The following is a 57,026-nucleotide window of genomic DNA, read 5'->3' on the forward strand; positions in this document are numbered from 1 at the left end:
CCGAGGGGGTGGCGACGGCGTCCTCGACGGTGGCGGTCTTGGTCACGTCAGGCATACCGGATCCTCGGGTCCAGGACCGCGTACAGCAGGTCGATGAGCAGGCTGGTGACGAGGTAGACGATCACCAGGATGGTGACCAGGCCGACCAGGGTGGCGCCTTCACGACGGGAGATCGACTCGGCGATGACACCGCCGACACCCTTGATGTTGAAGATCGACTCGGTGACGATCGCGCCGCCCATGAGGGCGCCGATGTCGGTGCCGAGGAAGGTGATCACGGGGATCATCGAGTTGCGCATCAGGTGGACGCCGATGACGCGGCGGCGCGGCAGGCCCTTGGCGACGGCCGTGCGCATGTAGTCGGCGCGCAGGTTCTCCGCCATGGACGTACGGGTGAGTCGTGCCACGTACGCGAGGGAGAGGAAGCCGAGCACGATGGCCGGCGCGATGAGCTCGCCCCACTCCGGCTGGGTGCTGACGTTCGGGTCGATCCAGCCCAGGTTGAAGGCGAAGACCATCTTGATGATGAAGCCGAGGACGAAGACCGGGATCGAGATGATCAGCAGGGTGAAGATCAGGATCAGGTTGTCCGCGAGACGGCCGGCACGCAGGCCGCCGATGACACCCAGGCCGATGCCGAAGATCAGCTCGATGGCGAACGCCAGGGTGGCCAGCTGGAGGGTGATGGGGAACGCGTCGCCCAGCACATCGGTGACCGGCAGACCGTTGCGGATCTGGGTACCGAAGTCCAGGTGCAGGAGCATGTCCCGCATGTAGAAGAGGTACTGCTGCCATGTCGGCTTGTCGAGACCCAGCTCGTGGCGCTTGGCGGCGAGCGTCGCCGGGTCGGCGCCCTTGTCGCCGAACATCGCCAGCACGGGGTCACCGGGCAGGCTGTGCACCATGAGGAAGATCAGCAGGGTCGTCCCGAGGAATACCGGGATCATCTGGAGCAGTCGTCGTGCGACATAACGCCCCATCATGCCTCCGTTGAGATGTGACAGCGGCAACCAACGGGCCCTCCCCCGACACGGCATGCCCGGATACCGAGCATGGGTTGTCGTGGAAGGGCCCCCCGGCCGCTGCGTAAGGCACCGTCACGGGGCTGACGCTCCGTCAGCCCCGTGGCGGCGTGCGGACTACGCTTGGGTGATTACTTCTTGACCTCGACGGTGTCCAGGATCGGGTCACCGTCCTGGCCGTACGTCACGCCGGAGACCTTCTCCGAGTAGCCCGCGTTGACCTTGTAGTACCAGAGCGGGATCGACGGCATGTACTTGACCAGCTCCTTCTCGACAGCCTGGTACTGCTTGACAGACTGGTCGAGGGTGGCGGCCGAGTCGGCGGCCTCGATCTTCGCGTCCAGCTCCTTGACGGAGAAGTCGCCCTGGTTGCCGGCCGCGGAGGTGTGGAACAGGTCCTTGATGAAGTTCGAGTTCACCGGGTAGTCGAGCGACCAGGCGGAACGGTACAGGGACTTGACCTGCTTCGACTTACGGGCGGTCAGGTCCGCCTGGAAGTCCGTCTTGCTGTCGCCGACACACGCGACGCTGGTGGCCTGGGTGATGCTGTTGCAGACAGCGTCGACCCACTCCTTGTGACCGCCATCCGCGTTGAACTGGATGAAGATCTTGTTGCCCGGGACGCCGCCGCCGGCCTTGATGAGCTCCTTGGCCTTGGCCGGGTCGAACTTGGTGACGTCGCCCGCCGCGTTCTCCTGGTAGCCCAGGATGCCCTTCGGGACCCAGCCGGTCGCCGGCTCACGGGTGCCCTGGAGCACGGTCTTCGTGATGGTGGCGCGGTCGATCGCCATCGAGAGGCCCTGGATGACGCGGACGTCGACCGGCTTCGGCTTCTTCCACTGGTCGGCGTAGAACGCGACCGCGATGGACTGGATGGCGGCGTGGTCGGCGTCGACCGCGCGGTTGCCCAGGTCCTGGTGGTAGACCGGGAGGTCCTTCGGACCGATCTGGCGGATGACGTCGAGGTTGCCCGACTTCAGGTCCTCGTACGCGGTCTCGAGGGTGGTGTAGTTCTTGAAGATCACACCACCGTTCTTCGCCTTGTTCGGGCCCTTGTAGCCGTCGAAGCGAACGATCTCGATCTGCTTCTTGTGGTCCCAGCTCTTGAACTTGTAGGGACCGTTGCCGACCGGCTTCTCGGCGGCGGCCTTCGGGTTCGCGTAGAAGGACGCGGCCAGCGGCGCGAACGGGGTGTACGCGAGCTTGTGGCCGAAGTACGGGACGGCCTTGGTCAGCTCGATGGTGAACGAGTTGTCGTCCACGACCTTCAGGCCGGCCAGGGTCTTGGCGGTCGCCTTGGCGCCCTCCGCCTCCGGGTGGACCTTGTCGTAGCCGACGATGTCGGAGAACCACGAGGAGAGACCCATGGCGTTGTCGATGTGCGCGTTCCAGTTCCACGCGTCCACGTAGGACTTCGAGGTGACCGGAGTGCCGTCGTGGAAGGTCCAGCCCGGCTTCAGCTTGACGGTCCACGTCTTCGAGTCGGTCGTGGTGAGCGACTCGGCGTTGACCATCTCCAGCGAACCATCGGCCTTGTAGGCGACGAGGTTCGAGTAGATGGCCTTCATCACGCCGGCGCCGTTCGACTCCATCGTGTCGCCGGTGTACAGCAGCTTCTCGGGCTCACCAAGGTCGGTGGTGAAGATCCCGTTCGGGTCCACAGTGCCCTTGGCGTCCGAGCCGCCGTCACTCTTGCCCCCGCCACAGGCGGTCGCAGCCAGGGCGACGATGATCGCGCCCGTTACCCACTTGGCGCTCTTGGCACCGCGCATGGGTTCCTCCTCATGAGTCCACTATGTCGCTACATGGGGGGCACTTCGAGTGTTGCCGACACCCCTGACGGCGTTGCACTCATGTGCCCCAAGTGTGCTCGTGAGTCGGCACTCCCCACAGTGCGTGACCCATTGACCCGAGCTCAATGGAGCCAACTATTAAGTACGACCGGGCCGTAAACCACACTTAAGCGGTCTCGTTTTGACAACATCACCAGGCCCTTGGATACCGAAATCCGGACAAAGTGAGTTCAGACAGACACCCCCGAAACGGACTGTTAATACACGTTCCGGAGAGCGACGCCCGGTATCCGGACAGCCGGGTGAGGTATTGGACTTGACGGCGGACCCCGCGACCGCGCCGTCCTGACGTGGTGTCGGACGTCACATCCGCCGGAAGCCCGACACTCCGTCAGGAGTGCCGGGCTTCCGATCGCCGATCATCGTGCGGGGTTCAGCAATACCTGGCCTTCGCCACCGCCGCAAGGGTGCCTGCCGGAGGCCGGACGGTGCACCGCAGGCCGCCCTCGCTGAGCTCGGTCCAGCTGACGGCCTTCCCGTACCGCCCTGTCGTCACCCAGCGGGTGCCCCGGTCGCAGCGGTACTGGGTGTAGTAGCCCTGTGCCGTCCGCGTACCGGCGTAGAAGACGTACTTGCTGCCCGACGAGAGGTTCCACGTGATGGATTCGGCGGTCGTCTTGGTCTTGGCGCCCGAGAGCTGGAGGTCCAGGCCCGTGTTCACCTCGAGACTGCCGATCGCGACGTTCGCGCCCACCGTGGCACCGGCGGTGACGGTGACGCCGGCGGTGACCTGCTTCACCTTCTCCGCGGAGTAGGTCTTGCTGGCCGGGCTGCCCGTGTAGTTCTCGATGGTCCTCTTGTGGGTGACGACCCACTCCTTCTTCACGTTCGACCACACCAGCTTGGTCCGGCCCGGGCTGCACATCGGGTCGCCCGCGGCGCTCGCGCTCGCCCCCGGAAGGGCCACGACCATGGCCCCCGCCATGGACAGCGTCGCCGCGAGTGCCTTCATCCTTCTGGTCAAAAGGATCGTTCCCCCATGTTCGGTACGAGGGAAGGCGACAGCCGCCCCCGTACGACTGGGCCCCGGCGCAACCGCCGGGGCCCAGTCACACTAGCGAGCGCTCGCGCTCGCCGTGGCGTCACTTGAGGGAGATCTGAGGTCGGTGAACCTCAACTGCCCTTGGTGCGGCCGATGTCAGCCGTTCTTGGCGCGGGAGGACGCGCGACCACGCGCGTTCTGGTCCAGGATCACCTTGCGGATGCGCACGGCCTCCGGGGTGACCTCGACGCACTCGTCGTCGCGGCAGAACTCCAGGGACTGCTCCAGGGAGAGCTTCCGCGGCGGGACGATCGCCTCGAAGGAGTCGGCGGAGGAGGAGCGCATGTTGGTGAGCTTCTTCTCCTTGGTGATGTTCACGTCCATGTCGTCGGAGCGCGAGTTCTCGCCGACGATCATGCCCTCGTACACCTCGGTGCCGGGGTCGGTGAACAGGACACCGCGCTCCTGGAGGTTCGTCATCGCGAAGGCGGTGACGGCACCGGCGCGGTCGGCGACGAGCGAACCGTTGTTACGGGTCGTCAGCGTGCCGAACCACGGCTCGTGGCCCTCGTGGATGGAGTGGGCGATGCCCGTACCGCGGGTGTTGGTCAGGAACTCCGTACGGAAGCCGATGAGGCCACGGGACGGAACGACGAACTCCATGCGGACCCAGCCGGAGCCGTGGTTCGACATGTTGTCCATGCGGCCCTTGCGGACACCCATGAGCTGCGTGACCGCGCCCATGTGCTCCTCGGGGACGTCGACCGTGAGGCGCTCGACGGGCTCGTGCGTCTTGCCGTCGACCTCCTTGGTGACGACCTGCGGCTTGCCGATGGTGAGCTCGAAGCCCTCGCGGCGCATCTGCTCGACCAGGATGGCGAGCGCGAGCTCACCACGGCCCTGGACCTCCCAGGCGTCGGGGCGCTCGGTGTCGAGGACGCGGAGCGAGACGTTACCGATCAGCTCGCGGTCCAGACGGTCCTTGACCTGGCGGGCGGTGACCTTGCGGTTCTTGACCGCGGCCTTGGCGTCCGCGCCCTTGCCCGTGCCACCGCGGCCGACGAGCGGCGAGGTGTTGGTGCCGATGGTCATGGAGATGGCCGGCTGGTCGACCGTGATCAGCGGAAGCGCGATCGGGTTCTCCGGGTCGGCCAGGGTCTCGCCGATCATGATGTCGGGGATGCCGGCGACGGCGCAGATGTCACCGGGGCCGGCGACCTCGGCGGGCTTGCGGGTGAGCGCCTCGGTCATCATCAGCTCGGTGATGCGGACGTTGGAGATCGTGCCGTCCCGCTTGATCCACGCGACCGTCTGGCCCTTGCGCAGCTCGCCCTGCTCGACGCGGAGGAGCGCGATGCGGCCGAGGAAGTTGTCGGCGTCCAGGTTGGTGACGTGGGCCTGGAGCGGGGCCTCCTCGTCGTACACCGGGGCCGGGACGTGCTCCAGGATGGCGGAGAAGAACGGCTCCAGGTTGTCGCTGTCCGCGGGGACGGTGCCGTTCTCCGGCTTGGTCAGCGAGGCGATGCCGTCACGGCCGCAGGCGTAGACGATCGGGAACTCGATCTGGTCCTCGTCCGCGTCCAGGTCGAGGAAGAGGTCGTAGGTCTCGTTGACGACCTCGTCGATCCGGGAGTCCGGGCGGTCCGTCTTGTTGATGCAGAGGATGACGGGCTTGCGCTGCTGGAGCGCCTTGCGCAGCACGAAGCGGGTCTGCGGGAGCGGACCCTCGGAGGCGTCCACGAGGAGGACGACCGCGTCCACCATCGAGAGACCGCGCTCGACCTCGCCACCGAAGTCGGCGTGGCCGGGGGTGTCGATGATGTTGATCGTGATCGGGGCCCCGCCGTCCTTGGGGTGATACTTCACCGCCGTGTTCTTGGCGAGGATCGTGATGCCCTTCTCACGCTCCAGGTCGTTCGAGTCCATCATGCGGTCGTCGAGCTGCTGGTGGGCGGCGAAGGCACCGGCCTGCTTGAGCATGGCGTCGACGATGGTCGTCTTGCCATGGTCGACGTGGGCGACGATGGCGACGTTACGGATGTCGTGGCGCGTGGGCATGGGTGCTTGCGCTTCTCTCGGATCGTGGGATGCGGCGTCAGTTCCTCGTACGCCCGCCGGGCGGACGCGCCACGGCTATGTCCTATGGTACGGGGCTGCCGCGCAAGGGGCTTCCCCGCCCGGGATCCGAGAGGGTCTACTGGGAGGTTTCAAGGGTGTGGGGAGGGTCGTGCGACCGGGTCAAGGGGCCGACGCGATCCTGCCCGCCGGGTTCGCCGGCGGGCAAGGAAATTGAGCTGCTTCTGAGGTTGTGACCTGCGGTTTCGGAGGTTTCAGCGGTTTCGTTCGGCGCCCTTGGAGGTTTCGGGCTTCTTGTAGCCGATGTCCTGGAAGCGGGGGCCTGCCAGACCCCAGGCTCCGGCGTTCACCAGATCGGCCTTGGCGGCGACGAGCTGGGGGCGCTGGTAGAGGGGGATGGAGCCGGCGGCGGCCCAGATCCGGGCGTCCGCCTGGCGGACGAGCTCCCGCGCCTCCTCCTCGTCGAGGGTACCCGCCGCCTGGTCGAAGAGCTGGTCGATGCGGTCGGTGCCGACCCGCGAGTAGTTCTGCTCGACCAGGAGCGAGCCGTCCGCGGCGGGCTCGGGCTTGGCGAAGATCGGCCGGGCGTCGGTCGCGGGGAAGGCGGAGGCGGGCCAGGAGTAGAGGGCGAGGTCGTAGTCGCCGGACGCGATGTGGTCCTTGAAGAAGCTGTCGTCCGAGACCTTGGTCACCTCGGTGCGGATGCCCACGGCGTCGAGCATCCGGACGATCCGGTCGCCGACCGTCCGCAGCGACTCCGAGCCGGGTCCCGAGGGCAGGACGAAGCGGAGGCTGAGGGCCTTGCCGTCCTTGCCGAGGGCCCGCGCCGCGTCGGGGGCGGTGACGGGGGCGGCGGTGCCGCGCGGGGCGTAGGCCCCGGCCACGCCCCGGTCCGGCTTGACGGCCGAATGGGCGCCGGCGCGGGCTCCGGAGCCCGTACCGGTGTCGAGGGCCTCGGCGCGGGCGAGGAGCGCGGCGCTCTGGCGGGCGGCGGCGGCTGCCGGGGCGAGGACGTCGGTGCCGCTCTCGGTGCCGTTCGCGCCGATGGCGGGGGCGCGGCGGTCGCCGGGCTTGTCGTCGCCGACGATGTAGAGGCCCTCGTCGGAGGCGGTGTCGCCGGCCTTCTTCTTCGCGTCGGCGGAGCCGCCCGCGGCCTTCCCGTCCTTCGCCTTGTCCTCGGCCTCGCTGCCGGCCTTGGTGCCGGCGGGCTTCTTGGCCGCGCCGCCGGGGACCCAGCCCGCGTCGGCGAGGAGGGCCCGCGCCTCCTTGGTGTCCTGGTCGCCGAGGGCGTCGCTGCTGTCCGCGTACGCCGCCTGCCCGGCGAGGGCCAGGTGGCTGCCGGGGGGCCGCGCCGGGAGGCCGAGCGGCTTGAGTACGGATTCGGCCAGCTCCTGGCGGTCGATGGCGCGGGCCACCGCGCGCCGTACCCGCTCGTCGGCGAGCGGTCCGGACTCGCCGTTGAGCGAGAGCTGGGTGTAGGCGGGTTCGAGGGACTTGCGGACCCGGTAGCCGGCCAGGGTGTCCTGGGCGGTGGCGTACGCGGCGATGGCCTGCTGGTTCTTCGTGCGGGCGGCCTGGACCTCCTCGGCCTTCGCCTCGTCGGAGCCGTGGGCGAGCGCCCAGGACTTCACGGCCTTGGAGGGGGTGATCCCGGAGCCGGGTCCGTGGGCGAGGGCGGCCTGCGCCCCGTTGCGGCCGTCGCGGGCGTCGCGGAGGGCGAGGGAGATCCGCTCGGCCGTGGCGCGGTCGATCTCGGCCAGGTCGAGCTTGCCGGCGGCGAGGGCGGCCGCCCGGCCGGTGCGGGGGACGGCGGCGAGGACGATGCTGTCGAGCTTGGCGGTCTGTCCCCACCAGCGGGGGTTGCGGGTGAGGACGACGCCGCCGGCCTTGCGGTCGATCGACTTCAGCAGGAACGGTCCTGCGGTGGCCTTGAGGGTGGTGCGCGCCCCGTCGTTGAAGGAGTTCGGGGACCCCATCACCTGCTTCGGGTACAGGGGGGTGAAGAGGGACTGCCAGTCGGCGTACGGCTTGGCGAAGGTGACCCGGACCTCCAGGTCGTCCTTGCCCCGCTCGATCTTCTCGATCCGCTCGTACCCGGAGTTGCGGGCGGTCCAGTACGCGGTGTCGCGGCCGCTCAGGGCCCGCCACTGGGCCACGAAGTCGGGCGCCCCGATCTCGCGTCCGTCGCTCCACACCGCCTGCTGGTTGAGCTTGTAGAGGACGACCTGCTTGGGCTCGGTCTCGACGATCTTCGCCGACTCCAGGTAGTCGGCGTTCCGCTGCGGCCGGCCCCGCGCGTCGAGCGTGTAGAGGGAGGGGAGCACCGCCGCGGCGATGCGGGAGGTGGCGCCGTCGGCGTCGGCCTGAAAGGTGTTGAGGGTGGTGGGCAGCGCGTCGATCGCCCAGCGCACGGTGCCGCCGTCGGCGACCTCGTCGCGCGCGGCGGGCGCGTTGTCCTGGGCCGCGACCGGGCCTCCGTCGGCCTCGTCGCCGGAGCTGCAACCGGCGAGCACGGTGACGGCGAGGACCGCGCTGGTGAGGGTGGCGACGGAGCGGAGCGTGCGGGAGCGGGGGCTCCTGGAGCATGTCCTCCCGCGAGGGGCGCCGATCTGGGACATGACATGTACCCCTTCGTCCAGATTTATGCCATTTGGAGATGATCAGACCTATTGCTCATACACTGAAAAGGACGGAGCGGTTTCGGCCACGGCGACACGGCGACACGTCCGGAAAACGCCACTCGTGCGGCTCAACGTCCCCCGGCCGAGCGCTCCGGACGAGTGGAATCCCGTGCACATGGCTTCCCAAGCGGGATGTGACGCGCGACACTCCTGCCGAAGCCGCTCGCGGAAGTGAGGGCAACCCATGTCCGTTCAGGACGACCTGGCGGCCGTCAAGCGCCGCCTGCAGGACCTGGAGCACACGGTCGAAGAGCTGGAACGCCGCGTCGGGGCGGAGCGGGCCGCTCCTGCCACGCCGGCCTCCGGCCGCGCCGAGAGCCTGGTGACCATCCCCGACGCCCCGTACGACAGCGGGCTCTGGACGGACACCGACGACGAGGGACTGGGAGCACGCGACCGGCACGCGCCGTAGGACGTACCGGCAACCGACCGTAGGAGGCCCTGTTGGCCGCAGGTACGCAGCCCCCGCCGAGTCACAGGACGGCGACGGGGGTGCGCTCGCCAGGGCGCGCCGCCATCGCCGCCCGCCATCTGCGGACCGACCGCTGGTGGCTCTCCCCCGCCGCCACCGCGGCGGGACTGCTCGCCTTCGTCGCGTACTCGACCTGGCGGGCCTTCGCGAACGCCGACTACTACGCCGCCCCCTACGTCTCCCCGTTCTACTCGCCCTGCCTGGCGGAGAACTGCGTCCCGATGCGGGGCGGACCGAACGCGGACCTCTTCGGCAGCTGGTGGGGCCTCTCCCCCGCCCTGCTGATCCTGGTCTTCCCGCTCGGCTTCCGGCTGACCTGCTACTACTACCGCAAGGCGTACTACCGGGGGTTCTGGGCGTCTCCCCCGGCCTGCGCGGTCGCCGAACCCCACCGCGCGTACACCGGCGAGACCCGGTTCCCGCTGATCCTGCAGAACGTCCACCGGTACTTCTTCTACACGGCGGTGCCGGTCGCCGGGATCCTCACGTACGACACCGTCCTCACCTTCCGCGACGCGTCGTACGCCTGGGGGCACGCGGGGCTCGGGACGCTGGTCTTCCTCGTCAACATCGCCCTCATCTGGGCGTACACGCTCTCCTGTCACTCCTGCCGGCACATCGTCGGCGGCCGGCTGCGGCACTTCTCGAAGCACCCCGTCCGCTACCGGCTGTGGACCTGGGTCGGGCGCCTCAACCGGCACCACATGCTGCTCGCCTGGGCCTCGCTGATCAGCGTCGCCCTCTGCGACCTGTACGTCTACCTGCTCGCCACCGGCGCCTTCGACGACCCGAGGTTCTTCTGACATGAGTCCTGTGAGCTCCGTGGAACGGCAGCGGTGGGACGTGGTGGTGGTCGGCGCGGGCGGCGCCGGGCTGCGGGCCGCGATCGAGGCGCGCCGGGCCGGCGCGCGCACCGCCGTCGTCTGCAAGTCCCTCTTCGGCAAGGCGCACACCGTGATGGCCGAGGGCGGCATCGCCGCGTCCATGGCGAACGCCAACGAGCACGACGACTGGAAGGTCCACTTCCGCGACACCATGCGCGGCGGGAAGTTCCTCAACCAGTGGCGGATGGCCGAGCTGCACGCCCAGGAGGCCCCCGAGCGGGTCTGGGAGCTGGAGACCTGGGGAGCGCTCTTCGACCGGACCCCGGACGGCCGGATCGCGCAGCGCAACTTCGGCGGCCACGAGTACCCGCGGCTCGCGCACGTCGGCGACCGCACCGGACTCGAACTGCTGCGGACCCTCCAGCAGAAGACCGTCTCGCTCCAGCAGGAGGACCACCGCGAGACCGGCGACCACGAGTCGCGCCTGAAGGTCTTCCAGGAGTTCACCGTCACCCGCATCCTCAAGGATGCGGACGGGCGGGTCGCCGGCGTCTTCTGCTACGAGCGGGAGAGCGGCCGCTTCCTCGTCCTGGAGGCACCCTCGGTCGTCCTGGCCACCGGCGGCATCGGCAAGTCCTTCAAGGTGACCTCGAACTCGTGGGAGTACACGGGCGACGGGCACGCGCTCGCGCTGCTCGCGGGGGCGCCGCTGGTGAACATGGAGTTCGTGCAGTTCCACCCCACCGGCATGGTCTGGCCGCCGTCGGTGAAGGGGATCCTGGTCACCGAGTCCGTCCGCGGCGACGGCGGGGTGCTGCGGAACTCCGACGGCGAGCGGTTCATGTTCGACTACGTCCCCGACGTCTTCAAGGAGAAGTACGCGGAGACGGAGGAGGAGGGCGACCGCTGGTACGAGGACCCCGAGAACAACCGGCGCCCGCCCGAACTCCTGCCGCGCGACGAGGTGGCGCGGGCCATCAACTCCGAGGTGAAGGCCGGACGCGGCTCCCCGCACGGCGGGGTGTTCCTCGACGTGTCGACGCGGCTGCCCGCCGACGCGATCCGGCGCCGGCTGCCCTCGATGTACCACCAGTTCAAGGAGCTGGCCGACGTCGACATCACGGCCGAGGCCATGGAGGTAGGGCCGACCTGCCACTACGTGATGGGCGGCGTCGCCGTCGACTCGGAGACGGCGGCCGCGGTCGGCGTCCCCGGGCTCTTCGCGTGCGGCGAGGTGGCGGGCGGCATGCACGGCTCCAACCGGCTCGGCGGCAACTCCCTCTCCGACCTGCTGGTCTTCGGACGGCGGGCGGGACTGTACGCCGCGCAGTACGCGGTGTCGGGAGCGGGCGGCGTGGTCGAGGCGGACGAGGTGGACGCCGCCCGGACGGAGGCCCTGGCCCCGTTCGACGGCGGCGGGGAGAACCCGTACACCCTCCACCAGGAGCTCCAGCAGACGATGAACGACCTCGTCGGGATCATCCGGCGGGAGGGCGAGATGGCCGAGGCACTGGAGCGGATCGGGGCCCTGCGCGAACGGGCCGGGCGGGTCGCCGTCGAGGGACACCGGCAGTTCAACCCGGGCTGGCACCTCGCCCTCGACCTGCGGAACATGCTGCTCGTGAGCGAGTGCGTGGCCCGGGCGGCCCTGGAACGCACCGAGTCCCGGGGCGGGCACACCCGCGAGGACCGTCCCGCGATGGAGCGGTCGTGGCGCCCGGTGAACCTGCTGTGCCGGGCGGCGGACGGCGGTGTCGTCCTGGAGCGGGTGCGCACCGAGCCCGTGCGGCCCGATCTGCTCGCCCTGTTCGAGAAGGAAGAGCTGGCGAAGTACCTGGCGGAGGAGGAGCTGGAGGCATGAGCACCTATCAGGCCCGCTTCCGGATCTGGCGGGGCGACGCCGGGGGCGGGGAGCTGACGGACTACACGGTCGAGGTGCACGACGGCGAGGTGGTCCTCGACATCGTCCACCGGCTCCAGGCCACCCAGACGCCCGACCTGGCCGTGCGCTGGAACTGCAAGGCGGGCAAGTGCGGCTCCTGCTCGGCCGAGGTCAATGGGCGGCCGCGGCTGATGTGCATGACCCGGATGTCGGTCTTCGACCGGGACGAGGTGATCACCGTGACGCCGCTGCGGGCCTTCCCGATCGTCCGCGACCTGGTCACGGACGTTTCCTTCAACTACGCGAAGGCCCGGGAGATCCCCGCGTTCGTCCCGCCCGCCGCGCTGGGTCCGGGCGAGTACCGGATGCGGCAGGAGGACGTGGACCGCTCGCAGGAGTTCCGGAAGTGCATCGAGTGCTTCCTGTGCCAGGACACCTGCCATGTGGTGCGCGACCACGAGGAGAACAAGGAGGCCTTCGCCGGGCCCCGCTTCCTGATGCGGATCGCGGAACTCGACATGCACCCCCTGGACGCGGCGGACGAGGCCGGACTCGACCGGCGGCGGGCCGCTCAGGAGGAGCACGGCCTCGGCTACTGCAACATCACGAAGTGCTGCACGGAGGTGTGCCCGGAGTCCATCCGGATCACGGACAACGCCCTCATCCCCCTCAAGGAGCGGGTCGTGGACCGCAAGTACGACCCGCTCGTCTGGCTCGGGAAGACGATCAGGCGGCGGACCTCGTAGGCGCGCCGCCGCCCGCGCCCGCGCTCCATCGGCCGAGGACCGGTTCGGCGAGGGTGCGTGCGGGGCGGCACATGGTCTGGCCGTGCCGGGCGAAGAGCTCGTCGCGGGAGGTGAAGCGGCCCAGGTCCGTCCGGAGGTGGGCGGACAGGTCGCAGGGGGCGGAGCCGGCGCAGGCGGCCGGCGCGTCCCAGTCGACGGTGGTGCGGGCGACGGCCTCGAAGAGCGTCTCCGCACCGGAGTTGGTGAACCCGCCGCCGTGCTCGGCCGGGGCGAGGCCGGTGAACAGTTCGGCGATCGGCACCCAGGCCCTGCCGGCGCCGTCCCCGCCGTCGGTCGTCCCGGCCGCGCCGAGGTGGAACTCCGGCCAGGCGAGGAGGACCTCCGCCGGTACGAACGCGCGGAGCTTCGGGAACCTCGGGTACCAGAAGGAGCCGTCGACGAGCAGGCCGCGCACCCGTGTCTCCACTCCGAGGGACCGGGCCACCGCCTCCAGGACCGCCATCCGCTGGCTGCACGAACCGCGGCCGAGCCGCAGCGTGCGCGAGACCCGGCGCCGGTCCTCGACGGAGTACACCGGCCGCACGGCGGTGACGAGGATGCCGTGCGCCACCTGGAGCCGGGCGCGGTCGGTGACCGCCCCCCGCGCCTCGGACTCGCGCACCACCCGCGCCACCAGCGCGGTCACGAGCGGGTGCTCCCGGTCGAGGATCGGGGTGGGCCGGGTGGACCCGGCGACCTCCGTCGCGGGCGCCTCCCCGGCGCGGACGCGGACGGGCCTGACGGGCATCAGCAGACGGCTGGTCATGGCGTACTCCCCCTCGGTCACGGCCCACCCGGGCCGCTCGGCCCCATCCTCCTCCGCCCGGCCGCGCCCCGGCATCCGGGGTCCCCGCTCAGTGCCAGCCCTCGCGGTAGGCCGTCCAGTCCCCCTCGCGCGCGGCGAAGTCGACGTACAAAGCGAGGCCGAACCGCTCGCGGCCCGGGTCCGTGCGGCCGAGGCCGAGTCTCGCGCCCCTGACGGCCGCGGCGACGGTCTCCGCGTTCTCGTGGTGGCCCAGGTCGTCCTCGTGGAAGAAGGGGAGTCCCATCAGCAGGTCGGTGGACTCGGGGGTGACCTCGAGGGCGAGGCTGGTCTGCTGGGCGACGTAACCGCCGTAGAGGCTCTCCAGGGGCATCCACGTGTCGTACGACATGACGGCGATCTGGTCGACGCGCCGGGCGACCTCGCCGAAGAACTCCTGCGACCACCACTTCTCGCTCCCGCTGACCGCGCCCAGGGCCGTGTGCGCGCCCGGCAGCGGGTCGATCTGGTGGGCGGCGACCGAGAGCGGGACCTTGCGGGCCCGGGTCAGCTTCCCGAGGTCGTCGAGGAGGGACAGGTAGTCCCGGTCGTCGGAGTGCAGCGGCTCCAGGTCGAAGTGGACCCCGTCGAAGCCGGCGTCGAGGACCTGGCGGGCGGAGCCCACGACGGCCCGCCGTGACCCGGCGTCCTCCAGGCGCAGGCCCACGGGGCCCTCGGTGGCCAGGACGTCGCCCAGCCAGGCCTGGACGCGTATCCCGGGCATGGTCCGGTGCACCCCGTCGACCAGCCACTTCGCCCGGGGGTACCGGGCCGCGGGCAGGGTGCCGTCGTGCTCCAGGGGCCCGGCGTGCACGTACAGGTCGCGTATCCCCGTGCCCTTGAGCCGGGCCGCGAGCTCCGTGAGGTCGGCGTCCTTCTTGCGTCCGTCGACCCAGGCGTGGCCGATCCAGAAGGCGTCCTTGCCGCGCGTCCGGGCGTCGTCCCTGAGGTCGCCCGCGTAGCTGACGCGCAGGGCGAGGGCCCCGAAGAGCGGGGGCACGACGAGGACGAGCACGAGGCCGAGGACCCACCAGCGTCCCCGCCGCCACCATCGCCGCATCCGTCCGTTCAACCCGAGCCCCCCGAAGGTCGTCACGCCACTGGAGCCACCGTAGGGGCGGCCACTGACAGTGACGCCCGGCGGGTGGCAACGGGTTCCGTCCGGTCGCGGCACGCCATACCCGGACATAACCTCCAGTTTGTGACGCGAATAGCCACCCGAGCCCTTCTCGCAGCACTGGTGGCGGCGTGGTGGCTCCTCGTGCCCGCCGTTCACGGTGCCCACGCCGACGACCCCGTCGTCCTCTCCCGCGACGGGCAGATCACCGACCGGGTGGACGCCCTCGGCGACCGCCGCGACTCGGTGGTCCAGGCCCTCGACCGGCTCTACGACGACCGGCGGATCCAGCTCTTCGTCGTCTACGTAAGGGACTTCTCCGGGCGCACGGGACAGGGCTGGGCCGACGCCACCGCGGAACGCAACGGCCTCGGCACCGACGACGTCCTCCTCGCCGTCGCCACCCACGACCGGCAGTACGGCTACTCCGCGGACCCGGACGCGCGCCTCACCCAGGCCCAGCTGGACGACGTGGCCCGGACCGCGATCGAACCCGCGCTGCGGCAGAACGACTGGGCGGGCGCCGCCATCGGCGCCGCGAACGGCTACGGCGCCGTCCTCGCCGGACAGCCCGTCCCCGTCCCGACCCTCACCCCCGGACCCGCCGACCCCGGCACCGCGGCCGACGACGGCGCCTCCGGGTCCGATCTGGTCCTGCCGGTGGTCCTCGTCGGCGGCGCCGGAGCCGTGGCGGCCTACGCGTTCGCCAAACGTCGCCGGCGCACCCGGACCCGCACCACCCCGCAGGGCGGGCAGGGCTGGGGCCCGCCGCGCGAGCCCGCGCCGCCGAGCCTGGACGAACTCGACGGGCAGGCCCGCCACGTCCTGGTGGCCACCGACGACGCCGTCCGCACCAGCCAGGAGGAACTCGGCTTCGCGTCGGCCCAGTTCGGCGAGGACGCGGTACGCCCCTTCACCGAGGCCGTCGCCTTCGCCAAGGAGCAGCTGACGGCCTCGTTCCGGCTGCGGCAGAAGCTCGACGACTCCTTCCCCGAGGACGACCCGACCCGCCGGGCCATGCTGGAGGAGATCCTCCGCCGCTGCGCGGAGGCGGACACCCGGCTCGACGCCGAGACCGAGGACTTCGACCGGCTCCGTGCCCTGGAGCGGACCGCACCCGAGGCGCTGGCCACGGTCGAGGCCGCCTTCCGGGAGCAGACCGGGCGGGTGGGCACGGCCGAGGCGGCGCTGACCGCCATGCGCGAGCGGTACGCCGAGACGGCCGCGTCGCCCGTCGCAGGCGACGCCGAACAGGCGAAGGACCGGCTCGTGTTCGCGACGACCCACGTCAACCAGGCCCGCCAGCAGATCGACGCCGGCGACAACGGCGGCGCCGCCGTGCACATCCGGGCCGCCGAGAGCGCCGTGGACCAGGCGGCCCGGCTGATCGAGGCCGTGGACCGGCGGGCGCAGGAACTGGCCGAGGCGGTGGGCAAGCTGCCGGGCGCGCTGTCGGAGACGGACGCGGACCTGGCGGACGCCCGCGGCCTGCTCGGCGGGACCGCCGAGGGCGTGTCCACGGCCGATCTCCAGGGCCGGATCGCCCGGGCCGAGTCGGTCGCCGCCGAGGTGCGGCGCGGGATGGAGGCCGGACGGTACGACCCGATCGACGCACTGCGCCGGGTCGAGGAGGCCGACACCGCGCTCGACGAGGCCCTGGAGGGCGCGCGGGAGCGCGAGTCGGGTACCCGGCGGGCCCGCGCGCTCCTCGATCAGGCGATGCTGACGGCCCGCTCCGCGATCGGAGCGGCCGCGGACTACGTCACCACGCACCGCGGCGCGGTGGGCAGCGAGGCCCGTACGCGCCTCGCCGAGGCCCAGCGGCGCTGGGACGAGGCCCAGTCGCTCGCGGCGGCCGACGACCCGCAGGCCGCGCTCGCGGAGGCCCGGCAGGCGGACGACCTCGCCCGGCGTGCCCAGGACCTCGCCGAGCAGGACGTCCGGAGGTACGGGAACCCGAACGGCCTGGGCGGTGTATCAGGAGTGGGTGGCAGCGGTGGCGGCGGGCTCGGCGGTGCGGTGCTCGGCGGCATCATCCTCGGCGGACTGTTCGGCGGGGGACGGGGAGGCGGACACGGGGGGTTCGGTGGAGGTTCGGGCGGGGGTTTCGGGGGTGGTGGCTTCGGCGGCGGTCCCGGCAGCTTCGGCGGCAGCGGCACGCGCGGCCGGCTGGGCGGCGGCGGACGTTTCTGAGGGCGGCCGCCCTCTCCCTTCTGTTCCCCTCAAGGAGAAGTGCCATGAGCAAGCAGACCGTTCTCGGCCGTGTCACCCAGCTGGCGAAGGCCAACATCAACGCGCTCCTGGACCAGGCGGAGGATCCGCAGAAGATGCTGGACCAGCTGATCCGGGACTACTCGAACAACATCGCGGAGGCGGAGGAGGCGGTGGCCGCGACCATCGGCAACCTCCGGCTGATGGAGCAGGACCACCAGGAGGACGTGGAGGCCGGGAAGGAGTGGGGCGGCAAGGCGCTCGCCGCGAGCCGGAAGGCCGACGAGCTGCGGAGCGGCGGGCAGACGGCGGAGGCGGACCGCTTCGACAACCTGGCGAAGGTGGCGCTGGGCCGACAGCTCCAGTCCGAGAAGGAGGCGCGGACGGCGGAGCCGACGATCGCCGCGCAGACCGAGGTGGTGTCGAAGCTCAGGACCGGCCTCGACCAGATGAAGGCCAAGCTCGGCGAGCTCCGGGCGAAGCGCGACGAGCTGGTCGCCCGCGCCGAGTCGGCACAGGCGCAGAACCGCATGATGGACGCGGTGAAGAGCGTCGACGTGCTCGACCCGACCAGCGAACTGAACCGCTTCGAGGACAAGGTGCGCCGGGAGGAGGCGCGGGCGATGGGCAAGCAGGAGCTCGCCGCCTCCTCCCTGGACGCCCAGTTCGAGCAGCTGGACGCGCTCGGCGACAGCGCCGAGATCGAGGCCCGGCTGGCCGCGCTCAAGGGCTGATCCGGCGTCTCCTGCGGTTGCCGTCCGGGTCCTTGCCCGCCTCAGAACATGCTGAGGAGCTGCTCCACCGTGGGCTCCGCGACCCCTTCGGCGCCCGGCAGGTCCAGTTCGAACCAGACGGTCTTGCCGCGCGGGGTGCGGCGCGATCCCCAGGAGGCGGAGAGCAGACCGACGAGCTGGAGGCCGCGGCCGCCCTCGTCGGTGTCCCGGGCCCGCCGGCGCCTCGGCTGGACCAGGCCCGCGTCCCAGACCTCGCAGACGAGGGTGCGGTCGCGCAGCAGCCGCAGCCTGATCTCGCCCTCGCCGTACCGCAGCGCGTTGGTGACGAGTTCGCTGACGAGGAGTTCGACGGTGTCGACGAGCGGTTCGAGGTCCCAGGCCGCGAGCTGGGCGCGGGCGAGTTCGCGGGCCCGGCCGACCGAGCGGGGTTCCCTGGGCAGCTGCCAGTCGCCGACGGCCTCGCTGGGGAGGCCCTGGATCCGGGCCATGAGGAGGGCGATGTCGTCCTCGCCGTGCCCGGTGTTCAGGCTGTTCAGGACGCGGTCGCAGACGTCCTCGAGCGGCCGTGCCGGGTCGGTGAGGGCCCGTCGGAAGGCGTTGAGGCCCTCGTCCAGGGGATGGTCGCGGGACTCGACGAGGCCGTCGGTGTAGAGGGCGAGCAGGGCGCCCTCCGGCAGCTCGACCTCGACCTCCTCGAAGGGCTCGCCGCCCACCCCGAGCGGCATCCCGGGGGGTACGTCGAGCAGCGCGGCCTCTTCGCCGGGTACGACGAGCACCGGCGGGAGGTGCCCGGCGTTGGCGAAGGTGCAGCGGCGAGTGACGGCGTCGTAGACGGCGTAGACGCAGGTGGCGAGGTAGACCTCGGAGAGTTCGGGGCCCCGGGACTTCTGGCTGCGGGACTGCTGCGCGCCGATGGGGGCGCCGAGTCCGCGGGCGATCTCGTCGAGGTGCGACAGGACCTCGGCCGGCTCCAGGTCGAGCTGGGCGAGGGTGCGGACGGCGGTGCGCAGTTCGCCCATGGCGACGGCCGCGCGCAGGCCGCGGCCCATGACGTCCCCGATGACGAGGGCGGTGCGGTGGCCGGGCAGTTCGATGACGTCGAACCAGTCGCCGCCGACCTCGGTGGCGGTGGTGCCGGGCAGGTAGCGGCAGGCGATGTCGAGGCCGGCCGCCTCGGGGTCGCCGGGCGGCAGCAGGCTGCGCTGGAGGATGAGGGCCCGTTCGTGCTCGCGGCGGTAGAGGCGCGCGTTGTCGATGCAGACGGCGGCGCGGGCGGCGAGTTCGACGGCGAGGGCCCGGTCGCGTTCCCCGAAGGGTTCGCTGCCCTTGGTGCGGGAGAACTGGACGAGGCCGACGACGATGTCGTGGGCGACCATCGGCACGACCAGGGTGGACTGGACGAGTTCGCCGTCGGCGCCCGGCACCGTCCGGACGCGGCCGGTGCGCAGGGCCCCGGCGCACGGCGAGTTGAACGGGTAGCGGTGGACGGCTCCGACCTCGATGGGGACGGGCCCGCAACAGCCGCTGTCCGGGGCGTGGCCCTCGTCGGTTCTGAGGGGGGTGTCGGAGACGGCGCTGGCGAAGGCGACCCTGCGGAGTTCGGCGCTGCCCGCCCCGTAGCCGACGTCGTGGGAGCTGCCCCATCGGCCGGGCGGGGCCTCGTCGCCGGTCAGCAGGCCCTGGTAGAGGTCGACGGAGGCGAGGTCGCAGAAGCCGGGGACGGCGACGTCGAGGAGCTCGCGGGCGGTGGCCTCCAGGTCGAGGGAGTTGCCTATGCGGGCCCCCGCCTCGTTGAGGAGGGCGAGGTTGCGGCGGGCGCTGGCGGCCTCCCTGGCCGCGTTGTGCCGGCGGGTGACGTCGATGCCGAGGCCGGCGACGCCGACCGGGCGGCCGGAGCCGCTGTGGACCCGGTAGAGGTTGATGGACCAGTGGCGGCGGTCGCGGGCACCGGGTGCGGCGCCGACGATCCGGAAGTCGGTGACGGACTCCCCCGTGTCCAGGACCCGCTGGAGGGCGGTGGTCATGCGGTCCGCCTCGGGCCGGGTGAGGTAGTCGTGGACGGTGCGGCCACGGTGGTCGTCGGCCGAGCCGCCGAAGACGGTGGCGAAGCGCCGGTTGGCCCGCTTCACCGTGAGGTCCGTGCCGAAGAGGAGGAAGCCGAAGGGAGATTGGCCGAATATCGCCTGGGAAGCGGCGAGGTCCGTCTCGATGCGCCGGAGGGCGCGCACATCGACGACGATGCAGAGCGCGGCCCGTTCCCCGGTCTCGGTCTCGCTCGGCATCACGTACATCTCGGCGATGCCGTGGGGCTGCTCCTCGCCGGGCAGACGGAAGGGGACGAGTCCCGTCCACTCCTTGCCGTCGAGGATCTCCCTGACCCGTCGGTGACCGCGCTCGCGCAGGTCGGCGGGCATGAAGGCCTCGACGGGGTCCTTGCCCCTGGCTTCCTCGGCGGTCACCCCGAAGAGGTCCACGGCCCGTCGGCTCCACTGCTCGACGAGGCCGTCGGGCCCGATCGAGAAGGAGGCGACCCGGATGTAGTCATAAATGGAGCCGGGCGGGCTGCTCTGCCACACGACGCCGCCGCTCGCCGTCTCGGATATCTCGCTCACGCGACCGTCCCCTCCAGCTCACCGCACCGGATCGGCCATGCCCGCAGTATTCAATACGGCAGGCCCCGACGGCACGACGTTCCCGATCACAGGGTGGTCTCGGTCGTCCCGTGCCGAGTACCGGTGATCGTTGTCCCTCCCTGTTTACTCACCAGGGAGAGCCAGCTCGAACCATACGGTTTTGCCCGTCCTTCCTTTACGGGTCCCCCAGCGGCGGGCGGAACAGGCCACGAGGCCGAGGCCGCGGCCCCCCTCGTCCTCGGGTCCCGGGGCACGCGCGGTCGGCGGATCCGAAAGCGGATCGGAAACCTCCACGAGCAGCGCCGGCGGGTGGGCCGGGTCGGCGCCGCCGGGGTGGGTGCGGACGAGCCGGACCCCGATCGGGCCCGAGGCGTACCGCAGGGAGTTGGTCACCAGCTCGCTGACCAGCAGGACGGTCACATCACCGAGGGCCGCGTCGAGCTCCCAGGCCCGCAGGGTCTCGCGCACGGCGTGGCGGGCCGTGCGCACGGCGTTCGCCTCCGCGGGGAAGTTCCACTCGGCGCGGTCGCCGTCGGTGTCGATCACACCTGATCACTTCCCCAGCCGTGTGTCAGCAGGAAGGGCCACGTCCCCTTTCAAGGGATCAATCTGGACATACCCGATATTCGGGGCGGGATATCGTACGGGTTGCACCAGCGGGCGCACGGTGGCACGAACGGCGTAGAGACTCAGTCCCGCGCTCCGTCGGCGGGCGCCTCCGGCAGCCTCAGCCCGGCCTCGGCCACGGCGGGGCGGTCCTGGTCGAGCCAGTCGACCGAGTCCAGCTCGTGCCGGGCAAGCCAGCGCAGCGCGTCGTGGTCCTCCAGCGGGCGCGGTGTGCCGGAGAGCAGCCGGGCGGTCCACACCCGCAGGACGTAACCGGGCTTCAGGGGCCACTCGCCGGGGATGCGCTCGCCCGGCTCGACCTCCACGCCGAGTTCCTCGCGGAGCTCGCGGACCAGCGCCTCTTCTCCGGTCTCGCCCGGTTCGAGCTTGCCGCCGGGCAGTTCCCAGCGGCCGGCGAGCTCGACGGGGGCGCTGCGGCGGGCGGCGAGCAGCCGCCCCCCGTCGTACAGGGCTCCCGCGACGACGACCACGGCGCCGGGCTCACGGGTCGGGGCGGGGTCGGTGGTGCGTTCCGTCATGGGCGCGAGCGTAGCCCGGCCCGGTCGGCGACCGCCGGGCTCAGAGAGCGGGGGTACCGATGTGCTCGACCCAGTAGAGCTGCTTGTGACCGCGGTCGTCGAGACTGTCCGCGATCTTCTGGGCCTCGTCCTTGGTCGCGTACCGCCCCACCCGGTAGCGATTGCCGTTGTCGTCCTGCCGTATGACGAGCCAAGGCAGGAGGGGGCCACCGTCGGTCATCGGGCTGCTCCTTCCACGGGTCCGGGCGCCGTCGAGGATCTCCGGGAAACCTCAATCCGCATATGCCGGAGCTTACGCCTGACCTTCACACAGCGGATATGCGTTTTCACAAAGAGATACGGATCGGCCGGGAACCGACGCAACGAGGCCGAACCTCACGCATCGACTCCCTCATCGGGCGCACAGGAGCAGCCGCCGGCCCCCACGAACGCGGGGCGGCGCGGGCGGCAGCCCCATCGGCTGCCGCATACGCGGGCGGGCGCGGGTGTCAGCGCACCGGCAGGTGGTAGGCGATGCGGTAGCGGTCGGCGGGGACGACGACGTCGGCCGTCTCGACGGCGCGGCCGGAGGCGTAATAGGTCCGCTCGACGACCATGACCACGTGCCCGGGGACCCCGCCGAGCGCGAGGAGTTCCTCGGCGAGGCCGGGTCTGGCCCCGACCTCCTCCACCACGTTGTCCACGACCACGTCGATCGCGGCCATGCGCTCCACGACGCCGCAGCCGCCGAGCGGCCCCTCCTCGGGCAGCATGACCGGCGTCCGGCCGGTGACGGCGAGCGGCTCCCAGGAGGTGGAGACCATCATGGGCTCGCCCCCGTCCCGGTACACGTACCGCGTGCGCATCACCCGCTCCCCCGGCTCGATGCCGAGCCGCTCGGCGACCTCGACGCTCGCCGGCTCCTGCTCGCTGTTCGACTCCCAGGTGCCGCGGGCACCCTCGGCCGCCTGCTCCTGGCGGAAGGGGGTGGCGCCGGCGGCGGGGCGGTAGCCGGAGCGGGCGATGCGCCGCGGCACGGGGCGCTCCCGCACGTACGTGCCGGAACCCGAGCGCCCCTCCACGAGCCCTTCGGCCATGAGCACCTTGCGGGCCTCCAGCGCGACGGTGTCCGACACCCCGTACTCCTCGCGGATGCGTGCCTGCGAGGGGAGGCGGGTATGCGGGGGAAGCGAGCCGTTGGCGATCTTCTCCCGCAGATCGCTCGCCACGCGCAGATAGGCGGGCTGCTCACCGAACGTCACTGGACACTCCCCTCAGGTTGACTGACAGCAACAGACTGACAACCGACGGTGGCGATCCGCAAGCATGGGCCAAAGTTTCACTCGAAGTGATGACACCTGGGCGAGAGGGCTTGCTACCGAGGGTCACCCCGGATAGGCGACGCCGGACCCCTTGACCCCCATTGGTACAGACCAATACGTTCCTGCCTGAACCTCCCGGACCCACCGCACGCTCCATCCCGCCTCGCACAGGAACGAGCCCATGCGTCCCACAGCCATGACCAAGCTGACCTTCGGCGCGGCCGCCGCCGCCACCCTCGGCCTCCTCGCCACCCTGACTCCGACCGCCGAAGCGCACCAGTCCTCCGACGCGCACCGGCCCACCGCGCACGCACCCGCCCTGAAGCGCATCGGCTACTTCACCCAATGGGGCATCTACGGAAGGAACTTCCAGGTCAAGGACCTGGAGACGAGCGGCACCGCCGCCAAGCTCAGCCACGTCAACTACGCCTTCGGCGTGATCGGTCCGGACGGCAAGTGCCTCATGGGCAACGCCCCCGGCTCCGACCCCTGGGCCGACTACGTGCGCCCGGTGGACGCGGCCAACTCCGTGGACGGCGTGGCCGACACGGCCGACCAGCGCCTGGCCGGCAACTTCAACGAACTGCGCGAGCTCAAGGCCGAGCACCCCGGCCTCAAGGTCATGATCTCGCTGGGCGGCTGGAGCGGCTCCGCCCACTTCTCCGACGCCGTGCGCACCGACGCCGGCCGCAAGGCCCTCGTCGCCTCCTGCATCGACACCTACATCAAGGGAAACCTGCCCGTCGACGGCGCGCGCGGCGGCGCCGGCGCGGCGGCCGGGGTCTTCGACGGGATCGACCTGGACTGGGAGTGGCCCGGCTCGGACGGCGCCCCCGGCAACGTGATCCGGCCGGAGGACAAGCCCAACTTCACCAAGCTGGTACGGGAGTTCCGCGTCCAGCTCGACGCCTACGGGCGCTCGCTGCCGCAGCGCAGGCACTACGACCTCAGCGCGTACGTCCCCACCGCGCCCGCCAAGATCGACGCGGGCTTCGAAGTCCCCAAGATCATCCGGGACTTCGACTTCGTCAATCTCCAGGGCTACGACTTCCACGTCTCCGGCGAGAAGACCACCGCCCAGCAGTCCGCGCTCTTCGCCAGGAACGACTTCAGCGTCGACCAGACCGTCAAGGCCTGGCTGCGCCGCGGCGCCCCCGCCCACAAGCTCGTGGTGGGCATGCCGTTCTACGGCCAGGGCTGGACCGGCGTCACAGGCGGCGGCGACGGCCTCGGACAGCCCGCCGCGGGCCCCGCCCCCGCGACCTGGGTCGCCGGCTCGGAGGACTACAAGCACCTGAGGAAACTGGCCGACTCGGGGACGTACAAGCTCTACCGGGGGCCGCGCGGCGGCCACGCCTGGCTCTTCGACGGCACCACCCTGTGGACCTACGACGACTCCACCGTCCTGCGCACCAAGGCGTCCTACGTCCGGCAGCACGGACTCGGCGGCGCCATGGTCTGGTCCCTCGACGGCGACACCCCGAACGGTGAACTGATCACCGCGATCGACCGCGGCCTGACCCGCCGCTGACGCCCCGGGCCCGGCAGCTCACAGGCCCTGGCCCCCCGATGACCGCCGCGGCCCCGCACGGGACCGCACGCGGCCCTGACCGCCGCCGCAGGCCGAACCGGCGCGACGCCGACCGGCCTCCGGCGGCGGCTCAGGCCGAGGTTTCCTCCTCCACCGGCGGCGTGTCCGTCAGGTCGAGGGCGGTCCGGACGTCCGCGCCGAGGTCCTCGGGCAGGAGGTCCCAGGCGTCCTCGTAATCCGCCCAGTACGCCTCCGCGTCGGCCGCCTCCGCCAGCTTGCGCCACTTCTTCGAGGCCGCGTCGAGGGTGGTGCCGAGCTCCGCGACCGGGCCGTTGGCGGCGGCGGGCCAGTGCCGCCCCTTGAGCCCCTCGCGCGCCGCGTCGACGGCCTTCAGCATCTCGCCGGCCCACGCCTTGTTGGCGGCGAAGTCCTCGTCCGGGTCGTCCTCCGGCTCCGCGTACACGGTCGTCTCGATGGGGTTGACGGCCCTCAGGAAGGACGTCTGGTCCGCGTTCAGGGTGGTGGTGTCGGAACGCACCGAGCCCTTGTAGGGGTCGCCCTCCGTGGCGTACGCGCAGATCACGGTCCGGTCGCCGCCGCGCCACGTCTGGCTGCTGGGCAGGTAGTAGTACGTCCAGACGTCCGTGGGAACGGCCCAGGTGTCCAGCGCGTACGCCGTGTTGATCGTGTCGCAGCGCTTCTCCGCCACCTCGTCGAGCGCGTCGTCGCCGGGCCACTTGTCGAAGCCGGTGATCTTGAAGCGGCCGGTCGCCTCGCCGTCGTGCGCCAGGTCGCAGTCGACGACCTCGACCTCCGTCGCGAAGTCCTCCAGCTTGTCGTCGTCCAGGAAGCACTGCCCGGTCCGCAGCGACGCCGGGGACTTCGAGCGGGACGCCTCGTCCACGCCCTCCTTGAAGCCGTCCCACGCCGAACCGATACCGCCGGTCACGAGGCCGACGACGAGCAGCAGGCAGCTCACCGCGGAGAGTACGATGCCCGCGATCGCCAGCCCCTTGCCCGCCTGGTCCTTCTTCCTGATCTGCGGGAGGGCTATGAGCCCGAGGACCAGACCGAGCGGCGGGAGGCAGCAGACGATGCCGGAGACGAGGGAGCCGACGGCGAGGCCGTTGGTGCTCCGCCGCGGCTGCCCGTAGGGAACGGCGCCCGGCATCCCGGGCTGACCGTACGCGTACGGCATCCCCGGGGAGGTGTACGGGCCGGGGGCGGGCCATCCCTGCGACTGCGGGGCTCCCTGCTGCGGCACTCCCTCCGGCGACGGGGGCGGCGGGGTCGGCTGGGTCGGCTCCACGGGTACGGTGCTCCTGTTTCGGGGCGGCGGCGCGAACAAACGATCGGGCGCGCATCGTACGTGGCCGAGTGGAACGGACGGGAAGGCGGGGGCGACCGCGCGGGGACGCCGAGGGGCGGTCGCCCGCCGGCGACCGCCCCTCGGTGTTCATGGTTCAGCCGTGGCTCAGAACTGCAGGGCCCAGGAGTCGATCTTCCCGGTGTCGATGGACGCGTTGTCCGTGACCCGCAGCTTCCAGGTGCCGTTGGCGACCTCCGAGGAGGCGTTCACGGTGTACGTGGTGTTGATGTTGTCCGCGCTGCCGCCGGTGCCGAAGGCCTTCAGGGTGTACGCCGAGCCGTCCGGGGCGATCAGCTGGACCTGGAGGTCACCGATGTAGGTGTGGACGATGTTCACCGGCACCTGGAGGCCGGAGGGCGCGTTGCCGGAGACTCCGCTGACGGTGACCGGGGACTCGACGGTCGCGTTGTCGTTGATCGCGTAGTCCGCGGTGTTCTCGAACTTCGGGCCGGTGGGCGGCGGGGTGGTGCCGCCGCCGACGTACAGGAGCCGGTTCGGGGAGCCGCTGCCGGGGCTGGTGACGACGTTCGGCGTGGCGGCGTTCACGAGGGCCGTGGAGACCTGCGCGGGGGTCGCCGTGGGGTTGTCCGCCAGGTAGAGGGCGGCGGCGCCGGCGACGTGGGGGGACGCCATCGACGTACCGGAGATGGTGTTGGTGGCGGTGTCGCCGGTGTTCCAGGACGACTTGATGGAGGAGCCGGGGGCGAAGAGGTCGAGGCCGCTGCCGTAGTTGGAGTAGCTGGCCTTGGCGTCGCTCGACGTCGTGGCGCCGACCGTGATGGCCTCGGCCACCCGCGCGGGCGAGTGGTTGGCGGCGTTGTCGGTCTCGTTGCCGGCGGCGACCGCGTAGGTGACGCCGGAGGCGATCGAGTTGCGGACGGCCTGGTCGAGGACGGTGTCGACGTCGCCGCCGAGGCTCATGTTGGCGACGGCCGGCTTGACTGCGTTCCGCGTCACCCAGTCGATGCCCGCGACGACCTGCTCGGTGGTGCCGGAGCCGGAGTCGTCGAGGACGCGGACGCCGACGATCTTCGCCTTCTTGGCGACGCCGTACGACGAGCCCGCGACGGTGCCGGCGACGTGGGTGCCGTGGCCGTGGCCGTCCTGGGCGGTGTTGTCGTTGTCGATGGCGTCGTAGCCGTTGGAGGCGCGGCCGCCGAAGTCGCTGTGGCTGATGCGGACGCCGGTGTCGATGACGTACGCCGTGACGCCCTGGCCCGCGCTGTCCGGGTAGGTGTAACTCTGGTTCAGCGGAAGGGCCTTCTGGTCGATCCGGTCGAGGCCCCAGGACGGCGGGGAGGGCTGGGTGGCGTCGACGTGGAAGACGCGGTTCTGGACGACGGACCGGACGGCCGGGTCGGCCGCGAGCTTCCGCGCCTGCGCCTCGGAGAGTTCCACGGAGTAGCCGTTGATCGCGGAGGTGTACGTCCGCTTGATCTTCGCCCCGAACTTGGCGGCGACGGCGCGGCCCTGAGCGGTCTCCGCCTGCGCCGACTCGTCGAGGGTGACGATGTAGCTGCCCGCGATGGTGCCTTCGGCGCCCGCGTTGGCGATGACGCCTTCCGGGGCGGCCGGCGAGGCGGCGGCCGGGAGGGCGGAGAGCGAGCCGAGGGCGAGGGCGGCGACGGCTATGGCCGCGGCGGTGGCGGTTCGACGACGTGCGTCTCGCGTCACTGACATGGGGAGGGTCCTCCTCGTGGGGGGTGTGCACTGCCGTGGGGATGCGGCGGGAACATTCGAATATGGCGAGGACATGACAAGCCGACAGAAGATGTCCACGCCGTTTCGAACGTCCGGCTGCCGAGCGAAAGATTGACTGATCCATAGGAATCCCACAAGGGCCCCCGGCGGCCCGTAACGCCCGCGCCACACGGCTGCCATGCTGAACACCATGACCGCCTACGTGTGTCCCCGCTGCCACGTCCGCACGGCCACGTCCGCGCTCACCTGGTGTTGTCCGAAGTGCCGCGGCCCCTGGGACCTCGACTTCGCGGGCGGTCCGGTGCCCCTCCCGTCACTCGCGTCACGTGTGAATTCATTGTGGCGTTACACGGAAGCGCTGCCTCCGATGCCGTGCGCGCCCGAGGTGACCCTCGGCGAGGGCCGTACGCCCCTCGTCCCCCTCACCGACTCGGTTTCGGCCAAACTCGACTTCCTCATGCCGACCCTGTCGTTCAAGGACCGCGGCGCCGTGATGCTCGCCGCACACGCGCTGCGGCTCGCCCGCTCCGGAGGCCTCGAACGGATCGTGGCCGACAGCAGCGGCAACGCCGGCACGGCGGTCGCCGCGTACGGGGCACGGGCCGGGCTCGACACCGTCGTGTACGTCCCCGCCGGCACCTCCCCCAAGAAGCTGGACCAGATCCGGGCGCACGGGGCGCGCGTCGTCGAGGTGCCGGGCGACCGCGAGGCCACGGCCAGGGCCGCCCGGGCGGCCGCCGACGAACCCGGCACCTTCTACGCCTCGCACGTCCACAACCCGTACTTCACCCACGGCACCAAGACCTACGTCTACGAGCTCTGGGAGGAGCTCGGCGGCCGCCTCCCCGACACGATCGTCGTCCCCGTCGGCAACGGCACCCTCCTCCTCGGCGCCGCCCTCGCCCTCGACGAACTCCACCGCCACGGCCTCACCGACACCCGGCCCGCCCTCGTGGCCGTGCAGGCGGCGGCCGTCTCCCCGCTGGCCGCCGCCTTCCACGCCGGCGCGGACGACCTCGCCGCCCCCGCCGCCGCCCTCCCCACCCTCGCCGAGGGCATCGCCATCACGGCCCCTCCCCGCGCCCGCCAGATCCTCCGCGCGGTACGGGACACCGGCGGCACCTTCCTCACCGTGGCCGACGACCGGATCCGCGCCGCCCAGCGCGACCTCGCCGCCCGCGGCCTCTTCGTCGAACCCACGGCGGCCGCCTGCTGGGCCGCGGTCAGCGCCGCCCCGCCCCGCCCGGGCCTCACGGTCCTCCCCCTGTGCGGCGCGGGCGCCAAGACGGGCCTGGCCCCCTGAAGCCGCACCGGGGTCCGCGGGGTCGCGGGGTGGATCAGAACTCGTCGGCGCCGTTGCGGAGTTCGTAGGTCCAGTAGCCCGTCTTGGCGGCGGCCTCGTCGACGGCGAGCCCGCCGGCGGGGGCCTTGACGACGATGCTGCCCTCGGCCGGGCCGTCGGCGGAGAAGAGGTTGACGTTGAACTCGCCGACGACCTTGTTGTCCTCGTGGGCGCCGCCGAGGGCGACGCGCACGTTCGCGTAGGCGGGCTCGCCGGCCTTGAGGACGATCGGGGCGGCGGGCTTGCTCTTCGCCACGGCCGGGACGTCCTTGGCGGTCTGGATCGGGCCGAAGGCGATCAGCGGGTACTGGAGCAGGGTGCAGGCGCTGCCGGAGGTGTTGGTGGCGGTGAGGACGATGTGCTCGGTCGGGACCTCGTCGGCCTTCTTCGCCGTGATCTTGACGTCGCCGTAGGCGCAGGCGGGGGCCGCGCCGGAGGTCTTCGAACCGCCGGTGGAACCGGTGGAACCGGAACCGGTGGAGCCGGTGGAACCGGAGGAGGACCCGCCGGACGAGGAGGACGTGGCGGTGGAGCCGCCGGCCGAGCCCGAGCCGCCCTTGGTGGCCGCCTGGTCCGCCGTACCGCCGGCGGCCGAACCGCCGGCCGACTGCGAGGCGGCGGCGCTGCCCGCGTCCTTCGCCCCGGTGGCGTCGTCACCGCCGCCGCAGGCGGTCAGGCCCAGCGAGAGGGCGGCGATGGCGGCGGCGGCCAGGACGGTGTTCTTGCGGTGGTTGCGCATGGTGGTGTTCCCCCGTTGACGCGGTCGGTCGGCGCACGTGACTCCGTGCTCGGTGCTGTATCCAGCTTCGCGCCCCGCGCTGCCGTCCCGCTTGCGTACCGCTAACGATCCGCTGACAGCCGCGACAGGCGCTCCGTGGCCCGCGCCGAACCTTCCGTGAAACCTGCCTTCTCCGACGCCGCGATCGCCCGTTCCAGCTGGTCAGCAGCCTCGTCGAGGCGGCCGATGCCGGCCAGCGCCTCGCCCCGCACGATCTGCAGCTGCGCCCGGACGACCACCGCGTCCGGCGCGACCAGTTCCCCGGCGCGAACGGTGTGGGCGAGGGCCCCCGCGTAGTCCTCCGCCTTCAGGCAGTGCCCGGCCAGGTGCTGGAGCGTCAGGACCTGCGTGGACGGGTGCCCGGTGCGGTCGGCGAGCGAGACCGCGTGCATCATCAGCAGCCCGGCCCGCTCGTGCTCCCCCGTCGCGTCGAGGACGGCGGCGTAGTTGACGTAGGCGATCGCCTCGCTGATGGCGTCGCCCGCGCGGGCCGCGAGACCGGGCGCCTTCTCCAGGTGGACGAGCGCCTCGGCGTCCCGGCCCTCCTCGTGCAGGATCCAGCCCAGCAGCGCCCGGGACCGCGACTGGGCGTCGAGGTCGCCCACGTGCACGGCCGAGGCGAGACCGGCCTCCAGGAGCGGCGTCCAGCCGTCCCCGATCCGCATGAGCATGAGCGGCCACTGCACGAGGGCGAGCCGCCAGGCGCGGTCGTGCAGACCGAGGGCCGCGGCGGCGGCCACCGCGCCCTCCAGGGCGGGACGTTCGGCCACGTACCAGTCCAGGGCCGCCGTGCGGTCCTCGAACTCCCTCGTGGCGGCCGGCCGTCGGACGTCGGCGGGCAGCGAGTAGCAGGGCTGGGAGCCCGGTTCGGCGGCGGCGTCGGCCGCCAGACCCGTGTAGAGGTAGTGGTCGACGAGCCGGAGCAGGCCCTCGGGATCGGCCTGCGGGGCGAGGTGGCGGGCGTACAGGCGCACCAGGTCGTGCGGCGTCCAGCGGCCCGGGACGGACTCGCTGAGCAGGTGCGCGGCGGCGAGCCGGTCCAGGTCGACGGAGGCCTGCGCGGGGGACGTGCCGGCGAGTGCGCCCGCCGCGAAACGGTCCAGGTCGGAGCCGGTGTGCAGGCCGATCGCGCGGAACAGCCGGGCGGCGGACTCCGGCAGCTGCTGGACGGTGAGGTGCAGCGCCGCCGACACCCCCCGGTCCTCCACGTCGAGCAGCGTCAACCGGCTCTGCTCGTCGGCGAGTTCGCCGACCATCGCGCCCAGCGTCCACTGCGGCCGTTCGGCCAGGCGGGCCGCCGTCACCCGCAGCGCGAGCGGCAGCCCGTCGCAGAGCCCGGCGAGCCGCTCGGCGGCCTCGGGCTCGGAGGCGACCCGCTCCGCGCCGAGCACGGTCGTGAGCAGGGCCGTCGAGTCGGCCGCCGGAAGGTGCCGCAGCGGCACCGGCCGGGCGGCGTCGGAGGCGATGAGGCCGCCGAGCCGGTCACGGCTGGTGATCACGGTCGTGCAGTGGTCGCCGCCCGGCAGCAGCGGCCTGACCTGCTCGGAGGAGCGCGCGTTGTCGAGGACGACCAGCAGCCGCCGCCCGCCGGTGAGCGTGCGGAACAGCGCGCCCCGCGCCTCGACGGCCTCCGGAATGCGCTGCGGCGGGACGCCGAGCGCGAGCAGGAACTCCCGCAGCACGGCGGCCGTCTCGGGCGCCTGGGTCTCGCTGAAGCCGCGCAGGTCGGCGAAGAGCCGCCCGTCGGGGAAGTCGGCGCGCCGCTTGTACGCCCAGTGCACGGCGAACGCGGTCTTGCCGACGCCGGCGGGCCCGGTGACCAGGCACACCGGCGCCTCCTCGCAGGACACCGCCCGGTCGAGCGCGGCCAGTTCCGCGCCCCGGCCGGTGAAGCCGCGCGGCGCCCGCGGCAGCCCCTCCGGCACCGCGACGTCGGCCGGGACGGCGGGGCGGGGCGCGGTGACGGGTTCGGCGGAGCGGAGCAGGGTCGCGTACGCCTCGGCGAGCGTCTCGCCCGGGTCCACGCCCAGCTCCTCGGCGAGCAGCCGCCGGGTCCTGTGGTACCAGTCGATCGCGTCCGACTGGCGCCCCGAGCGGCCGAGCGCCAGCATCAGCGCGGCCGCCAGGGACTCGCGCAGGGGATGCGCGACGGCCTCGGTCCGGAGCACGGCGGCGGCCCTGGCGTGCTCGCCGAGCTTCCCGTACGCCTCCGCCAGCGCCTCCACCGACGCGAGCCGCAGCTCTTCGAGGCCTCCGGCCGCCGCTTCCAGCGGCCTGCTGTGCACGGTGCCGGTGAGCGCGGGCCCCTGCCAGTACGACAGCGCCTCCCGCAGCATCCGCACCGCGTCGGCGGGCTGCCGCTGCACTCCCGCCAGGCCGACGAGCTCCTCGAACCGGTGCGCGTCCACCAACGACTCCGGCATCCGCAGCACGTACGCCGACCCCTGGGTCGCGAGCTCGACGCCGTACTCCGCGGCCCCGTGCTCCGCCAGCAGTGCCCGCAGTCGCGACACGTGGCCCTGGAGCACCGTCTTGGCGTGCGTGGGCGGCTCGTCCTCCCACAGCGCGTCGATCAGCTGCTGGACGTTCACCGCGCTGTTGGGCCGCAGCAACAGCATGGCGAGCAGACTCGTCCGCTTGGCGGGCCCCAAGGCTACGTCCCTGTCCTCCGCCACCAACGCAACGGAGCCGAGCAGCCTGAACTCCACCTGATACCTCCGCGATCCCTGTCCCTCAAGCCCCCCATCCCCGGCGTTCGAGGATACTTGCGAGTAGAGGCCCCCTCGGCCCACGCCGTTCCACGCCCCCACCGACGCCGTCGCTATCCGGACACGGCGACACACCGCGCCGGGAGACCGGCCGGACCGGGGGACGCACCGCGCCGGGAGACCGGCCGGACCGGGGGACGCACCGCGCCGGGAGACCGGCCGGCGCTCAGGGCGCTTCCGGCGGGGCGTCCGCCGCCCGCGCCTCCTCCACCAGGCCCAGCCGCACCTGCTCCTCCTCCAGGATCCTGCGGGCGATCCCCGTGTCCGACACGTCGACGGCGTCGGGGGTGGCCTCGGCCACGGCGCTGCGGCGGGCGTACGCGTCGAAGAGGCGTGTCTTGCGCTCCAGGATCCTGACCAGGCGCTCGTCCACCCCGCCGGTGGCGAGCAGCCGGTGCACGCGCACCCGCCTGACCTGGCCCATGCGATGGGCGCGGGCCACCGCCTGCTGCTCGATGGTCGGCTTGATCTGGGGTTCGCAGATGACGACGACGGACGCGGCCTGCATGTTGAGGCCGATGCCCGCCGCCTGGATCTGCGCCAGCAGCACCGCGGGCCCCGACACGGCCGCGAAGTCGTCGACGACCTGCTGCCGTCGCGCGGGCGGGACCTCGCCGGTGAGCGGACCGTGCACGGGGACACCCCCGTCGAGAGCCTCCGCCACCACGCCGAGCACGTCCTTGAAGTAGGAGAAGACCACCGTCTTCTGCCCGTTCTCGCCGGCCTCCCGGACGATCTCGCGGAGCCGCTCCAGCTTGGCCGACTTCTCGGGGCGCGCGTACGCGGCCTTGCGCATCGCCATGAAGTTGCCGGCGCGGACCGCCTCCCGATAGGCCTCCTCGTCGGAGACGCTCGGCTCCTCCCATTCGTCGGTGTGCTGGAGGGCGGGCAGCTCCGCGAGTACGTCCTTCTGGTTGCGCCGCAGATAGACCGGTGCGACGGCCTTGCGGAAGTCGACCGAGCCGGTGGCGGCGTCCCCCTGGGTGAGCGAGTCCGCGAGGTCGGGCCGGAGCATCCGGACGAGGTTGCGGAACTCCCCGACCCGGTTCTCCATCGGCGTGCCGGTCATGAGGAGGGCCCGCTCGGAGCACTCCACCCACCGGGCGACCGCCTGGGACCGCAGCGTCTTCGGGTTCTTCACCAGGTGCGCCTCGTCCACCACGAGCATCGCGACGTCGCCGCCGCCCGGGGCGGGGAACCCGCGCAGCGCGTCGAAGGTGGTCACCGCCGCCCCGCCCGTGCTCCTCCACTCGGCGAACGCCTCGTGCCGGTCGGGACCGTGCAGGATCACCGACCGCAGCGTGCTCCGGGCCTCGATCTCGCGCACCCAGTTCACCAGGACGCTCGGCGGGCAGACGACCAGGAAGTGGCTCTGTCCCTTGGCGGCCAGGTGCGTCAGCGCGGCGATCGCCTGGACGGTCTTGCCGAGCCCCATCTCGTCGCCGAGCACCACCTTGCGCTGGGCGAGGACGAACCGCGCGCCGAACTCCTGGTATCCGCGCAGGGAGACCCTGAGGCAGGAGTCGTCGAGCCGCTGGCGTCGTACGCGCTCCGCGAGCTTGTCGGGCAGGAACCCCTGGGCGGCGCCCACCTCCGGCGCCCGCCCGGGGATCGCGGCGAGGACGCCGTAGTACTCGGCGGAGCGCAGCTCGAAGTCGACCCAGGCCGCGACGTCGGTCGCGGGTCCGCGCAGCAGGTCCACCGACGCCTGGGTGAGGAGTTCGAGCACTCCCGCCCGGTCCGCGTCCGCGACCACCGACCGGATGCCGTCGACCGCGGCGAGCGCCCGGGACCGCTTCTCCTGTCCGGCCAGGAGCATCCGCATCCGCCCGGTGGCCGGTCTCGCGTCGGCGAGCAGCGGACCGAGCCGTCGCACCAGGCCCTCGGCCGTGTCGACCGCCCGCCGCCCGTCCGGCCCGGCCTCCACCAGAAGGTGCAGCGCGATGACGAGCGCGGTGGTCCGCGGCTCCGGCCGGTCCACGTCGATGCGCACGGCGACCGTCTCGTGCGCGGCCTCCGCCAGCCGCCGGGCGGCCGCGAGGATCTGGTCGGCGGTCTGCCTGCCGACCCCGGGAATCTGCCGCAGACGGTAAGGGCCCGCTTCGAGCACCCGCCCGACGGTCCTCAGCCCGCTCCGCTCGATGCCCTCCCACTGGAGCCGCCCCTGCGTGACCTCCTTGAGCCGGACGACGGGCGTGGCACCGAGCTCCCGCGCCACCGCCTCGTCCTGCAGCGGCCTCAGCGCCTCCTGCACCGCCTCCACGGCCCTGCCGTGGTCCCCGCACACCGCCTGCGCCGCCTCGTAGAGCCGCGCCCCCCTGGCCACCGCCTCCCGCACGTCCCGCCCCACGCGCCCCACCCCTCGTCTCCCGAACCCGTCCCATCGCCCGAAGACCGCCACGACGCCCCCGAACCAGCAGTACTACACCCCTCCAGGACCACCACCCCACCACGAAGGGGCCGGACTCCACGGAGTCCGGCCCCTTCCGAGGTGCGGGTGCGATCAGACGTTGAAGCGGAATGTCTGAGCCTTGATCCTGACCTGCGGCGGAGCCCCAACCAGGGCTCTGACCTGGGGTTTCCTGGTTGGCATGCGCTGGCTCCCGACAGCCATTTACGGGTGTCCTGCGGACTGGCTGCGGACTGGCCGGGGGTCCCGAGGCAGAGAAATCCATGGCACACGGGCGGGACCTGCAACGAAACTGCGCAGGTGAGCGACTCCTACCCCTGCCCGTGCTGCGGACACCGCGTGCTGGACGCGATGCCCGGCTCGTACGAGATCTGCCCCATCTGCTTCTGGGAAGACGACGGCGTCCAGTTCCGCTGGCCGACCATGGGCGGCGGGGCGAACAAGGTCTCCCTGATCGAGGCCCAGCGGAACTACCAGGACTTCGGCGCCTGCGACGAGCACGGCCGCCGGTTCGTCCGCCCGCCGGCCGAGGACGAGCCGCTCGACCCCGCCTGGCGCCCCATCGATCTGGCACGGGACTCCTTCGAGGACTGGGCGGCCGAGGACCGCGCCCCGTGGCCCGACGACCACTCGGTGCTCTGCTGGTGGCTGCCCACCTTCTGGCGCCGGGACCACTCCGCGTCATGACCTCCCACATCGAGACACTCGTCCAGCAGCTCGACGGCAAGGCCGACGAGTCCTACGACGCCCGCGCGGAGCTGATCTGGATCGGCGCCGACGCCATACCCACCGTCGTCAACGGCCTGCCTTCCCTCGGCGGCTTCGGCCAGCTGACCGCCATCGAGGTCTTCGAGGAGGTGGGCGATCCCCGTTGCGGTCCCGCTCTCATCGGCCTGCTGGACAGCGACAACCCGACCGTCCGCGAATGGGCGGCCATGGCCCTGGCGAGCCTGGAGATCGACGGCGCGGTCGAGCCCCTGCGCCGCGCCTACCGCGCCTGCCTGGAACGGGCGACCCCGCCCGACTGGACCGAGCCGGGCGGCATCCGCTGGGCCTTGACGGAACTCGGCGCCCGCACCCCTGTCGTCCCGCCGCTCACCGCGCGCCTACGAGCCACCGCTGCGGACGACGCCCCGGGCTGGCCCTCGGCCCGCTTCGCCGAGATCATCAACGACCTCGCCGACCACGCCCAGGTGATCCTCTACTCCCAGTTCTGGCGCGTGGACGCCGGCAGCACGTACGGCATCTCCGGCATCGGCCTGGACTGGGAACTCGACTGGACCATGCCCTGGGAGCACCTCGTCGAAGAATCCCGCACCTGGTCCCTGCTGGAAGCCTCCGAAGCCCCCGCCGGCGACAACATCTTCGTCGCCCCCACCTGGATCGACCGCGCCGACCTGCACCCGGAGAGGTGACCGATGCGGTCCCAGCACCCCGAAGAAATCGGCTACGGCTACGTGATCGAGCGCTACGTGACGAGGAAGGACTCGGACCGCCCGCGCTACCGCGACCCAACGATTTACTACCACTGGTAGGATCAGCCCCATGAGTGGTAGCAGGAAGTACTCGATCAGCCTGCCCGAGGACCTCGCCGAGGCCGTGCGCACCCATGTCGGCCCCGGCGGCTTCTCCGCCTACGTCGCCGAAGCCCTCGAACAGCGGGTCGCCATGGACCGGCTTCGGGAGATCGTCGCAGACTTCGAGACGGACAACGACGAGCTCACGCGCGAGGAGGTCGAGGCCGCCCGCGCACTGTTGCGCCATGACCACCGGCAGGCCGGTGGGGCTGCCGCCTGATGCCCGGCACCCTACTGCTCGACAGCGAAGGACTCTCCAAGCTCTACCGCAAGGACCGCACCGTGGTGGCCCTGGTCCAGGCCGCAGCGGAGGAGGGCATCCGCGTGGCCACCAGCGCCATGACCACCCTTGAGGCCGATTACGAGCGGATCCACCCAGCGCGCATCAAGTGGGTCCTCTCCCGCATCGACGTTCACGACATCGCCAAGGCGGTCACCGACGAAGCCGCCGCCCTCCTTCGCGCCCATCATCTCCACGGCCATAAGTACGCCATCGACGCCGCCCTCGCCGTCGTCGCCCGCAACGCGCCCCAGCCAGTCACTGTCCTCACTTCCGACCCCGAGGACTTGACGCTCCTCTGCGGCCCCGCCGTAGAGGTCGTCAAGGTGTGAGACGCGCGCCACGCCCCGAGCCGGCGAGGACCCCAGGCGGACAGAGGAAAGCGCCCGGCCTGCCAACAAGCAGGCCGGGCGCTGTCTTGACGTAGAGTCACACGTTGAAGCGGAACTCCACGACGTCGCCGTCCTGCATGACGTATTCCTTGCCCTCCATGCGGGCCTTGCCGGCGGCGCGGGCCTCGGCGACGGAGCCGGTGGCGACGAGGTCGGCGAAGGAGATGACCTCGGCCTTGATGAAGCCCTTCTGGAAGTCGGTGTGGATGACACCGGCGGCCTCGGGGGCGGTGGCGCCCTGCTTGATCGTCCAGGCGCGGGATTCCTTGGGGCCGGCCGTCAGGTAGGTCTGGAGGCCGAGGGTGGCGAAGCCGACGCGGGCGAGGGTGGCGAGGCCGGGCTCCTCGGCGCCGACGGACTGGAGGAGCTCCATGGCGTCCTCCTCGTCGAGCTCGGCGAGGTCCTGCTCCAGCTTGGCGTTGAGGAAGATGGCCTCGGCCGGGGCGACCAGGGCGCTCTGCTCGGCCTTGAAGGCGTCGTCGGTCAGCTCGTCCTCGTCGACGTTGAAGACGTAGAGGAACGGCTTGGTGGTGAGGAGGTGGAGGTCGTGGAGGAGCTCCGCCTTCTCCGAGCCCTGGACGATGCCCTGGGAGAAGAGGGTGTCGCCCTTCTCCAGGATCGCCTGGGCGGCCTCGACGGCGGCGACCTTGGGCGCCGTGTCCTTCTTGATCCGCATCTCCTTCTGGAGGCGCGGCAGGACCTTCTCGATCGTCTGGAGGTCCGCGAGGATCAGCTCCGTGTTGATCGTCTCGATGTCGTCCTTCGGCGAGACCTTGCCGTCGACGTGGACGACGTTCTCGTCCTTGAAGGCGCGGATGACCTGGCAGATCGCGTCCGACTCGCGGATGTTCGCGAGGAACTTGTTGCCGAGGCCCTCGCCCTCGCTCGCGCCGCGCACGATGCCGGCGATGTCGACGAAGTCGACGGTCGCGGGGAGGATGCGCTGGGAGGAGAAGATCTCCGCGAGCTTGGTCAGGCGGGCGTCGGGGACACCGACGACGCCGACGTTGGGCTCGATCGTGGCGAACGGGTAGTTGGCCGCCAGCACGTCGTTCTTGGTCAGGGCGTTGAACAGGGTCGACTTGCCGACATTCGGCAGACCGACGATTCCGATCGTGAGCGACACGGTGGCGACTTCCTGAAGGTGTGGACGGGGGGCCGATCCCCCAGTTTACGGGCGGGGGGAACCGGCCAGTGACGCCGACCTTCGGTCTATCTCGGGCGCAACGTCACCCAAAGGGCGTGTCCCGGACCCGGTTCCCGGCCCCTTCCGACCTACGTTGGTGGTGTGGAGCAGCACAGGACAAGTCAGCCGCAAGGCCGCCGACGGCCGCAGACCCCCGTCACGCCGCCGCCCGCGCTCGTGGAGGGCGCGGCCGTGTACCGCGTGAACGGCCGGTCCGAGCGGGCGCCCGGCGGCGCCCGGGTGGAGCGGGCCATGGCCGCCGAGGCGGCGGGCGCCGCCGTTCCCGGGCGCGGTTCCGGGCGGCCGGGCGGGGCACGGCCCGTGCCGCCCGTGGTCCTCGCCCTGCGCCGGCTGCCCTCGCCCCGCCTGACCGGGCTTGGCGCCGGGCTGTTCGCCTCCGCCGTCATGCTGACGCTCGGCTTCCTCGACCTGCTGCTCCTCGGCGGCTCCCCCGTCGTGTACGGGCTGCTGTTCCTGCCCGTCAGCGCCCTCACCGCGCTCTGGGTGCGTACCGCCGACCTCGTCACGGCCCCGATCGCCGTCCCCATCGCCTTCGCCGTCGGTGTCGTCCCCATCGCGGGCGGTACGGGCGGGATCGGCGGCCAGGCGATGGCCGTCGTCACCGCCCTCGCCGTGCACGCCGGCTGGCTGTACGGCGGCACGCTCGTCGCGGGTCTCATCGCGAGCTTCCGCAAGGTACGGGACATGGCCCGGCGCCAGCAGCGCACCGCCGCCGCCCGGTCCGCCGCCCCTTCCCCCGGTCCCGCCGACCCGCCCCGCGCCCCGCGCCGCCGCCCCGTCGTGTAGCCGCGCGGGACCCGGCGACCGGGCGGGACCCGGCGACCGGGCGGGACCCGACGACCGGGCGGGGACCGGCGACCGGGCCGTGCGGCCCGGTCCCGGCGGCGTCAGGCCGTGCGCGTCGCCATCGCCGCGCCGACGATGCCGGCGTTGTTCCGGAGTTCGGCGGGGACGATCTCGGCGCGGATGCCCTTGATGAGCGGGAGGAACTTGTCGGCCTTGCGGCTGACGCCGCCGCCGATGATGAAGAGCTCGGGGGAGAAGAGCATCTCGACGTGGGCGAGGTACTTGCGGAGGCGCCGGGTGGCCCAGTGCTCCCAGGTGAGGTCCTCGTCCTCCTTGGCCCTGGTGGAGGCGCGGGTCTCGGCGTCGTGGCCCTTGAGTTCGAGGTGGCCCAGTTCCGTGTTGGGGACGAGGCGGCCGTCGGTGAAGAGGGCGGAGCCGATGCCGGTGCCGAGGGTCAGGAGGATCACCGTGCCCTTGCGACCCCGGCCGGCGCCGAAGGTCATCTCGGCGACGCCGGCGGCGTCGGCGTCGTTGAGGACGGTCACCGGGAGGCCGCCGAGGCGGTCGCCGATGAGGCTTCCCGCGTCGACGCCGATCCAGGACTTGTCGACGTTGGCGGCGGTGCGGATGGTGGAGCCGGTGACGACTCCGGGGAAGGTCACGCCCACCGGGCCGGTCCACCCGAAGTGCGCCACGACCTCCGCGACGCAGCCCGCCACACCGTCGGGTGTGGCGGGCTGCGGGGTCAGTACCTTGTGGCGCTCCTCGGCGAGCGCCCCGCGCTCCAGGTCCACGGGGGCGCCTTTGATGCCCGAGCCGCCGATGTCCACTCCGAAGACGTTCATGAACCCACGGTAAGGGCTCGGGTGCGGAGCTACTCCTTGACGGGCGCGGCCGCGGCGAGCTTCTCGGCCTCGGCGCGCAGGTCCTTGTTGCGGAGCTCCTTGGGCAGCGAGAAGGTCAGGGACTCGTCGGCGGTCTTGACGATCTCGACGTCCGCGTAGCCGCGCTCGGACAGCCACTCCAGGACCTCCTGGACGAGGACGTCCGGGACGGAGGCGCCGGAGGAGAGGCCGACGCTGGTGACGCCCTCGAGCCAGGCCTCGTCGATCTCGCTGGCGAAGTCGACGAGGTACGCGGCGGGGACGCCTGCCTGCTTGGCGACCTCGACCATGCGGATCGAGTTCGAGGAGTTCTTGGAGCCGACGACGATCACGAGCTCGGCCTGGCCGGCGAGCTCCTTGATGGCGGTCTGGCGGTTCTGCGTGGCGTAGCAGATGTCGTCGGACGGCGGGGAGATCAGCTGCGGGAACTTCTCCTTCAGCGCGTCGACCGTCTCCATCGTCTCGTCGACGGAGAGCGTGGTCTGGGAGAGCCAGACGACGCGGGAGGGGTCGCGGACCTCGATCTTGGCGACGTCGCCGGGGCCGTCGACCAGCTGGATGTGGTCGGGGGCCTCGCCGGAGGTGCCGATGACCTCCTCGTGGCCCTCGTGGCCGATGAGGAGGATGTCGAAGTCCTCGTTGGCGAAGCGGACGGCTTCCTTGTGGACCTTGGTGACCAGCGGGCAGGTCGCGTCGATGGTCGCGAGGCGGCCCTGGCGGGCCTCCTCGTGGACGGTCGGGGCGACGCCGTGCGCGGAGAACATCACGATGTTGCCCGGCGGGACCTCGGTCGCCTGGTCGACGAAGATCGCGCCCTTCCGCTCGAGGGTCTGGACGACGTACTTGTTGTGGACGATCTCGTGGCGTACGTAGATCGGTGCCCCGTACTGCTCCAGGGCCTTCTCCACGGCGATCACGGCACGGTCGACGCCCGCGCAGTAGCCACGGGGTGCGGCGAGCAGGACACGCTTCGGGCGGTTCGTCGCGGGCGTTGCAGTCATGCGTCCCATCGTAAGGCCGCGTCGGTGAGCGGTTTGATCGGAGTGGTGGCCGAAACTGACGCCATGCCCGAGGAAACGCAGGTGACGGCGGACGCGGAGCACACCGGACTGCGACGGAACCTCGGGTTCCGTGACCTGGTCGTGTACGGGTTGCTGTTCATCGCCCCGATGGCCCCGGTGGGCGTCTTCGGCACGCTCGACGCCAAGTCGGACGGGGCCGTCGCACTGGTGTACCTCGTGGCGACCGTCGCCATGGCGTTCACGGCGTTCAGCTACGCGCAGATGGTGCGGGTCGCCCCGCAGGCCGGCTCGGTCTTCACGTACGCCCGCAAGGGCCTGGGCGAAGGGCCGGGGTTCATCGCCGGATGGATGGCGATGCTCGACTACCTGCTGATCCCGGCCGTCGCCTACCTCTTCGCGGGGATCGCGATGGAAGCACTGGTCCCGGAGGTGGACCGGTGGGTGTGGACCGGGATCGCCGTGGTCGTCACCACCCTGCTCAACCTGTGGGGGGTGCGGGCGGCGGCCCGCGTCGGCTTCGCGGTGCTCGCCATGGAGGTCGCGGTCCTGCTGGTCTTCGTCGTGTCGGCGGTGGTGGTGCTCGTACGGGACGGGGCCCGGCGCGACTGGTGGTCGCCGCTCACCGGGGACAGCGGCTTCTCCCTGGCGGCCGTCCTGGGCGCGGTGTCGGTGGCCGTCCTGTCCTATCTGGGCTTCGACGCGATCGCCTCCTTCGCGGAGGAGGTCACGGGGGGCTCGGCGAAGGTCGCGCGGGCGGTGCTGTTCTGCCTGGCGCTCGCGGGCGTGCTGTTCGTGGCGCAGTCCTGGCTGGTGGCGCTGCTCGAACCGGTGTCGTCGGCCGAGCTCGCGGCCGATCCGGCGAAGCAGGGCACCGCGTTCTACGACGCCGTGGACGCGTCCGTCGGCGGCTGGCTGCACGACCTGGTGGCCGTGTCGAAGGCGATCGGCGCGGCCTTCGCGGCGCTCGCGGGTCAGGCCGCCGGCGGGCGGCTGCTCTTCGCGATGGGCCGCGACCGGCGGCTGCCGCACCTGCTCGCCCGTACGGACGGGGGCGTGCCGCGCGTGGCGCTGCTCGTGGCGGCGACGGTGACGATGATCGCGGCGGTGTGGGCGGCCCGGCAGGACGACGGTCTCGACCACCTCGTGTCGGTGGTCGACGTCGGTGCTCTGACGGCGTTCGTGCTGCTGCACGCGAGCGTGATCGGGTGGTTCGCCGTACGGCGGGCGGAAGGGCCGCCGAACTGGCTCGCGCACGTCGTCGCGCCCTCGATCGGCGCGGCGATCCTGGTCGCGGTGATCGTCGAGGCCTCCCCCGCCGCGCAGGTGGTGGGCGTGGTGTGGCTGGGCGTCGGCCTCGTCGTCCTGGCCGTCCAGGGCACGACCCGGGCCTCCACGCGCGCGTGACGTGGCACGGACCCGGGCCCCCACGCGCGCGTGACGTGGAGCGGGAACGGTCGCCACGCGCGTGCCGGCGGGTGGAGGAGGCCGGCGCACGGGTGCGGCCCGGGGGGTACGGGCCGCCGCGCGGTCCTGACGTTGTCGTACCGCGCGGTTACGCTCGGTCCATGGGTCTGACTACGTCCGCAGAAGCGCCGCTTCCCGTCGGTGAGGTCTCCCGGCTGATCGGGGGCTGGATCGACCGGCTCGGGGCGATCTGGGTCGAGGGGCAGATCACGCAGCTGTCGCGGCGGCCGGGCGCCGGGGTCGTGTTCCTGACGCTGCGGGATCCCTCGCACGACATCTCGATCGGCGTCACCTGCTACCGCAAGGTCTTCGACGCGGTGGCGGACGTCGTGTCGGAGGGCGCCCGGGTCGTCCTGCACGCGAAGCCCGAGTGGTACGCGCCGCGCGGGCAGCTGTCGCTGCGGGCGGTGGAGATCAAGCCGGTGGGGATCGGCGAGCTGCTCGCCCGCCTGGAGCAGCTGAAGCGGAGCCTGGCGGCCGAGGGTCTGTTCGCGCTCGACCGGAAGAAGCCGCTGCCGTTCCTGCCGCACCGCGTCGGCCTGGTCTGCGGCCGCGCCTCGGCGGCCGAGCGGGACGTCCTGGAGAACGCGCGGCGCCGCTGGCCGGCCGTCGCCTTCGAGGTGCGGAACGTCGCGGTGCAGGGCGTGAAGGCGGTCCCGCAGGTCATCCAGGCGGTGCGGGAGCTCGACGGCCACGAGGACGTCGACGTGATCATCGTCGCCCGGGGCGGCGGCAGCGTCGAGGACCTGCTGCCGTTCTCGGACGAGCGGCTCGTCCGCGCGGTGGCCGACTGCCGTACGCCGGTGGTCTCCGCGATCGGGCACGAGCCGGACTCGCCGCTGCTCGACCTGGTGGCGGACCTGCGCGCCTCGACGCCGACGGACGCGGCCAAGAAGGTCGTGCCGGACGTCGGGGAGGAGCTGGACCGGGTGCGCGGGCTGCGGGACCGCGCCCTGCGGACCGTGCGGGGCCTCCTCGACCGCGAGGAGCGCGGTCTGGCGCACGCGCTGGCGCGGCCCGTCATGGAGCATCCGCAGCGCATGGTCGAGGTCCGGGAGGACGAGGTCGCCGCGCTGCTCGCCCGCAGTCGGCGGGTGCTCGGGCACCTCCTGGACCGGGCGGACTCCGAGCTGTCGCACACGCGGGCGCGGGTCCGGGCGCTGTCGCCCGCCGCGACGATGGAGCGGGGGTACGCGGTGCTCCAGCGGGCGGACGGCGCGGTGGTGCGCTCCCCCGAGGAGGTCGCGGACGGCGAGGAACTGCGGGCCCGGGTGGCCGAGGGCGAGTTCGCGGTCCGCCGCGTCGCCGCCGACCCCTCCTGAGCGGAACCGCACGGCACGGCGGACCGGACCGCCCGGCGAACGACCGCGCGACTCGGGACCGCAGGGCGCGGGGCCACAGGGAACGGCGCCGGACGGGCGTCGGGGCGCGCGACGCATGACACGGACAGAGAAGCAGACAGACACGACGGAGGGTGGAGCACATGGCAGCCGGCACGGAAGAGGCGGCGCTCGGCTACGAGGAGGCGCGGGACGAGCTGATCGAGGTGGTGCGCCGCCTGGAGGCGGGTGGCACGACCCTGGAGGAGTCCCTGGCGCTGTGGGAGCGCGGCGAGGAGCTGGCCAAGGTCTGCCGGCGCCGTCTGGAGGGGGCCCGGGCACGGCTCGACGCCTCCCTTGCGACGGAGCGCGCGACCGAGGCCGAGGAGGCGGGGGGCGAGGACGAGGACGCCGGGTAGCGGGTCCTCGCGGCTTCCGGGGCAGGACACCCCCTGGATCATGTCCGGAAAGTCCCGCCTGGCCGGCGGCGCCCGGGGCGCAGGGCCTCGTTCCGGCGTTCGGTCCCGCCACGCGGCGGGTCTGGCGTAGACTCGGCGACGAGTGAAACGGATCACTATCCGGATGGGTTGGTTGAACCTTCACCAATTCCGGGCGTACTGTCGGGACATCGCTTGAACTCCGTACGAGCGACTCCCCTTGCAGTCCGGAAGGTACGCAGCATGTCTCTCGCCCTTGACCCCGCCGCCCAGGACCTCCTCTTCCGTGAGGCCCGCACCGCCAACACGTTCACCGACGAGCCGGTGACCGACGAGCAGGTCCAGGCGATCTACGACCTGGTGAAGTTCGGCCCGACCGCCTTCAACCAGTCCCCGCTGCGCATCACCCTGGTCCGCTCCCCCGAGGCCCGCGAGCGCCTGGTCAAGCACATGGCCGAGGGCAACCAGCCCAAGACCGCCGCCGCCCCGCTGGTCGCGATCCTCTCCGCCGACAACGAGTTCCACGAGGAGCTCCCGGCGCTGCTCCCGCACTTCCCGCAGGCCAAGGACATGTTCTTCGCCGAGCGCCCGGTCCGCGAGGGCTCGGCCACGCTGAACGCCGCCCTGCAGGCCGCGTACTTCATCGTGGGCGTCCGCGCCGCCGGCCTGGCCGCCGGCCCGATGACCGGCCTGGACTTCGCCGGCGTCCAGAAGGAGTTCCTGGACGACGACCACACCCCGCTGATGGTGGTCAACATCGGCAAGCCGGGCGAGGACGCCTGGTTCCCGCGCTCCCCGCGCCTGGCCTACGACGAGGTCGTCACCACCGTCTGAGCCCCGCCGCACGGGCAGGCCGCACGGCATACGGGAAGGGCCCCGCACTCGTCGAGTGCGGGGCCCTTCCCGTATGCCCGGACGGGGTGGGCGGTCGGAAGGTCAGGCCTGGTGGGAGCGGAGCGCGCCCGCCATCTCGGTCAGCCGCTCGAAGGAGGCGGTGCCGGTCACCACGGTGGTCGCCCCGCCCTCCGTGCGGACGAGGGCGTCGTACTTCGGGCCCTCCCAGCGCTGCCAGACCTGGCCGGCCACCGTCTCGGTGCGCCCGGTGTTCTTGGCGCGCTGGGTGACGTCCGGCACATAGGTGCCCGGCGCCGCCGTCGACTGGTGGATCGCCACGTACTGGGTGTCCGGGGAGAGGAAGCCGAGCTGCCAGGCGTTGGCGTTCTCGCGCTTGTACGAGACGACCGTCGCCTTCCAGCCGTCGCCGAGGCCCTCGGGGGCCAGCACCGGATACGGCGCCGCCCGCTGTGCCGTGAGGAGTTCGACCCGGTAGTCCTTCGCCTTGACCGGTGCCGCTTCCTCGTCGTGCGGGATGAAGAGATACATCACACCCGCGGCGACCAAGATCACCCCGAGGGACTGGAACATCCCGCGTACCGTCTGCCTGCCTCGCATACCTGCCACGCCCCCCATGGTCGCATCATGGTTCCGTGCTCATACGTGGGCCCCGCTGCTCATTTTGTCGACGTACCGATAGAGTCGCAGCACCCTCTTATTTCCGGCCGTCGCCGTACAGAAAGGTGCGTTCCGATGACCGAGCAGCATCATCTGCCGCCCGAGCTTGTGGTCTCCCCCGAGGCCCCCGACCGCAACCTGGCCCTTGAGCTGGTCCGCGTCACCGAGGCCGCCGCCATGGCCGCCGGCCGCTGGGTCGGCCGCGGCGACAAGATCGGCGCGGACGGCGCGGCGGTCAACGCCATGCGGACCCTGATCTCCACCGTCTCGATGAACGGCGTCGTCGTCATCGGCGAGGGGGAGAAGGACGAGGCCCCCATGCTCTTCAACGGCGAGCGGGTCGGCGACGGCACCGGCGCCGAGGTCGACATCGCCGTGGACCCGATCGACGGCACCACGCTCAACGCCAAGGGCATGCCGAACGCGATCGCCGTGCTGGCCGCCGCCGACCGCGGCGCCATGTTCGACCCGTCCGCGGTCTTCTACATGGACAAGCTGGTCACCGGCCCCGAGGCCGCCGACTTCGTCGACATCAACGCCCCCGTCTCGGTCAACATCCGCCGGGTCGCCAAGGCGAAGAACTCCTCGCCCGAGGACATCACGGTCGTCATCCTGGACCGCCCCCGCCACGAGGGCATCGTCAAGGAGATCCGCGAGACCGGGGCCCGGATCAAGTTCATCTCGGACGGCGACGTCGCCGGCTCGATCATGGCCGTCCGCGAGGGCACGGGCGTCGACATGCTGATGGGCATCGGCGGCACGCCCGAGGGCATCATCTCCGCGTGCGCCATCAAGTGCCTCGGCGGTGTCATCCAGGGCAAGCTGTGGCCGAAGGACGACGCCGAGCGCCGGAAGGCCCTGGACGCGGGCCACGACCTGGACCGGGTGCTCTCCACGAACGACCTGGTCGCCGGCGACAACGTCTTCTTCGTCGCGACCGGCATCACCGACGGCGAGCTGCTGCGCGGCGTGCGCTACCGCGCCGAGACGGCGACCACGCAGTCGCTGGTCATGCGCTCGAAGTCCGGCACGATCCGCCAGATCGACTCCACGCACCGGCTCTCGAAGCTGCGGGCCTACAGCAAGATCGACTTCGACCGCGCGAACTGACCGCGCGACGACGGTACGAAGAGGGGCGCCCCCATGTGCGGTGGGGGCGCCCCTTCCCGTACGGGCCCGCGGAGACGCGTCCGCGGTTCCCGTCAGCCCGCCTGGGCGATCCGCTCGGTCGCGGTGGCCTTCCGCAGCTCCACCTCGCGCCGCCTGCGCCGGGCCAGGACGACACGGCGCTCCGCCGCCGTGAGGCCGCCCCACACCCCGTACGGCTCCGGCTGGAGCAGCGCGTGCTCGCGGCACTCGACCATGACCGGACAGCGCGCGCAGACCCGCTTGGCCGCCTCCTCCCGGGCCAGCCGCGCGGCGGTCGGTTCCTTGGACGGGGCGAAGAACAGTCCGGCTTCGTCCCGTCGGCACACCGCCTCCGCGTGCCAAGGGCCTGCCTCGTCATCCCGGGTGGGCGTGGTGCGCTGAGGGGGGACGGCGGCGACCTGGAGGGGCTGATGCGGCGGTTGCAGCACGGTCTACTCCTGACGACGGCTTCGCGAGCGAGCGGCGATGCCCCAGCCCTACCCGCTGTGCGCGTGCCTATGCACTGCGTGCCGCGCCGTTCCGCACTGCGGAGACCCGTGGACGGATTCCGGTCACCGCCGCGGACGGGACGACGGCCACCGCCCCGCGGGGTCGCCGGCCGGGGCCCCGCCCCGCCCGGCCGCCGCGCGCGGCGCCCCGCCGGACGTCAGTGGCCGAGGTGTTTGCGCAGCTTGCCCTGGAGGTCGGTGATCCACTTGCCGCGCTTGGGCCTGGCCTCGACGTTCCCGAAGACCGAGTAGCCGTTGATGACCACGACCGGGGCCTGCGGGTCCACGCCCTCCAGGGTCACGACCTCGAAGTTGCCGAAGACCCCGCTGCCGCTGCCGCGCAGGCTGATGTTCTCCGGGACGCGCACCTCGACGTTCCCGAAGATCGAGGTGGCGTTGATGGTGGTGAGCCGCTGGGCGAAGATCGCCTCGGTGAGGTCGACCTCGATGCTCCCGAAGAGCGCGAAGGCGTTCGTCCGGCGGCTCACCCGCCAACGGCCCTTGCGGGTGGTGCTGGAGAAGATCGCGATGAGGTTGTCCGCGGGGCCCTCCGCGTCGTCGGCGGGCCACGCGTGGGCCGGCTCGGGCTCCTGGCCGGTGCGGGCGGAGGGCAGGTCGCGGACGATCGGCTCCAGCTCCCCGACCGTCTTGGCCCGGTAGACCGCGTCGATCCGGTCCGAGTGCTCCTCCGGGTCGAGCCGCCCCTCGGCCAGGGCGTCCCCGAGGATGTCCGCGACCCGGTCCCGGTCCGCGTCCGAGGCCCGCAACGAGCCCCGCGGATCGGCGAAACCGGTCTCCCCGGGAGCGGGCTCGGCGGGCGCGGCCGACCGCTGCGGCTGGGGCTGCTTCTCGGGTTCGGGCTGCTTTTCGAGGTCCACGGAGCCAGCCTAGCGAAACGCGATAGATCGCGACCAGGGGGACGCCCCGGGTCCCGTCCCCTAGGGGATGCCCCGACGGGGCGTCCGAACGCGCGACTGGCGGGTTGAAGCCACGGCGCAAAACCGCCGGTTCCCGTACGCCGCCGCCCGCCCCGCCTCTGCCACTGTGTGAACACCGTGCGCCAGCACGGCCGATGAGGCGGGAGGGGCGGGCGTGACGGAGGCGACGGACACGACTGCGATACCGGACGCCACGGCGGACACCCCGGGCGCGCCGAGCGCCCCGAGCAGGGCGAGCGGCACGGACGGGGCGAGCGGCGTGGGCGGCCCGGTCGCCCGCGGCCTGCCCGGTGCCCATGCCCTGCCCGACGGCCCGTACGCTTCCCCCGCACCTGGCGCCCCCGACGGCCTCGCCGCCTTCCAAGGGCTCGTGCTGCGCCGTCTCGACGAGATCCGCGAGGCGCAGCGGGCCCTCGCCGGGCCGGCGGGTGCGCGCCGGACGGCGGGCGCCGAGGCCGCCGGGCCCGAGGTCGAGCTGATCACGGGCGCCCGGGCCATCGCCGAGGGTTACGTGCGGCTCCAGCGGTCGGCCCGGCGGGAGATCCTCGCCCTGGCGACCGGTCCGGTGGTCGCGGTGCCCGCGGCGGCCAACTCCGGGCAGCGGGAGGCGATGCGGGCGGGGGTGCGCTACCGGGTGGTGTACGACCGGGACGCGCTCGCCCTCAGCGACTCCGACACCCCGCCGCTCCTGGAGCACTGGGCCTCGCTCGGCGAGGAGATGCGGGTGGCCTTCGGGCTGCCCCTGAAGCTGGTGCTGGTCGACCGGTCCGCGGCCCTCGTCGTACCGCTCGCGGCGGACGCTCCGGAGGGCGCCACCGCCGACACCGGGGAAGGCCCGCCGGGAGGCGCCCCGGAGGCGGCCCGCCGAGCCGACGAGGAGTACGGCTCCGCAGCCGGCGAGGAGCACGTGCCCGAGGCCGGTGAGGAGGCCGCCGGGCCCACCGCGACCGTGCTGCGGTCCCGGCCGCTCCTGGACGCGCTGGGGTGGATCTTCGACCGGGTCTGGGACAGCGCCCTGCCGGTCCCCGCCGCGATCGCGGCCGCCGTGGACGGGCCGCTGACGGCCGACGACCGGCGGCTGCTCACCCTGCTCCTCAACGGCTACACGGACCAGGCGATCGGCTCCCAACTGGGCGTGTCGGAGCGGACGGTGCAGCGCCGCGTGCGGCGGCTTCTCGCCCTCGCGGGCGCCCGCAGCAGGCTCCAGCTGGGCTGGCACGCGGCCCGCCACCACTGGCTCTGACGCGGCCGCGCAGCAGACTCCAGCCGACCTGGCACGCGGCCCGTCGCCATCGGCTCCGACGCGGACGCAGCAGACTCCGGCCGGAGTGACACGCGGCCCGCCACCCCCTGGCTCCGGCATGAGCGGAGCTGAGGCCTCCGGTGGGTCGGCCGTCGTTGTGTCGCCTTTACGACACGTCGTCAAACCGCCAGTACACAGGCCCTGTTGGGCCCGGTTTCCCGTGGCAACGTGTCCGGCGTTCGCACCCCCCGGACGCCGGAAGGACACCATGTCCCGTCGCAGATCCACCGCGATAACCACCGCGGTCTCCACCGCTCTCGCGCTCGCCGCCGCCTCCCTCGCGCTGACCGTCGGCCCCGCCGCGGCCGAGGCCGACCTCGCCCCCGCAGACAAGCTGGGGGCCCACGACCGGGCCCTGCTCGCCCAGTACGAGCGCCAGTACGGCTCCGCCCGCGGTGTCGCCCCCGACGGCACCCGCCCCGACTTCGCGACCCTCCTGATCGCGGTCGCCGACGGCCGCACCGCCGAGGCCGAACGGGCCCTCGCCGGGCTGGGCGTCGAGACGACCCGTACCGAGGCGTCCGTCGGCTACCTGAAGGCGAACGTCCCCTTCGGTCTCGTCGAGCAGGTCGCGGCCCTCGACGCCGTCGTCGCCGTCGACCTCGACGAGTTGCTGGAGATCGAGGACACCCGCGCCGACGGCGAGCTCGCCGGGGAGCCGAGGCCGGGCACGGCCCTCCCCCAGGCGCCGTCGGCCGCCACGCCGGACGACAACCCGTACATGCCGACCCGGGAGACCGGCTCGGTCCGCTTCAAGCAGGACCACCCGACGTACGACGGGCGCGGCGTCACGATCGGCGTGATGGACACGGGCATCGACCCGACGCACCCGGCTCTGGCGAAGACGACGACCGGCGAGGACAAGCTCGTCGAGACGGTCACGGGCAGCAACCCGAGGAACTTCATCGACCTGATCTTCGACGACAGCTGGTTCCTGATGGGCAAGACCGTCGCCGGTCCGTCGATCGCGGACGCGGCGGGGATCACCTGGACGGCGCCCGCTTCCGCGGACCTGCGTCTGACGTACAAGTCGACGTCGATGCCCGGCGGGAAGACCCGGAAGACCGGCGTCCTGTACCGCGACTCCGACCAGGGCGTCTGGGTGGACACCGACGGCGACTTCGACTTCACCGACGAGGAGCTGCTGCGGCAGTTCGGCAAGGCCCGGCAGATCGGGTACCTGGGCACGGACGACCCGGCGACGGCGCTCAACGAGCGCGTCCCGTTCACCGTGCAGACCCAGGCCCTCGCGGGGACCGTCACGGGCGTCAACCTCAACATCATCACCGAGGCCCACGGCACCCACGTGGCCGGCATCACGGCCGCCCACGGCATGTTCGGCGGTGCCATGGACGGCCAGGCACCCGGCGCCAAGCTGGTGTCCATGAAGGCCTGTCACGCCGGCGGCTGCTCCTCGGCAGCGCTCACCGACGGCATGATCGACCTGGTCACGAAGTACGGCGTGGACGTGGTCAACATGTCGATCGGCGCGAGCCCCGAGCTGAACGACGGCCAGAGCGCCCGCGCGCTCGTCTACAACCGGCTGATCGACAGCAGCGGGGTGCAGCTCTTCATCTCCGCCGGCAACTCCGGCGCCGGCGTCAACACCGTCGGCGACCCGACCGGCGCCGAGCAGGTCGTCAGCGTCGGCGCCGACGTGTCCGCCGCGACCTGGTGGGCGAACTACGGCTCCGAGGTCAAGGACGAGCGGGGCGTCTTCCCCTTCTCCTCGCGCGGCCCGCGCGAGGACGGCGGTTTCAAGCCGGACATCACCGCGCCCGGCGCGGCGGTCTCCACCACGCCCGACTGGATCGCCCCGAGCTACGTCCCCGAGACCGGCTACAAGCTGCCGCCCGGCTACTCGATGCTGAACGGCACCTCCATGTCGTCCCCGCAGGCCGCCGGCGCCGGGGCGCTGCTGCTCTCCGCCGCCCGGCAGGCCGGGGTCTCCGCCACGCCGGCCGAGCTGCGCGCCGCGATCCACACGGGCGCCCGCTGGAACGGCAAGGCCGACGCCGTCGCGCAGGGCCGCGGCCGGTTCGACGTGCCGAAGGCCTGGTCCGTGCTCGGCAAGGGCAAGGCGGGCACCGCGGACACGGTCACCGTCTCCGCGCCCGTGTGCACCCCGCTGTCGGGCGAGCTCGTCACCCCGCACCGCGGCAGCGGCCTGTTCAACAGCTGCGCCCCGGGCTCCGGCGGCCAGGCCGTCGGCGAGGAGCGGTCGTACGAGCTGACCGTGACCCGCACCAGCGGCGCCGAGGGCCCGGTGGCGTACGAGGTCGGGCTCAAGGGGAACGACGGCACCTTCACCGTCCCGTCCTCGCTGACCCTGGTGAAGGGCGTCCCGACCCCGCTGAAGGTCACGGCGGCGCCGGGCACCCAGGGCACGCACTCCGCGGTCCTCACCCTGGACGACGCGGCGACCCGGGCCGTCGAGCGGACCACGATGCTCGCCGTCGAGGCGGCCGTGCCGCTGGTCGCCGGCACCCCGCTGACCGTGACGGGCGTCTCGTACCGCAACGACACGATCCACTACACGGTGGCCGTGCCCGCCGGCACCCAGGCGCTGAACGTCTCCCTGGACGGTCTGGAGCCGGGCAGCCAGACCCGCTGGTGGGCCTTCAAGCCGACCGGGGTCTCCGGTGAGGCCTCCGCCGCCGGAACGATCTACTGCTACAACGGCTACCTCGACGGATACGGCTGCGACCCGCGCGCCCGGACGTACGCCAAGCCCGCCGAGGGCGTCTGGGAGCTGGTCGTGGAGTCCCGCCGCACCTCGCCGCTGTGGGCGAACCCGTACCGCCTGACCGCCACGGTCTCGTAGCGGAACACTCCACCGAGGCGCGGTCCCGGTCCTCAGTGAGCCTTACCTCACAGGATCGGGGCCGCGCCCGCGACATACGCTGGAGGGCGCGCCCGCCAACGGAGGCGGCGCGCTGCTGTCTGCCGAGTGAGGAATGGCTGCCGTCATGCCAGAGTTTGCGTACTCCGATCTGCTCCCGCTGGGAGAGGACACCACGCCCTATCGCCTGGTGACCTCCGAAGGTGTCTCCACCTTCGAGGCCGACGGCCGTACGTTCCTCAAGGTCGAGCCCGAGGCCCTGCGGAAGCTGGCCGCCGAGGCGATCCACGACATCCAGCACTTCCTGCGCCCGGCCCACCTGGCCCAGCTGCGCCGGATCATCGACGACCCCGAGGCCTCGTCGAACGACAAGTTCGTCGCGCTCGACCTGCTCAAGAACGCGAACATCGCCGCCGCCGGCGTCCTGCCGATGTGCCAGGACACGGGCACCGCGATCGTGATGGGCAAGCGCGGTCAGAACGTGCTGACCTCGGGCCGCGACGAGGAGGCCCTGTCCAAGGGCGTCTACGACGCGTACACGAAGCTGAACCTGCGGTACTCGCAGATGGCCCCGGTCACCATGTGGGAGGAGAAGAACACCGGCTCGAACCTGCCCGCGCAGATCGAGCTGTACGCGACCGACGGCGGCGCGTACAAGTTCCTCTTCATGGCCAAGGGCGGCGGCTCCGCCAACAAGTCCTTCCTCTACCAGGAGACGAAGGCCGTCCTCAACGAGGCGAGCATGATGAAGTTCCTGGAGGAGAAGATCCGCTCGCTCGGCACGGCGGCCTGCCCGCCGTACCACCTGGCGATCGTCGTCGGCGGCACGAGCGCCGAGTTCGCGCTCAAGACCGCGAAGTACGCCTCCGCGCACTACCTGGACGAGCTGCCCACCGAGGGATCGGCCGAGACCGGTCACGGCTTCCGCGACAAGGAGCTGGAGGAGAAGGTCTTCGAGCTGACGCAGAAGATCGGCATCGGCGCCCAGTTCGGCGGCAAGTACTTCTGCCACGACGTCCGCGTCGTCCGTCTTCCCCGCCACGGCGCCTCGCTGCCCGTCGCCATCGCCGTCTCCTGCTCGGCCGACCGCCAGGCCGTCGCGAAGATCACCGCCGAGGGCGTCTTCCTGGAGCAGCTGGAGACCGACCCGGCGCGCTTCCTGCCGGACACGACGGACGAGCACCTGTCGGAGGAGGCCGACGTCGTCACCATCGACCTGAACCAGCCGATGGACGACATCCTCGCCGAGCTGACCAAGTACCCGGTCAAGACCCGGCTCTCCCTCAACGGTCCGCTGGTCGTGGCGCGCGACATCGCGCACGCCAAGATCAAGGAGCGCCTGGACGCGGGCGAGGAGATGCCGCAGTACCTGAAGGACCACCCGGTCTACTACGCGGGCCCCGCGAAGACCCCGGAGGGTTACGCCTCCGGTTCCTTCGGCCCGACGACGGCCGGCCGCATGGACTCGTACGTGGAGCAGTTCCAGGCCGCGGGCGGCTCGAAGGTGATGCTGGCGAAGGGCAACCGGTCCGGGCAGGTCACCGCCGCGTGCGGCGCGCACGGCGGTTTCTACCTCGGCTCGATCGGCGGCCCGGCCGCGCGTCTCGCGCAGGACTGCATCAAGAAGGTCGAGGTCGTCGAGTACGAGGAGCTCGGCATGGAGGCGGTCTGGAAGATCGAGGTCGAGGACTTCCCGGCGTTCATCGTGGTGGACGACAAGGGCAACGACTTCTTCCAGAACCCGGCGCCGGAGCCGACGTTCACGCACATCCCGGTGCGGGGTCCTGGTCTCGGCTGATCCCCTGACGCTCCCGCGAAGCCCCCGTTCCCCCGGAACGGGGGCTTCGTCGTTCTCCGCTCAGAAAGTCGCTACCGACTGGTAGCCCTCTCGTCGCCTACTGGTCAGTATAGGTCGCGAGCATGTCAACCACTGAGCCGGTCGACCCTCGGGAGCCCCCCATGCCCTCCGCCAAAGCCACCGCCGCCGCCACCCTCGGACTGGCCGCCGTCCTCGTCGTCGGGCCCGCGCCCGCCGCCTCGGCGGCCGACCCCGACACCCACGTGACCTCGGCCGCGGCCTTCGCGGACGTCGACTACGGGACCTGGCGCCGCGATGTGGCGGCCGTCGTCGCCGAGGCCCGCCCGTACATCGAGGAGCGCTCCGAGGACGCCGGCCGGGAGAAGCAGGCGATCGTCCTCGACATCGACAACAGCTCCCTGGAGACGGACTTCCACCCGTTCTGGGAGCTGCCGACCCCGGCCATCGCGGACGTGCGCGACCTCGTCCGCGACGCCCACGCGCGCGGGGTGGCGGTGTTCTTCGTGACCGCGCGGCCGGGGATCATCCACTCGCTGACGGACTGGAACCTGAGGAAGTCCGGGTACCCGGTCGACGGCCTGTACGTGCGGAACCTGCCCGACCTGTTCGCGGAGGTCGGCGCGTACAAGACCGCGAAGCGCGCGGAGATCGAGGCCAAGGGCTACACGATCATCGCGAACATCGGCAACAACACCACCGACCTCGTCGGCGGTCACGCCGAGCGCGCCTTCAAGCTGCCGGACTACGGCGGCAAGCTGTCCTGACGGCGGTCCACCAGGGGTGCGGGACACCCCCTAGCGGACGTTGATGTGGAACTCCATCCGCTCGTAGTCCCCGTCGGGGGTGGTACGCACGTAGCCGCGGGCGTCCTTGAAGTCACCGGTTCCGCCGGTGATGGCCACGTCGTACGCGGCGGGCGCCTCGGCCGAGGTGTCGAAGGTGACGAGGGCCTGGGCGGTGAGCTGTCCGCCCGGTCCGCCGTTCAGGACGAAGGTGCCGACGCAGTTCACGTCCGCCTGGGTGCCGGAGACGCGCACCACGGCGCAGGTGACGCCGTCGCGGCCGACCTTGTCGCCGCCCTTGGTCTTGTACAGGTCGTCGGCGACGGTGAAGACGTCGCCGACCTCGGGCGGCGGCCCGCTCTCGTCGGCTCCCTCGGCCGGGACCTCCTTGGCGTAGAGCGTGAGCTCGAACCCGTCGCCGTTGTCGGCCTGGACCGGGGCCACGGCGCCGAAGGCGACGGCCGCGACCGTACAGGCACCGAGCGTGCCGATCCTCCTGATGGTGCGGGTCATGTCCTGCCTCCCGGTGGGATGGGGTCCCCCTCGGCATGCTTCACATTGTGCGGCGATCACCGCGCCTTCGCCCGTCCGGGCGCATCCCTGCCCCCCGGGTCGGCGATCATGGCGCCATGCGAAAGAGAGCACTTCCGATACGGGCGGCGGCCCCCGTCGCCCTGGCCGCGGCCGGGCTGCTGCTGACCGGCTGCGGTACGACTCCGGCGCCCGTGGCCCCGGCGGGCACCGCCGCTCCGAAGGCGGAGGGCCCGAAGGCCGCCGCCACCCTGGGCGGGCCGGGGTCGGCCTGCGCGCTGCCCGTGTCGTTCGGGCTGGCGGAGAAGTGGGAGCCGGAGGCGATCGACGACCCGGAGAACCCGGAGTTCGCGGCGCTGACGCGCCAGGGTCCCGCGGTGATCCGCTGCGAGGTGGACGCCAAGCCGGCCGGGCACGTCGGCTACCTGCGGATCTGGACGGCGGACAAGGGTCCCGCGCGGGCCGCGCTCGAAGGCTTCGTGAAGGGCGCGCGGAACACCTCGAAGGTCGCCTACGAGGAGACCGCCGCGGGCGCGCTGCCGGCCGTCGAGGTGACGTACACCGTCTCCGTCGAGCTGACGGAGGAGTCGAAGGAGGAGCGGGCGTTCGCCGTCTCCACGCCCAAGGGCGTGGTGATCGTCCACCTCGGCGGGCTCGACTCCGACGAGCACCGGGCGATGATCCCGGCGTACGAGCTGGCGAAGTCGACGCTGAAGGCGCTCTGACCGCTCAGGGATCCCAGGGTCTCCGAACGGGACCGTGGCCCCCGTCCCGCACCGGACGGGGGCCACGGCGTCTCCGGGCCCTCGGGGGTGTCCCGCCGCTCGGGCCGGACCGGCGGTCCCGGCCCGCGGCCTGACCGGCGGGGCCCCTACACGAACCGCTGGTTCGCGGAGCCGTTGCAGCTCTGAAGCCTGATCGGCTCCTTCGCCGCGCCCTGGGCGAGGCAGAGGCCGGTCGCGGCGGCGGGCCGGATGGTGGCGCCGTCACGGACGAACCTCTGGTTGGCGGCGCCGCTGCAGTTCCAGACGACGAGCGCCTTCCCGGCCTGGTAGACGGCGCCGGGGACGTCGAGGCAGCGGTCCTGGGTGAGCTCGGTGTGCAGGGTCCGGCGGACGGTGTCGTACCACCAGCCCTGGTTGCGGCCGCCGTGGCAGTCCCAGCCGAGCACGGCGGTCCCGTTGGCGGACTCGGCGGCGTTCACGTCCAGGCAGTTGCCGGTCGCCTGGTTGGCGAGCGGGCGGTACGCGTCGTCCCAGGCGAGCGGGAAGAGCTTCGGCGTGCCCGAGGAGTCGACGTCGGCGCAGCTCGCCTCGCGGCGGCCCGAGTCGTAGATCTGCGTCAGGCAGGACGCGAAGGCGGCGTGGCCGCTCTTGTTGGGGTGGAAGGACTGCCGGACGGAGTTCTCGTCGATGCCACCGGGCTTGGAGAGGTCGATGTAGAGGCCCCGGGCCCAGGTGTCCTCCATGCAGACCTCGTGGCCGTGGAAGAGCCGCGAGTTGTCGAGGTAGACGGCCCCGGTGGAGGCGGCCGCCCGGCGCATGCCGCGCTCGAAGGCGGGGACGGCGGTGTTGCGGCCCCACTTGGTGTCGGAGTCGTAGCCCATGCCGCCGCAGGCGAGCTTGCCGGGGAAGTTCGGGTTGTCGCGGAAGTCGGGGCCGATCGGGCTCGGGTAGCCCATGACGACGAGCTTGTAGTCGCCGTCTGCGTATCCGGCGTCGCGCATGACGGTCTTCAGGTCGCGCACGGTCTGCTCGACCTTGGGGACGAGCGCGTCGACGCGGGCCTGCCAGCCGGGGGCGTACTTGGGCTCGCAGGTGCCCTGGCTGAGCACGTACCGCTGGACGCAGTCGGTCATGACGGGCCCGAACTGCA

At 72.0% G+C, this 57,026-nt stretch carries 49 protein-coding genes (2 of these 49 running past the window's edge); 23 read left to right on the forward strand and 26 right to left on the reverse strand.

Annotation, left to right across the window (positions count from 1 at the left end):
* From OO54_RS03155 to OO54_RS03180, 6 genes are all read right to left on the reverse strand, one after another.
* Positions 1-55 carry the 5' end (the start) of an ABC transporter permease gene (locus OO54_RS03155; RefSeq protein ID WP_017239907.1) on the reverse strand. The gene continues 896 nt to the left of window position 1, outside the view, so 55 of the gene's 951 nt are visible here — the first part of the coding sequence; it begins with the start codon at positions 53-55; the stop codon falls past the left edge of the window.
* Positions 48-980: an ABC transporter permease gene (locus tag OO54_RS03160; RefSeq protein ID WP_017239906.1), complete on the reverse strand. Its 933-nt coding sequence runs from the start codon at positions 978-980 to the stop codon at positions 48-50. The genes OO54_RS03155 and OO54_RS03160 overlap by 8 nt, the downstream gene beginning before the upstream one ends.
* A 173-nt stretch (positions 981-1,153) precedes the next feature.
* Entirely contained in the window at positions 1,154-2,794 is a 1,641-nt protein-coding gene (locus OO54_RS03165) for a peptide ABC transporter substrate-binding protein (RefSeq protein ID WP_033201322.1), read from the reverse strand.
* Positions 2,795-3,248: 454 nt separating this feature from the next.
* A complete protein-coding gene (locus OO54_RS03170; RefSeq protein WP_033201323.1) occupies positions 3,249-3,827 on the reverse strand; it encodes a hypothetical protein in 579 nt (192 codons plus the stop codon).
* 186 nt (positions 3,828-4,013) lie between these two features.
* Positions 4,014-5,915, reverse strand: coding sequence for a translational GTPase TypA (gene typA, locus OO54_RS03175; RefSeq protein ID WP_017239904.1), 1,902 nt, complete (start codon positions 5,913-5,915; stop codon positions 4,014-4,016).
* 272 nt (positions 5,916-6,187) lie between these two features.
* On the reverse strand, positions 6,188-8,551 hold the full coding sequence (locus tag OO54_RS03180) for an ABC transporter family substrate-binding protein (RefSeq protein ID WP_033201324.1): 2,364 nt from the start codon (positions 8,549-8,551) through the stop codon (positions 6,188-6,190).
* Positions 8,552-8,798: 247 nt separating this feature from the next.
* Here OO54_RS03180 and OO54_RS03185 point away from each other — a divergent pair, with 247 nt between their 5' ends.
* Genes OO54_RS03185 through OO54_RS03200 form a run of 4 tightly spaced genes read left to right on the forward strand, consistent with a single transcriptional unit; the run spans position 8,799 to position 12,538 of the window.
* Positions 8,799-9,026: a hypothetical protein gene (locus tag OO54_RS03185; RefSeq protein ID WP_033201325.1), complete on the forward strand. Its 228-nt coding sequence runs from the start codon at positions 8,799-8,801 to the stop codon at positions 9,024-9,026.
* 32 nt (positions 9,027-9,058) lie between these two features.
* Positions 9,059-9,889, forward strand: a complete 831-nt coding sequence (locus OO54_RS03190) for a hypothetical protein (protein WP_033201326.1) — start codon at positions 9,059-9,061, stop codon at positions 9,887-9,889.
* A 10-nt stretch (positions 9,890-9,899) separates the two neighbouring features.
* Positions 9,900-11,771, forward strand: coding sequence for a fumarate reductase/succinate dehydrogenase flavoprotein subunit (locus tag OO54_RS03195; RefSeq protein WP_033201327.1), 1,872 nt, complete (start codon positions 9,900-9,902; stop codon positions 11,769-11,771).
* Positions 11,768-12,538 (forward strand): succinate dehydrogenase/fumarate reductase iron-sulfur subunit, encoded by a 771-nt coding sequence (locus tag OO54_RS03200; protein WP_033201328.1) that lies wholly within the window; start codon positions 11,768-11,770, stop codon positions 12,536-12,538. Before OO54_RS03195 ends, OO54_RS03200 begins: the two co-directional genes overlap by 4 nt.
* Here the strand turns inward: OO54_RS03200 and OO54_RS03205 are convergent.
* Entirely contained in the window at positions 12,519-13,343 is an 825-nt protein-coding gene (locus OO54_RS03205) for a transglutaminase domain-containing protein (protein WP_033201383.1), read from the reverse strand. The two genes, OO54_RS03200 and OO54_RS03205, sit on opposite strands and share 20 nt — an antisense overlap.
* Positions 13,344-13,431: 88 nt before the next feature.
* Positions 13,432-14,439, reverse strand: coding sequence for a glycoside hydrolase family 18 protein (locus tag OO54_RS03210; protein WP_017239899.1), 1,008 nt, complete (start codon positions 14,437-14,439; stop codon positions 13,432-13,434).
* 141 nt (positions 14,440-14,580) lie between these two features.
* On the opposite strand from OO54_RS03210, the gene OO54_RS03215 reads away from it, so the two are divergent.
* A complete protein-coding gene (locus tag OO54_RS03215) occupies positions 14,581-16,689 on the forward strand; it encodes a TPM domain-containing protein (RefSeq protein ID WP_033201329.1) in 2,109 nt (702 codons plus the stop codon).
* 44 nt (positions 16,690-16,733) lie between these two features.
* On the forward strand, positions 16,734-17,441 hold the full coding sequence (locus tag OO54_RS03220; protein ID WP_033201330.1) for a PspA/IM30 family protein: 708 nt from the start codon (positions 16,734-16,736) through the stop codon (positions 17,439-17,441).
* Positions 17,442-17,482: 41 nt separating this feature from the next.
* On the opposite strand, the gene OO54_RS03225 is transcribed toward OO54_RS03220, so the two are convergent.
* The 5 genes from OO54_RS03225 to OO54_RS03245 all read right to left on the reverse strand — a co-directional run bounded on the left by OO54_RS03225 (position 17,483) and on the right by OO54_RS03245 (position 22,460).
* Positions 17,483-20,053: a SpoIIE family protein phosphatase gene (locus OO54_RS03225; protein WP_033201331.1), complete on the reverse strand. Its 2,571-nt coding sequence runs from the start codon at positions 20,051-20,053 to the stop codon at positions 17,483-17,485.
* Positions 20,054-20,197: 144 nt separating this feature from the next.
* Positions 20,198-20,620: an ATP-binding protein gene (locus tag OO54_RS03230; RefSeq protein ID WP_033201332.1), complete on the reverse strand. Its 423-nt coding sequence runs from the start codon at positions 20,618-20,620 to the stop codon at positions 20,198-20,200.
* A gap of 143 nt (positions 20,621-20,763) precedes the next feature.
* Complete coding sequence (locus OO54_RS03235; RefSeq protein WP_051786671.1) at positions 20,764-21,219, reverse strand: (deoxy)nucleoside triphosphate pyrophosphohydrolase; 456 nt, start codon at positions 21,217-21,219, stop codon at positions 20,764-20,766.
* A 40-nt stretch (positions 21,220-21,259) separates the two neighbouring features.
* Complete coding sequence (locus OO54_RS03240; protein WP_017239894.1) at positions 21,260-21,439, reverse strand: SPOR domain-containing protein; 180 nt, start codon at positions 21,437-21,439, stop codon at positions 21,260-21,262.
* Positions 21,440-21,707: 268 nt separating this feature from the next.
* Complete coding sequence (locus OO54_RS03245) at positions 21,708-22,460, reverse strand: GntR family transcriptional regulator (RefSeq protein WP_017239893.1); 753 nt, start codon at positions 22,458-22,460, stop codon at positions 21,708-21,710.
* Positions 22,461-22,701: 241 nt separating this feature from the next.
* Here OO54_RS03245 and OO54_RS03250 point away from each other — a divergent pair, with 241 nt between their 5' ends.
* Positions 22,702-24,051 (forward strand): glycoside hydrolase family 18 protein, encoded by a 1,350-nt coding sequence (locus OO54_RS03250; RefSeq protein ID WP_033201333.1) that lies wholly within the window; start codon positions 22,702-22,704, stop codon positions 24,049-24,051.
* 130 nt (positions 24,052-24,181) lie between these two features.
* Here the strand turns inward: OO54_RS03250 and OO54_RS03255 are convergent, their stop codons facing one another.
* On the reverse strand, positions 24,182-25,360 hold the full coding sequence (locus OO54_RS03255) for a DUF4190 domain-containing protein (RefSeq protein ID WP_051786672.1): 1,179 nt from the start codon (positions 25,358-25,360) through the stop codon (positions 24,182-24,184).
* 165 nt (positions 25,361-25,525) lie between these two features.
* On the reverse strand, positions 25,526-27,100 hold the full coding sequence (locus tag OO54_RS03260) for a S8 family peptidase (RefSeq protein ID WP_033201334.1): 1,575 nt from the start codon (positions 27,098-27,100) through the stop codon (positions 25,526-25,528).
* Between the two features lie 199 nt (positions 27,101-27,299).
* Between OO54_RS03260 and OO54_RS03265 the strand changes: the two genes are divergently transcribed.
* A complete protein-coding gene (locus OO54_RS03265; protein ID WP_033201335.1) occupies positions 27,300-28,424 on the forward strand; it encodes a pyridoxal-phosphate dependent enzyme in 1,125 nt (374 codons plus the stop codon).
* Between the two features lie 34 nt (positions 28,425-28,458).
* Here the strand turns inward: OO54_RS03265 and OO54_RS03270 are convergent, their stop codons facing one another.
* The 3 genes from OO54_RS03270 to OO54_RS03280 all read right to left on the reverse strand — a co-directional run bounded on the left by OO54_RS03270 (position 28,459) and on the right by OO54_RS03280 (position 34,359).
* Positions 28,459-29,202, reverse strand: coding sequence for a DUF4232 domain-containing protein (locus OO54_RS03270; protein ID WP_033201336.1), 744 nt, complete (start codon positions 29,200-29,202; stop codon positions 28,459-28,461).
* Between the two features lie 101 nt (positions 29,203-29,303).
* Positions 29,304-31,949: an AfsR/SARP family transcriptional regulator gene (locus OO54_RS03275; protein WP_033201337.1), complete on the reverse strand. Its 2,646-nt coding sequence runs from the start codon at positions 31,947-31,949 to the stop codon at positions 29,304-29,306.
* A gap of 226 nt (positions 31,950-32,175) precedes the next feature.
* Positions 32,176-34,359 carry a DEAD/DEAH box helicase gene (locus OO54_RS03280; protein WP_033201338.1) on the reverse strand — a complete coding sequence of 728 codons (2,184 nt, stop codon included), beginning with the start codon at positions 34,357-34,359 and terminating at the stop codon, positions 32,176-32,178.
* 360 nt (positions 34,360-34,719) lie between these two features.
* Between OO54_RS03280 and OO54_RS03285 the strand changes: the two genes are divergently transcribed.
* The 4 genes from OO54_RS03285 (at position 34,720) to OO54_RS03300 (ending at position 36,608) form a co-directional block, all read left to right on the forward strand.
* Entirely contained in the window at positions 34,720-35,106 is a 387-nt protein-coding gene (locus OO54_RS03285) for a CPCC family cysteine-rich protein (RefSeq protein ID WP_033201339.1), read from the forward strand.
* Entirely contained in the window at positions 35,103-35,834 is a 732-nt protein-coding gene (locus OO54_RS03290; protein WP_033201340.1) for a HEAT repeat domain-containing protein, read from the forward strand. The genes OO54_RS03285 and OO54_RS03290 overlap by 4 nt, the downstream gene beginning before the upstream one ends.
* 130 nt (positions 35,835-35,964) lie before the next feature.
* Complete coding sequence (locus OO54_RS03295) at positions 35,965-36,216, forward strand: hypothetical protein (RefSeq protein WP_033201341.1); 252 nt, start codon at positions 35,965-35,967, stop codon at positions 36,214-36,216.
* Complete coding sequence (locus tag OO54_RS03300; RefSeq protein WP_033201342.1) at positions 36,216-36,608, forward strand: hypothetical protein; 393 nt, start codon at positions 36,216-36,218, stop codon at positions 36,606-36,608. Before OO54_RS03295 ends, OO54_RS03300 begins: the two co-directional genes overlap by 1 nt.
* Before the next feature lie 97 nt (positions 36,609-36,705).
* Here OO54_RS03300 and ychF read toward each other — a convergent pair whose 3' ends face one another.
* Entirely contained in the window at positions 36,706-37,794 is a 1,089-nt protein-coding gene (gene ychF / locus OO54_RS03305; RefSeq protein WP_017239886.1) for a redox-regulated ATPase YchF, read from the reverse strand.
* A gap of 162 nt (positions 37,795-37,956) precedes the next feature.
* Between ychF and OO54_RS03310 the strand changes: the two genes are divergently transcribed.
* Positions 37,957-38,661 (forward strand): DUF6542 domain-containing protein, encoded by a 705-nt coding sequence (locus OO54_RS03310; protein WP_078905024.1) that lies wholly within the window; start codon positions 37,957-37,959, stop codon positions 38,659-38,661.
* Between the two features lie 101 nt (positions 38,662-38,762).
* Here the strand turns inward: OO54_RS03310 and ppgK are convergent, their stop codons facing one another.
* Together ppgK and OO54_RS03320 are read right to left on the reverse strand one after the other, a co-directional pair.
* The gene (gene ppgK, locus OO54_RS03315) at positions 38,763-39,506 is read right to left on the reverse strand and encodes a polyphosphate--glucose phosphotransferase (RefSeq protein ID WP_033201343.1); all 744 of its coding nucleotides are present in this window, start codon (positions 39,504-39,506) and stop codon (positions 38,763-38,765) included.
* Positions 39,507-39,535: 29 nt separating this feature from the next.
* Positions 39,536-40,555, reverse strand: a complete 1,020-nt coding sequence (locus OO54_RS03320; protein WP_026058329.1) for a 4-hydroxy-3-methylbut-2-enyl diphosphate reductase — start codon at positions 40,553-40,555, stop codon at positions 39,536-39,538.
* A 54-nt stretch (positions 40,556-40,609) separates the two neighbouring features.
* Here OO54_RS03320 and OO54_RS03325 point away from each other — a divergent pair, with 54 nt between their 5' ends.
* The 4 genes from OO54_RS03325 (at position 40,610) to OO54_RS03340 (ending at position 44,621) form a co-directional block, all read left to right on the forward strand.
* Positions 40,610-41,971: an APC family permease gene (locus tag OO54_RS03325; RefSeq protein ID WP_033201344.1), complete on the forward strand. Its 1,362-nt coding sequence runs from the start codon at positions 40,610-40,612 to the stop codon at positions 41,969-41,971.
* A gap of 161 nt (positions 41,972-42,132) precedes the next feature.
* On the forward strand, positions 42,133-43,353 hold the full coding sequence (gene xseA, locus OO54_RS03330) for an exodeoxyribonuclease VII large subunit (protein WP_033201345.1): 1,221 nt from the start codon (positions 42,133-42,135) through the stop codon (positions 43,351-43,353).
* Positions 43,354-43,514: 161 nt separating this feature from the next.
* A complete protein-coding gene (locus tag OO54_RS03335; protein ID WP_033201346.1) occupies positions 43,515-43,769 on the forward strand; it encodes an exodeoxyribonuclease VII small subunit in 255 nt (84 codons plus the stop codon).
* 261 nt (positions 43,770-44,030) lie between these two features.
* Positions 44,031-44,621 carry a malonic semialdehyde reductase gene (locus tag OO54_RS03340; RefSeq protein WP_033201347.1) on the forward strand — a complete coding sequence of 197 codons (591 nt, stop codon included), beginning with the start codon at positions 44,031-44,033 and terminating at the stop codon, positions 44,619-44,621.
* A gap of 102 nt (positions 44,622-44,723) precedes the next feature.
* Here the strand turns inward: OO54_RS03340 and OO54_RS03345 are convergent, their stop codons facing one another.
* Entirely contained in the window at positions 44,724-45,257 is a 534-nt protein-coding gene (locus OO54_RS03345) for a DUF4245 domain-containing protein (RefSeq protein ID WP_200146697.1), read from the reverse strand.
* A 117-nt stretch (positions 45,258-45,374) separates the two neighbouring features.
* Here OO54_RS03345 and glpX point away from each other — a divergent pair, with 117 nt between their 5' ends.
* Positions 45,375-46,409, forward strand: coding sequence for a class II fructose-bisphosphatase (glpX, locus tag OO54_RS03350; protein ID WP_017239879.1), 1,035 nt, complete (start codon positions 45,375-45,377; stop codon positions 46,407-46,409).
* A gap of 92 nt (positions 46,410-46,501) precedes the next feature.
* On the opposite strand, the gene OO54_RS03355 is transcribed toward glpX, so the two are convergent.
* Positions 46,502-46,876 (reverse strand): WhiB family transcriptional regulator, encoded by a 375-nt coding sequence (locus OO54_RS03355; protein WP_033201348.1) that lies wholly within the window; start codon positions 46,874-46,876, stop codon positions 46,502-46,504.
* A gap of 218 nt (positions 46,877-47,094) precedes the next feature.
* On the reverse strand, positions 47,095-47,814 hold the full coding sequence (locus OO54_RS03360) for a DUF1707 SHOCT-like domain-containing protein (protein WP_033201349.1): 720 nt from the start codon (positions 47,812-47,814) through the stop codon (positions 47,095-47,097).
* 214 nt (positions 47,815-48,028) lie between these two features.
* Here OO54_RS03360 and OO54_RS47085 point away from each other — a divergent pair, with 214 nt between their 5' ends.
* The 4 genes from OO54_RS47085 (at position 48,029) to OO54_RS03380 (ending at position 54,602) form a co-directional block, all read left to right on the forward strand.
* Positions 48,029-49,117 carry a helix-turn-helix transcriptional regulator gene (locus OO54_RS47085; RefSeq protein ID WP_051786674.1) on the forward strand — a complete coding sequence of 363 codons (1,089 nt, stop codon included), beginning with the start codon at positions 48,029-48,031 and terminating at the stop codon, positions 49,115-49,117.
* A gap of 268 nt (positions 49,118-49,385) precedes the next feature.
* Positions 49,386-52,001 carry a S8 family serine peptidase gene (locus OO54_RS03370; protein WP_033201350.1) on the forward strand — a complete coding sequence of 872 codons (2,616 nt, stop codon included), beginning with the start codon at positions 49,386-49,388 and terminating at the stop codon, positions 51,999-52,001.
* 145 nt (positions 52,002-52,146) lie between these two features.
* Positions 52,147-53,817, forward strand: a complete 1,671-nt coding sequence (locus tag OO54_RS03375; protein WP_033201351.1) for a fumarate hydratase — start codon at positions 52,147-52,149, stop codon at positions 53,815-53,817.
* A 161-nt stretch (positions 53,818-53,978) separates the two neighbouring features.
* Positions 53,979-54,602 (forward strand): HAD family acid phosphatase, encoded by a 624-nt coding sequence (locus tag OO54_RS03380; RefSeq protein ID WP_017239873.1) that lies wholly within the window; start codon positions 53,979-53,981, stop codon positions 54,600-54,602.
* 30 nt (positions 54,603-54,632) lie between these two features.
* Here the strand turns inward: OO54_RS03380 and OO54_RS03385 are convergent, their stop codons facing one another.
* A complete protein-coding gene (locus OO54_RS03385; RefSeq protein WP_033201352.1) occupies positions 54,633-55,133 on the reverse strand; it encodes an allene oxide cyclase barrel-like domain-containing protein in 501 nt (166 codons plus the stop codon).
* Positions 55,134-55,249: 116 nt separating this feature from the next.
* Here OO54_RS03385 and OO54_RS03390 point away from each other — a divergent pair, with 116 nt between their 5' ends.
* Complete coding sequence (locus OO54_RS03390) at positions 55,250-55,876, forward strand: lipoprotein (RefSeq protein ID WP_051786675.1); 627 nt, start codon at positions 55,250-55,252, stop codon at positions 55,874-55,876.
* Between the two features lie 146 nt (positions 55,877-56,022).
* Here the strand turns inward: OO54_RS03390 and OO54_RS03395 are convergent, their stop codons facing one another.
* Positions 56,023-57,026: the 3' portion of a ricin-type beta-trefoil lectin domain protein gene (locus OO54_RS03395; protein ID WP_033201353.1), read on the reverse strand. The gene runs 526 nt beyond the window's last position; 1,004 of the gene's 1,530 nt are visible here — the last part of the coding sequence; the start codon falls outside the window, past its right edge — the gene reads right to left on this strand; its stop codon occupies positions 56,023-56,025.

Source organism: Streptomyces wedmorensis (assembly GCF_000716445.1).
Taxonomy (GTDB): Bacteria; Actinomycetota; Actinomycetes; order Streptomycetales; family Streptomycetaceae; genus Streptomyces; species Streptomyces wedmorensis.

Excerpts from the sequence above, each read along its gene's own strand:
- OO54_RS03160 (WP_017239906.1), bottom strand. The coding sequence starts at position 980 with ATGGGGCGTTATGTCGCACGACGACTGCTCCAGATGATCCCGGTATTC.
- OO54_RS03165 (WP_033201322.1), bottom strand. The coding sequence starts at position 2,794 with ATGCGCGGTGCCAAGAGCGCCAAGTGGGTAACGGGCGCGATCATCGTC.
- OO54_RS03170 (WP_033201323.1), bottom strand. The coding sequence starts at position 3,827 with ATGAAGGCACTCGCGGCGACGCTGTCCATGGCGGGGGCCATGGTCGTG.
- typA (WP_017239904.1), bottom strand. The coding sequence starts at position 5,915 with ATGCCCACGCGCCACGACATCCGTAACGTCGCCATCGTCGCCCACGTC.
- OO54_RS03180 (WP_033201324.1), bottom strand. The coding sequence starts at position 8,551 with ATGTCCCAGATCGGCGCCCCTCGCGGGAGGACATGCTCCAGGAGCCCC.
- OO54_RS03185 (WP_033201325.1), top strand. The coding sequence starts at position 8,799 with ATGTCCGTTCAGGACGACCTGGCGGCCGTCAAGCGCCGCCTGCAGGAC.
- OO54_RS03200 (WP_033201328.1), top strand. The coding sequence starts at position 11,768 with ATGAGCACCTATCAGGCCCGCTTCCGGATCTGGCGGGGCGACGCCGGG.
- OO54_RS03205 (WP_033201383.1), bottom strand. The coding sequence starts at position 13,343 with ATGACCAGCCGTCTGCTGATGCCCGTCAGGCCCGTCCGCGTCCGCGCC.
- OO54_RS03210 (WP_017239899.1), bottom strand. The coding sequence starts at position 14,439 with ATGCGGCGATGGTGGCGGCGGGGACGCTGGTGGGTCCTCGGCCTCGTG.
- OO54_RS03220 (WP_033201330.1), top strand. The coding sequence starts at position 16,734 with ATGAGCAAGCAGACCGTTCTCGGCCGTGTCACCCAGCTGGCGAAGGCC.
- OO54_RS03235 (WP_051786671.1), bottom strand. The coding sequence starts at position 21,219 with ATGACGGAACGCACCACCGACCCCGCCCCGACCCGTGAGCCCGGCGCC.
- OO54_RS03240 (WP_017239894.1), bottom strand. The coding sequence starts at position 21,439 with ATGACCGACGGTGGCCCCCTCCTGCCTTGGCTCGTCATACGGCAGGAC.
- OO54_RS03250 (WP_033201333.1), top strand. The coding sequence starts at position 22,702 with ATGCGTCCCACAGCCATGACCAAGCTGACCTTCGGCGCGGCCGCCGCC.
- OO54_RS03260 (WP_033201334.1), bottom strand. The coding sequence starts at position 27,100 with ATGTCAGTGACGCGAGACGCACGTCGTCGAACCGCCACCGCCGCGGCC.
- OO54_RS03265 (WP_033201335.1), top strand. The coding sequence starts at position 27,300 with ATGCTGAACACCATGACCGCCTACGTGTGTCCCCGCTGCCACGTCCGC.
- OO54_RS03270 (WP_033201336.1), bottom strand. The coding sequence starts at position 29,202 with ATGCGCAACCACCGCAAGAACACCGTCCTGGCCGCCGCCGCCATCGCC.
- OO54_RS03290 (WP_033201340.1), top strand. The coding sequence starts at position 35,103 with ATGACCTCCCACATCGAGACACTCGTCCAGCAGCTCGACGGCAAGGCC.
- OO54_RS03295 (WP_033201341.1), top strand. The coding sequence starts at position 35,965 with ATGAGTGGTAGCAGGAAGTACTCGATCAGCCTGCCCGAGGACCTCGCC.
- OO54_RS03300 (WP_033201342.1), top strand. The coding sequence starts at position 36,216 with ATGCCCGGCACCCTACTGCTCGACAGCGAAGGACTCTCCAAGCTCTAC.
- ppgK (WP_033201343.1), bottom strand. The coding sequence starts at position 39,506 with ATGAACGTCTTCGGAGTGGACATCGGCGGCTCGGGCATCAAAGGCGCC.
- OO54_RS03320 (WP_026058329.1), bottom strand. The coding sequence starts at position 40,555 with ATGGGACGCATGACTGCAACGCCCGCGACGAACCGCCCGAAGCGTGTC.
- OO54_RS03325 (WP_033201344.1), top strand. The coding sequence starts at position 40,610 with ATGCCCGAGGAAACGCAGGTGACGGCGGACGCGGAGCACACCGGACTG.
- xseA (WP_033201345.1), top strand. The coding sequence starts at position 42,133 with ATGGGTCTGACTACGTCCGCAGAAGCGCCGCTTCCCGTCGGTGAGGTC.
- OO54_RS03335 (WP_033201346.1), top strand. The coding sequence starts at position 43,515 with ATGGCAGCCGGCACGGAAGAGGCGGCGCTCGGCTACGAGGAGGCGCGG.
- OO54_RS03340 (WP_033201347.1), top strand. The coding sequence starts at position 44,031 with ATGTCTCTCGCCCTTGACCCCGCCGCCCAGGACCTCCTCTTCCGTGAG.
- OO54_RS03345 (WP_200146697.1), bottom strand. The coding sequence starts at position 45,257 with ATGGGGGGCGTGGCAGGTATGCGAGGCAGGCAGACGGTACGCGGGATG.
- glpX (WP_017239879.1), top strand. The coding sequence starts at position 45,375 with ATGACCGAGCAGCATCATCTGCCGCCCGAGCTTGTGGTCTCCCCCGAG.
- OO54_RS03370 (WP_033201350.1), top strand. The coding sequence starts at position 49,386 with ATGTCCCGTCGCAGATCCACCGCGATAACCACCGCGGTCTCCACCGCT.
- OO54_RS03375 (WP_033201351.1), top strand. The coding sequence starts at position 52,147 with ATGCCAGAGTTTGCGTACTCCGATCTGCTCCCGCTGGGAGAGGACACC.
- OO54_RS03380 (WP_017239873.1), top strand. The coding sequence starts at position 53,979 with ATGCCCTCCGCCAAAGCCACCGCCGCCGCCACCCTCGGACTGGCCGCC.
- OO54_RS03385 (WP_033201352.1), bottom strand. The coding sequence starts at position 55,133 with ATGACCCGCACCATCAGGAGGATCGGCACGCTCGGTGCCTGTACGGTC.
- OO54_RS03390 (WP_051786675.1), top strand. The coding sequence starts at position 55,250 with ATGCGAAAGAGAGCACTTCCGATACGGGCGGCGGCCCCCGTCGCCCTG.